The 47,711-nt window shown below is 34.6% G+C and carries 42 protein-coding genes, 4 tRNA genes and 3 pseudogenes; 23 read left to right on the forward strand and 26 right to left on the reverse strand.

Annotation, left to right across the window (positions count from 1 at the left end; translation table 11 throughout):
• The 10 genes and pseudogenes from A9G32_RS12915 to tssE all read left to right on the forward strand — a co-directional run.
• Positions 1-328 (forward strand): annotated as a pseudogene (locus tag A9G32_RS12915) (hypothetical protein); the annotation flags it as partial.
• A gap of 34 nt (positions 329-362) precedes the next feature.
• Positions 363-1,025: a hypothetical protein gene (locus A9G32_RS01020; RefSeq protein ID WP_065640628.1), complete on the forward strand. Its 663-nt coding sequence runs from the start codon at positions 363-365 to the stop codon at positions 1,023-1,025.
• Between the two features lie 198 nt (positions 1,026-1,223).
• Positions 1,224-1,496: a PAAR domain-containing protein gene (locus tag A9G32_RS01025; RefSeq protein WP_065590731.1), complete on the forward strand. Its 273-nt coding sequence runs from the start codon at positions 1,224-1,226 to the stop codon at positions 1,494-1,496.
• Complete coding sequence (locus tag A9G32_RS01030) at positions 1,496-2,731, forward strand: hypothetical protein (protein ID WP_065590732.1); 1,236 nt, start codon at positions 1,496-1,498, stop codon at positions 2,729-2,731. The genes A9G32_RS01025 and A9G32_RS01030 overlap by 1 nt, the downstream gene beginning before the upstream one ends.
• Complete coding sequence (locus tag A9G32_RS01035; RefSeq protein WP_065590733.1) at positions 2,718-6,047, forward strand: ImcF-related family protein; 3,330 nt, start codon at positions 2,718-2,720, stop codon at positions 6,045-6,047. The genes A9G32_RS01030 and A9G32_RS01035 overlap by 14 nt, the downstream gene beginning before the upstream one ends.
• 28 nt (positions 6,048-6,075) lie before the next feature.
• Positions 6,076-7,686, forward strand: a complete 1,611-nt coding sequence (tssA, locus tag A9G32_RS01040) for a type VI secretion system protein TssA (protein ID WP_065590734.1) — start codon at positions 6,076-6,078, stop codon at positions 7,684-7,686.
• Positions 7,687-7,744: 58 nt separating this feature from the next.
• Complete coding sequence (tssF, locus tag A9G32_RS01045; protein WP_065590735.1) at positions 7,745-9,508, forward strand: type VI secretion system baseplate subunit TssF; 1,764 nt, start codon at positions 7,745-7,747, stop codon at positions 9,506-9,508.
• The gene (gene tssG / locus A9G32_RS01050; protein WP_065590736.1) at positions 9,472-10,518 is read left to right on the forward strand and encodes a type VI secretion system baseplate subunit TssG; all 1,047 of its coding nucleotides are present in this window, start codon (positions 9,472-9,474) and stop codon (positions 10,516-10,518) included. Before tssF ends, tssG begins: the two co-directional genes overlap by 37 nt.
• Positions 10,519-10,538: 20 nt before the next feature.
• Positions 10,539-11,054 (forward strand): type VI secretion system lipoprotein TssJ, encoded by a 516-nt coding sequence (gene tssJ, locus A9G32_RS01055; protein ID WP_065590737.1) that lies wholly within the window; start codon positions 10,539-10,541, stop codon positions 11,052-11,054.
• Positions 11,055-11,477 carry a type VI secretion system baseplate subunit TssE gene (gene tssE / locus A9G32_RS01060; protein WP_065590738.1) on the forward strand — a complete coding sequence of 141 codons (423 nt, stop codon included), beginning with the start codon at positions 11,055-11,057 and terminating at the stop codon, positions 11,475-11,477. It begins immediately after the preceding gene.
• A gap of 214 nt (positions 11,478-11,691) precedes the next feature.
• Here tssE and A9G32_RS01065 read toward each other — a convergent pair.
• The 8 genes from A9G32_RS01065 to recC form a co-directional block, all read right to left on the reverse strand.
• Positions 11,692-11,767, reverse strand: a tRNA-Asn gene (locus A9G32_RS01065).
• Positions 11,768-11,864: 97 nt separating this feature from the next.
• Positions 11,865-12,440, reverse strand: a complete 576-nt coding sequence (locus A9G32_RS01070) for a YiiX/YebB-like N1pC/P60 family cysteine hydrolase (protein ID WP_065590739.1) — start codon at positions 12,438-12,440, stop codon at positions 11,865-11,867.
• Positions 12,424-13,011 carry a biotin transporter BioY gene (locus A9G32_RS01075; RefSeq protein ID WP_051634174.1) on the reverse strand — a complete coding sequence of 196 codons (588 nt, stop codon included), beginning with the start codon at positions 13,009-13,011 and terminating at the stop codon, positions 12,424-12,426. Before A9G32_RS01075 ends, A9G32_RS01070 begins: the two co-directional genes overlap by 17 nt.
• 156 nt (positions 13,012-13,167) lie before the next feature.
• Positions 13,168-13,800, reverse strand: coding sequence for an MBL fold metallo-hydrolase (locus A9G32_RS01080; RefSeq protein WP_065561679.1), 633 nt, complete (start codon positions 13,798-13,800; stop codon positions 13,168-13,170).
• A gap of 4 nt (positions 13,801-13,804) precedes the next feature.
• Entirely contained in the window at positions 13,805-15,208 is a 1,404-nt protein-coding gene (locus A9G32_RS01085) for a DHA2 family efflux MFS transporter permease subunit (protein ID WP_065590740.1), read from the reverse strand.
• A 128-nt stretch (positions 15,209-15,336) separates the two neighbouring features.
• Positions 15,337-16,302 carry a ketopantoate/pantoate/pantothenate transporter PanS gene (gene panS / locus A9G32_RS01090; protein ID WP_065590741.1) on the reverse strand — a complete coding sequence of 322 codons (966 nt, stop codon included), beginning with the start codon at positions 16,300-16,302 and terminating at the stop codon, positions 15,337-15,339.
• 67 nt (positions 16,303-16,369) lie between these two features.
• A complete protein-coding gene (locus tag A9G32_RS01095) occupies positions 16,370-17,149 on the reverse strand; it encodes a TatD family hydrolase (protein WP_034910812.1) in 780 nt (259 codons plus the stop codon).
• Between the two features lie 14 nt (positions 17,150-17,163).
• Positions 17,164-20,385 carry an exodeoxyribonuclease V subunit gamma gene (gene recC, locus A9G32_RS01100; RefSeq protein ID WP_065590742.1) on the reverse strand — a complete coding sequence of 1,074 codons (3,222 nt, stop codon included), beginning with the start codon at positions 20,383-20,385 and terminating at the stop codon, positions 17,164-17,166.
• Between the two features lie 159 nt (positions 20,386-20,544).
• Here recC and A9G32_RS13505 point away from each other — a divergent pair.
• Positions 20,545-21,002: pseudogene (locus tag A9G32_RS13505) on the forward strand (transposase); the annotation flags it as partial.
• Between the two features lie 248 nt (positions 21,003-21,250).
• Here the strand turns inward: A9G32_RS13505 and rnhB are convergent.
• The 4 genes from rnhB to fabZ are packed head-to-tail and all read right to left on the reverse strand — an operon-like array spanning position 21,251 to position 24,287.
• A complete protein-coding gene (rnhB, locus tag A9G32_RS01105; protein ID WP_065590743.1) occupies positions 21,251-21,841 on the reverse strand; it encodes a ribonuclease HII in 591 nt (196 codons plus the stop codon).
• Between the two features lie 33 nt (positions 21,842-21,874).
• On the reverse strand, positions 21,875-23,017 hold the full coding sequence (gene lpxB, locus A9G32_RS01110) for a lipid-A-disaccharide synthase (protein WP_065590744.1): 1,143 nt from the start codon (positions 23,015-23,017) through the stop codon (positions 21,875-21,877).
• Positions 23,017-23,796 carry an acyl-ACP--UDP-N-acetylglucosamine O-acyltransferase gene (lpxA, locus tag A9G32_RS01115; RefSeq protein ID WP_065590745.1) on the reverse strand — a complete coding sequence of 260 codons (780 nt, stop codon included), beginning with the start codon at positions 23,794-23,796 and terminating at the stop codon, positions 23,017-23,019. Before lpxA ends, lpxB begins: the two co-directional genes overlap by 1 nt.
• Positions 23,797-23,840: 44 nt before the next feature.
• The gene (gene fabZ / locus A9G32_RS01120) at positions 23,841-24,287 is read right to left on the reverse strand and encodes a 3-hydroxyacyl-ACP dehydratase FabZ (protein WP_034910827.1); all 447 of its coding nucleotides are present in this window, start codon (positions 24,285-24,287) and stop codon (positions 23,841-23,843) included.
• A gap of 228 nt (positions 24,288-24,515) precedes the next feature.
• Here fabZ and fkpA point away from each other — a divergent pair, with 228 nt between their 5' ends.
• The 3 genes from fkpA to tusC are packed head-to-tail and all read left to right on the forward strand — an operon-like array spanning position 24,516 to position 26,042.
• On the forward strand, positions 24,516-25,304 hold the full coding sequence (gene fkpA / locus A9G32_RS01125; protein ID WP_065590746.1) for an FKBP-type peptidyl-prolyl cis-trans isomerase: 789 nt from the start codon (positions 24,516-24,518) through the stop codon (positions 25,302-25,304).
• Positions 25,305-25,308: 4 nt separating this feature from the next.
• Entirely contained in the window at positions 25,309-25,674 is a 366-nt protein-coding gene (gene tusD, locus A9G32_RS01130; protein WP_366941233.1) for a sulfurtransferase complex subunit TusD, read from the forward strand.
• Positions 25,675-25,688: 14 nt separating this feature from the next.
• A complete protein-coding gene (gene tusC / locus A9G32_RS01135; RefSeq protein ID WP_065590747.1) occupies positions 25,689-26,042 on the forward strand; it encodes a sulfurtransferase complex subunit TusC in 354 nt (117 codons plus the stop codon).
• 256 nt (positions 26,043-26,298) lie between these two features.
• Here the strand turns inward: tusC and nagE are convergent, their stop codons facing one another.
• Positions 26,299-27,828, reverse strand: coding sequence for an N-acetylglucosamine-specific PTS transporter subunit IIBC (gene nagE / locus A9G32_RS01140; protein ID WP_065590748.1), 1,530 nt, complete (start codon positions 27,826-27,828; stop codon positions 26,299-26,301).
• Positions 27,829-28,077: 249 nt separating this feature from the next.
• On the opposite strand from nagE, the gene nagB reads away from it, so the two are divergent.
• From nagB to A9G32_RS01155, 3 genes are read left to right on the forward strand one after another with little or no spacing between them, the layout of a single operon-like run.
• Positions 28,078-28,884 (forward strand): glucosamine-6-phosphate deaminase, encoded by an 807-nt coding sequence (gene nagB, locus A9G32_RS01145; protein WP_034910836.1) that lies wholly within the window; start codon positions 28,078-28,080, stop codon positions 28,882-28,884.
• Positions 28,885-28,895: 11 nt separating this feature from the next.
• Positions 28,896-30,038, forward strand: a complete 1,143-nt coding sequence (gene nagA, locus A9G32_RS01150) for an N-acetylglucosamine-6-phosphate deacetylase (protein WP_065590749.1) — start codon at positions 28,896-28,898, stop codon at positions 30,036-30,038.
• Between the two features lie 36 nt (positions 30,039-30,074).
• Positions 30,075-31,304, forward strand: a complete 1,230-nt coding sequence (locus A9G32_RS01155; RefSeq protein WP_065590750.1) for an ROK family protein — start codon at positions 30,075-30,077, stop codon at positions 31,302-31,304.
• Positions 31,305-31,354: 50 nt separating this feature from the next.
• Here the strand turns inward: A9G32_RS01155 and asd are convergent, their stop codons facing one another.
• From asd to A9G32_RS13510, 5 genes and pseudogenes are all read right to left on the reverse strand, one after another.
• Entirely contained in the window at positions 31,355-32,458 is a 1,104-nt protein-coding gene (gene asd / locus A9G32_RS01160) for an aspartate-semialdehyde dehydrogenase (protein ID WP_065590751.1), read from the reverse strand.
• Between the two features lie 378 nt (positions 32,459-32,836).
• Positions 32,837-32,913, reverse strand: a tRNA-Pro gene (locus A9G32_RS01165).
• A 22-nt stretch (positions 32,914-32,935) separates the two neighbouring features.
• Positions 32,936-33,011, reverse strand: a tRNA-His gene (locus A9G32_RS01170).
• A 133-nt stretch (positions 33,012-33,144) separates the two neighbouring features.
• Complete coding sequence (locus A9G32_RS01175) at positions 33,145-33,354, reverse strand: L-serine ammonia-lyase, iron-sulfur-dependent, subunit alpha (RefSeq protein WP_238786468.1); 210 nt, start codon at positions 33,352-33,354, stop codon at positions 33,145-33,147.
• Between the two features lie 22 nt (positions 33,355-33,376).
• A pseudogene (locus A9G32_RS13510) lies at positions 33,377-33,629 on the reverse strand (serine dehydratase subunit alpha family protein); the annotation flags it as partial.
• A 329-nt stretch (positions 33,630-33,958) separates the two neighbouring features.
• On the opposite strand from A9G32_RS13510, the gene A9G32_RS01180 reads away from it, so the two are divergent.
• Together A9G32_RS01180 and A9G32_RS01185 are read left to right on the forward strand one after the other, a co-directional pair.
• Entirely contained in the window at positions 33,959-34,639 is a 681-nt protein-coding gene (locus A9G32_RS01180) for a response regulator transcription factor (protein WP_034910896.1), read from the forward strand.
• Positions 34,640-34,783: 144 nt separating this feature from the next.
• On the forward strand, positions 34,784-35,953 hold the full coding sequence (locus tag A9G32_RS01185; protein ID WP_208610473.1) for an ATP-binding protein: 1,170 nt from the start codon (positions 34,784-34,786) through the stop codon (positions 35,951-35,953).
• A 13-nt stretch (positions 35,954-35,966) separates the two neighbouring features.
• On the opposite strand, the gene A9G32_RS01190 is transcribed toward A9G32_RS01185, so the two are convergent.
• Positions 35,967-36,701, reverse strand: a complete 735-nt coding sequence (locus A9G32_RS01190; RefSeq protein WP_065590754.1) for a M15 family metallopeptidase — start codon at positions 36,699-36,701, stop codon at positions 35,967-35,969.
• Positions 36,702-36,876: 175 nt separating this feature from the next.
• Here A9G32_RS01190 and A9G32_RS01195 point away from each other — a divergent pair, with 175 nt between their 5' ends.
• From A9G32_RS01195 to A9G32_RS01205, 3 genes are all read left to right on the forward strand, one after another.
• Positions 36,877-38,010, forward strand: coding sequence for a bifunctional tRNA (adenosine(37)-C2)-methyltransferase TrmG/ribosomal RNA large subunit methyltransferase RlmN (locus A9G32_RS01195; protein WP_141672774.1), 1,134 nt, complete (start codon positions 36,877-36,879; stop codon positions 38,008-38,010).
• Between the two features lie 29 nt (positions 38,011-38,039).
• On the forward strand, positions 38,040-38,654 hold the full coding sequence (locus A9G32_RS01200) for a hypothetical protein (RefSeq protein ID WP_065590756.1): 615 nt from the start codon (positions 38,040-38,042) through the stop codon (positions 38,652-38,654).
• Between the two features lie 61 nt (positions 38,655-38,715).
• Positions 38,716-39,291 carry a manganese efflux pump MntP gene (locus A9G32_RS01205; RefSeq protein WP_065560205.1) on the forward strand — a complete coding sequence of 192 codons (576 nt, stop codon included), beginning with the start codon at positions 38,716-38,718 and terminating at the stop codon, positions 39,289-39,291.
• Between the two features lie 143 nt (positions 39,292-39,434).
• On the opposite strand, the gene A9G32_RS01210 is transcribed toward A9G32_RS01205, so the two are convergent.
• From A9G32_RS01210 to A9G32_RS01230, 5 genes are all read right to left on the reverse strand, one after another.
• Positions 39,435-41,564 carry an AAA family ATPase gene (locus tag A9G32_RS01210; protein WP_065590757.1) on the reverse strand — a complete coding sequence of 710 codons (2,130 nt, stop codon included), beginning with the start codon at positions 41,562-41,564 and terminating at the stop codon, positions 39,435-39,437.
• 14 nt (positions 41,565-41,578) lie between these two features.
• The gene (locus A9G32_RS01215) at positions 41,579-43,210 is read right to left on the reverse strand and encodes a hypothetical protein (RefSeq protein WP_065590758.1); all 1,632 of its coding nucleotides are present in this window, start codon (positions 43,208-43,210) and stop codon (positions 41,579-41,581) included.
• 438 nt (positions 43,211-43,648) lie between these two features.
• Positions 43,649-45,295, reverse strand: a complete 1,647-nt coding sequence (groL, locus tag A9G32_RS01220; protein ID WP_065590759.1) for a chaperonin GroEL — start codon at positions 45,293-45,295, stop codon at positions 43,649-43,651.
• 47 nt (positions 45,296-45,342) lie between these two features.
• Positions 45,343-45,636 carry a co-chaperone GroES gene (locus A9G32_RS01225; protein WP_034915350.1) on the reverse strand — a complete coding sequence of 98 codons (294 nt, stop codon included), beginning with the start codon at positions 45,634-45,636 and terminating at the stop codon, positions 45,343-45,345.
• A 144-nt stretch (positions 45,637-45,780) separates the two neighbouring features.
• Complete coding sequence (locus A9G32_RS01230) at positions 45,781-46,218, reverse strand: FxsA family protein (RefSeq protein ID WP_065590760.1); 438 nt, start codon at positions 46,216-46,218, stop codon at positions 45,781-45,783.
• A gap of 157 nt (positions 46,219-46,375) precedes the next feature.
• On the opposite strand from A9G32_RS01230, the gene A9G32_RS01235 reads away from it, so the two are divergent.
• Positions 46,376-46,451 (forward strand) — tRNA-Phe (locus tag A9G32_RS01235).
• A gap of 252 nt (positions 46,452-46,703) precedes the next feature.
• Here A9G32_RS01235 and A9G32_RS01240 read toward each other — a convergent pair.
• Together A9G32_RS01240 and A9G32_RS12925 are read right to left on the reverse strand one after the other, a co-directional pair.
• Complete coding sequence (locus A9G32_RS01240) at positions 46,704-47,240, reverse strand: hypothetical protein (RefSeq protein ID WP_065590761.1); 537 nt, start codon at positions 47,238-47,240, stop codon at positions 46,704-46,706.
• Between the two features lie 115 nt (positions 47,241-47,355).
• Positions 47,356-47,711: hypothetical protein (locus tag A9G32_RS12925; protein WP_176701297.1), on the reverse strand; the 356-nt coding region annotated here is incomplete at its 5' end.

Consider the following 47,711-nt stretch of genomic DNA (forward strand, 5'->3'; position numbering starts at 1 on the left):
ATACCGCTATAATTTAACGGATGAAGGACGTAAATATCTTGGTAAAAAATGGAGTGCAACAAATTTCTGCTTTGGAAAAGTGGTGGTTGAAAAAATTGATGAGGTTGATGATCAAATGCAAGGGATGAGAATGGTGACTTTTTATTACCATATGGAAAACGTGCCAAACTGGATAAAAAATAAGGATATTTATAGCTTGTATCCTGGCTATGGCGGTTTAGAGGAAGCCGTATTGGGGGAGAGCACTATAGGCGTACATTATTACAGTTTTGGGCCTGATGGTGAGCTACGTTTGACGGGCGGCCAGAGTGGCGGATATGTTTTATAAAGGTAAATCATGGGGTTATTAATAGGCAATAATCATGACAAAAAAACTAACCATCATTGCAGTACTCATCAGTAGCGCACTAATTATATTTTTACTAAAAAGTTGTAATAATTACCTTTATAAAGACCGCATACAGGAAGAAAATGATCGTATTAACCCTACCGGCAATAGAGCAGTTTGCCTCGCTGTGGGGGATCTGTATGCAAATATGTACCCCTATACAATTCATTACCTTGAAGGTGAAATAGATCCTAAAGACCCCTATGACAAAATTAAGCAAAATAAAAGACTTAACTTAAAACTCTCCCTTTATGCCAAAGAGGGATTATTTACCGAAGAGCTGGTCGGTCACGATGGCGACAAGCCACTATACCGCTATAATTTAACGGATGAAGGACGTAAATATCTTGGTAAAAAATGGAGTGCAACAAATTTCTGCTTTGGAAAAGTGGTGGTTGAAAAAATTGATGAGGTTGATGATCAAATGCAAGGGATGAGAATGGTGACTTTTTATTACCATATGGAAAACGTGCCAAACTGGATAAAAAATAAGGATATTTATAGCTTGTATCCTGGCTATGGCGGTTTAGAGGAAGCCGTATTGGGGGAGAGCACTATAGGCGTACATTATTACAGTTTTGGGCCTGATGGTGAGCTACGTTTGACGGGCGGCCAGAGTGGCGGATATGTTTTATAAATGTAAATCATGGGGTTATTGCTAACCATTAGATTTTTTTGTAAACAAAATAAGCAGCCGGTTTATTTGTGATTAACCAATTTATATCATTCGATATTAAATATGGTTTATTTAATTAATTTGTAATAAAAAAATTAATATTTTTATAAATTAGATTGAAATACACTAAACAATATAACCTAATAAGGGAAATGAAAAATGAGTAAATTACGCGGAGTCATTCGGTTAGGGGATTTGACAGATCATGGCGGAAAAGTCATTACTGCTTCATCGACAATGACAGTTTTAGGCAAACCCGTTGCTCGAGTGGGGGATTTAGTCAGTTGTCCAATAAAAGGCCATGGAATTAATCCTATTATTGAGGGCGAATCAACTTTTTCCGATCAAGGTAAGCAAGTCGCTTTAGATGGTCATAAAAGCAGTTGTGGTTGTTCTTTAATCTCATCAATATCCGAGGTAGGAAAAAGTTAATGTCTATCGATTTAACATTACTGCCAGCTCCGTTGTCTGATGCTAAAAAAATGAATTTTTGGTTCTGGGGTGTTTTGCTTATCGTGTTTATTTTGCTTGGTTGTATCATTACAGTTACACTCAGTTTTTTTTATGACATATCAGATATCCTCTTTATTTCAGGCCTGTTTGCTTTCCCTGTTGTTTCTTGGCTGTTTATATTTTTATATGGTGTTTATCTCTATGGTAATCGTCTAGCTTATATTGAACAGTGGAATTTATGCATAGAAAAGCGTAAACAAAAATTGATTAATTATGGACAAAGAGGGTTATATGTTTTAGGGTTTTCACTTATTAGTGAACAAGGTGATGCAGGAAATGCCGCCGCTATTGTTAATAATGATTTTCTTATTACAAGTAAATTACACCCTAATAGTGGCATTATTACTCCCCACACGACTTTATCTGTGATTGATGGTATGACATCGGAACGCATTAATGAGCGTTTAAAAGTCATTTTTACCCGTTTTAAAAAAGAATACAAAGCTAAATTTGCAGCCGTGTTAACACAATCAAATTTGCATGTTAGGTTATTTATTGATGCTGAAATTTCAAACGATAAAATAAAGGCATTATGGATGGAAACATTGGGAAAAAGAATTTGTCATCCTGCTAGCTTTGAAATTGAAGAGCCCAGCCATTCATCCACATTTATAGAAACATGGTTAGACAATAGTGCTCATGATGATGAGTTGCTTTTGGTGATTAATACACATCTGTTTTCTGCTCCAATTAAAGACGAAGGTGAGTTTGCGTCAATGCTAGTTCTAGCAGGGGAAAACGTAAATAGAGCGCCATTTTTTCCTACTGCTAATTCGCCATTAATAAAAGTTTATCGCAGTGAACAAAAAACGGAATTCACGCAAACTATTGAACATGCTTTATTGTGGAGTAGTGCCGATGATAACCAGTATGGCGGGGTTTGGTATAGCGGTATTTCGACAGATTTTAAAAATGAAATTATGCACTACTTTAATCAAATTCAGTTTGAAGCAAAAAATTATTTTAATATCGATAATTCAATTGGTTATGCTGGTTATTGTTCGTATTGGTTGGCATTAGTATTAGCCATTGAAAATGTATCTATGAAAAAAGATAAACAATTGATCATGGTAGGTAAAACACCACTTACCGCTTCGGTTGTGTCATATTTGCAAGAAAGTGAAAAGAGAAATAGAAAAAATGAAAAAGTTTAAGATTATATGGATAATATTATTATTAATTATTGCATTGATTGTTATAGCTTGCATTTGGCAAAATAGCTTTTCATTCCTTATTACAAAGAGTGATAAAATCATTGCTGTTTTGGTAGTATTATCTATTGCTTTATTATTATCTCATTTACATGACATTGTTTTTTTATTGTTAAGTAAAGTGGTAAATTCCAATTTTAGGATATTTGATAAAACTAATATTGATATTGACAGTAAAATAAAGAAAAATAATGAAGAAACAGATTCATTTACAGAAATAGTAAAATTTATTCAAACACGTTATGGCTTTTTTTGGCGTTATAAAGTTTGTAAATGTTTAGTTTTGGGTCATCACTCTGACGTTGAGCATTTGTTACCTAATTTGTCACAAGATCAATGGCAATTGTCTGATAATACGCTCATAGTGTACGGTGGCGATATTCAAGATGAGCCAAATACACAATGGTTAGAAACCTTAAAAAAATACTTCTCGCGTATTTTACCATTTTTTAGCAAACCGCTTGATGCAGTTATTTGGGTTGTACCTAAGCATTATCTTGATAATAACCGCCAACAACAATTATTGCTTGAAAAGGCGGTATTAAAGCTACAAGCTCGTAATAAAGTTTTAAAATGGTCTGCACCGCTTTATTTAGTTGCAGGGCAGTCGAGTGAATGGTCACAAACAGGGCGGATAGAACAGAGTGTTGGGGTGCTTTTCACTAAGTTAAAACAAGATGACATGGAATCGGTTGTTGTATCTCTTAATCAATTAGCAAAAGAGTGTAGTCAACGTGGCGTAAGACAGCTTAAAGATAATACTTGTTATTCGTTTTTGCTCAAATTAAGTCAGAATTTAGTTAAGCGCGATATTACGAATATTAGACGTTATTTAACCTCTCTAATTGCTTTTCCTTATTCTCCTCATGTTCGAGGACTATTTTTTGCTCCTCCTCAATCAAAGTCAAATGATGAAAATATGCCTATTTTTGAGCATTCTTTAGCCATAACTCCGACATGGCAATCAATTCGAGATGATGCTAATTCGCAAATGGGGCGACGCATGGGGATCCAATGGGATATTTGGTCTTGTTATGCACTACTTTCACTTATGGGCGTAATATGTATAGCGCTGTGTACTTCGTATTTTCGAAATGCATCGCTTATTGATGATAGTTTTGAACTTGTTAAGCAAGCCGATGATTCCATTAAACAAGATTATACTTCACGGTTGCAAATACAACATCAGTTACAACAGCATTTAGAGCAGTTACTTTATCGTCAACAACATGGTGCACCTTTATTTAATCGGTTTGGCTTAAATCATAATGATGAGGTACTTAAAAGAATGTGGCTTACCTATCGTGCAACAAATTCACGTAATATTGCTACGCCATTTCATAATATCATGACCGATTATTTGAACTTATTAACTGAATTACCACCAGGCGATTCTCGTCGGGAAAAATTAGTCGATTCTGCATATGATGTATTAAAAGCTTATTTAATGATGGGACACCCAGATAAGAGTGATGGGCTTTATTTAAGCCAGTTTGCTACAACTAAATGGCGAGCGCCAGAAGGTGTGAGTGATGGAGATTGGCAACGACTTATGCCTGATTTGGTTCGTTTTTGGGGACAGATGCTTAATTTACATCCTGATTGGGCACAAAGTAATGATACTCGTTTAGTTAAAGACGTTAGACAAATTTTAATTAATAAAATTGGTGTACAAAATGCTGTTAATACACTTTATCAAGAGATGATTCAACGAGCTAGCCAGCATTATGCAAATCAAAATATGAATCAGTTACTGGAAGGGTTAGACAGTCAAGTGCTATTTTCAACGGATACCGAGATTCCTGGCGTTTATACCCGCAAAGCTTGGGATAATACTATTAAAGATGAAATTGCTGAGGTGGCAAAATATCGAAAAGAACAAATTGATTGGGTATTGAGTGATGGAGAAAATGATTTAACTGCTTCAATTTCTCCTGATACGTTAAAAAAACAACTAACCGACCGTTATTTTAGTGAATATAGTGCTGCATGGTTAAACTTTTTAAATACAATTCAGTGGCATTCATCTAATAATGTTTCAGATGTTATTGAGCAACTTACATTACTGGCTGATACTCGCCAGTCTCCTTTAATTGCTTTAATCAACGTGGTTAAGTATCAGTCTGAAGTTGCTTATTCAGGTGATGGTTTATCCGATAATTTAATTCGTTCTGCCCAAGAGTTGATTGGAAATAAATCAAAAACAGGGTTGCCGATAAATAACGAGGCCTCTGGGCCATTAACAGCAACATTTTTACCTGTTACCAGTTTGCTTAATAATAACAATACGAATGGACTTTCTTTGCAGACCTATTTGTTACGCATTACTCAAGTTCGTTTAAAATTACAAAATATAGCCAATAGTGCCGATCCCCAAGCGATGATGCAAGGATTGGCGAAAAGTGTTTTTAAAGGTACTTCGATTGATTTAACCGAAACACGAGATTATGGAAACTTAATTGCCGCTAATTTAGGTGAAGAGTGGTCTGGATTTGGTTATAGCTTATTTAAACGACCGCTAGAACAATCATGGCAAGTGGTGTTAGCGCCAGCGGCCAATAGTTTTAATGAGGTTTGGCAAAATTACATTGTTAGTCAATGGGAAAAATCTTTTGCTGGTCGCTATCCTTTTAAAAATACTGACAACGAAGCATCATTGGCTGAGCTAGCCCGTTTTTTACGTGCCGATACAGGAATTATTGATAGTTTTATCACCAGTGAGCTAAATGGAGTATTGGAAAAGAAAGGTGGAAGTTGGGTTATCAATTCAGTCAATGCTCAAGGTCTTAATTTTTCACCTAAGTTTCTTGATGCGCTAAAATTATTTAATGAATTATCAGCAGAACTGCTCACAACCGGGGATGTCGCTTTATCATTTGATATCATGCCTCGTAGTGGTAGCAAAATTACTCGGACAGAATTGGTGGTTAATAAGCAAAAGCTGGAGTATTTTAATCAGTCTCCTACTTGGAAACGCTTTAATTGGCCAGGCGATGGATACTCACCTTATTCACAGCTAAGCTGGAGTAGTGATACGTCAGGATTGCGGCTTTATAAATACTATAGTGGTGATTGGGCGTGGATCCGTTTACTTGGTTCAGCTTCTGTCAAACCGTTGGATTCAAGCCGTTATGAAATTGTTTGGAAAGCGCCAGATCAACGTAAATTAAGATTTATTTTACGTACTCAGTTAGGGGGTGGTCCGTTAACATTATTGAAGTTACGTAATTTTACTTTACCGAAAACGGTATTTGAATAACAATTAATTAAAATATTGGATTATTATTATGTTTAGCCAATTATTAAGCCGTTTTTTAGGGCAACAAACCCCTAGTCAATCTATGACAAGGGAGTTAAACCAACGTTGGAATGACTGGTTGCAACCCATTACACCAGACAAGCCTACAGGAGAGGATTTAACCTATCACGACACATTCCAAGAAATTAAAGAAGAGATCGCAAAATTGTCTGGGGTTAATTACCCACTGATTATTACTGAAAGTGAAACGATATTAAAACAAAATAGTAAAGATATTCGTGTTGCAACTTATTATTGTTTGGCACGCTTATATGTAGATGGTGCGGATGGCTTTGCTGATGGCGTTGAGCTGTTAGCTGGGTTACTGAATAAATTCGGTTCATCAATTTACCCTTCACGGCATAATATTCGTAAAAATGCGGTAGAATGGCTTGCTAATGCAAAATTTGTTGATCAACTTACTCAATTACGTCCTATACCTGAACTTTGCTTGACGCGTATTATTGTTGCGTTAAATCAAATTGATCATAGTTGCCAAAAACTTTTTGTTAGTGATGATCCTAATCAACCTATTGATTCGCCCGATTTATCAGCATTAGTTCACTTTTTTAATAGTGGTATAAGTCAACCTGCTAAAACGCCCAATGTTGCGCAAGCCACTCCGGTAGCCCCAGAACCTTCTTCGCAATTAGATTCGCCTAAAAATATAACTGGAATGAAGATTGGTTCTCAACGTGATTTGCTCGATCTGGCCCGTAAAATGGCGACTTTTTTGCGTGAAAAGTCTGATGGTTATCTTGCCGCTGGTCGCTTTTTAAGGGTGCTAAGATGGGATACGATTATTGATTTACCTCCTGCTGATCATCGGGGAAAAACACGATTACCAGCCCCAAGAACAGAGCTTAAACAGCATATTAGCCGTTTAATTCTTCAACAACAATGGTCAGAGCTTTTTGAACGTGTTGAAGCTGCTTTTATGGAAAGCGCTAATCATTTTTGGTTAGATTTGCAACGGGCAACGGTAATGTCGTTACAAAAAATGGGACAGCCTTATCAATCATGGGCGGATATTTATTTAACAGATATTGGGTTGATGTTAGAGCGGTTAAATGGTGTTGAGCACCTCTTTTTTGAAAATGGTATGCCATTCGCTGATGATGAAACATTAGATTGGATTGCAAATAATGCGCGTATTCATCATTTAGATGAAGGTGACAGTATGCAACCCATTGCAGTATCTGCTGATGATGATTGGAATGAAATTGAAAAACAAGCTTTAGAACTAGCTCATGCCGAAAGTTTAGAAAAAGCGTTTTATTGGCTACAAAACTTGCCATTGTTACGTTCCCCTAAACAACGCTTTTTATTGCAATATACACAGGCAAGAGTTGCAGAGCAACTTGGCAAGCAAGATATTGCATTAAAGCTATTTATTGGTTTGAATAATCAACAACAATCCTTGACATTATCACAGTGGGAGCAAGAATTGGTGTTTGAGGTTAAGCGATGTTTATTGCGATTAATCAAGCAAAAAACGAAATCTAAAGAGATAATCAAGCCACATTTGTTAGAGTTAGTTGAGTTATTACAACAAGAGCTAATTCATCTAGATCCAGCAAGGGCATTAAGTGTGATGTAATTTTATCAACAATAAAAAATAATCTGACTAAATAATATAAAGAATAAAGAGATAAACGATGGATGATTTAATTTTACGTTATTATGAATCAGAAATGCGTTACTTGCGAGATGCAGGAAAAGAATTTTCGAAAATTCATCCTGATAGAGCAAGTCAACTGAATTTAGATCGCGTTGGTGATCGTGATCCTTATGTGGAGCGATTATTTGAAGGCTTTGCTTTTTTAACTGGGCGGCTACGCCAAAAAATTGATGATGATTTACCTGAACTTACTGAAAGTTTAGTAAGCCTACTTTGGCCACACTATTTGCGGTTAATTCCGTCATTGTCTATTATTGAATTAACGCCAAATTATATGACATTATCTTGCCCAGAAGTGATTCCCAAAGGATTACAAGTACAGACAGAACCACTTGGTCAGGCAGGTACTCAGTGCCCATATCGTACGACACAAGCAGTGACACTACAACCAATAAAAATCAGTCAAGCAAAAATAGGTATCAATTATGATGGTCGAAGCATGATTACTCTTCGTCTCCGTTTTGGTGAGTTAGCTGATCTTAAACTACTTGACTTGTCCCAACTACGATTATATTTAAATGCAGATGGACCGATTGCATCAGCGTTATATTATGCGTTAACACAGCAGGTAGCTTCAATATACTTGCGTTATGCAACCCAACCTGAAAAACGCATAAATTTGCAAGGTAAAATAACCCCAGTCGGTTTTGGTGACGATGAGCGTTTGTGGCTAAAACCTGATAATGCTTTTGCTGGGTATCAACTATTATTAGAGTATTTTGCATTTCGTGAAAAATTTATGTTTGTTGATTTGCATGGGTTAGAGAAACATGCTATTCCGGAACAATGTGATTACATTGATATAGAACTATTGCTTAACCAAACTTGGCCAAGTGATATGCCTTTTGACCATAGCAATATTCGTTTGCATTGTGTACCAGCCATTAATTTATTCGATATGGAAGCTGATCCTATTGTTGTTAACCAATTAGAAAGTGAATATTTACTTCGTCCATTATTGCGTCAAAGTGGACATGTAGAGGTTCATTCTGTTGAGCATGTTGAATCTATCACTCGTAATGGACGTTACCACTATGTCCCTTTTACGAGCTTTAAACATCGAGGTGGTATGTTACGGCATGATGCTCCAGAAAGGTATTATCATACTCGAGTTCGTAAAGGTGCATCGGGTTTACATGATACTTGGTTGATTTTGGGTGGTAAGATTTGGGATAAAGAGGATGAGCTTGAACCAGAAACTTTATCATTACGCATCACTGGTACTAATGGCATGTTACCTCGTAAAGCATTACGCAATGCTCGAATTCATGAGCTGTGTCATTCGCAAAATTTTATCGCAAAAGTGAGAAATTTATGCTCTCCAACGTTACCTTGTTATCCACCAACAGAAGATCGCTTTTATTGGCGGGTGCTATCGCATTTAGCACCTAATTATCTGTCATTAATGAATGCGGAAGTGTTGCGTGGAACACTTGCTTTATATGATTGGACTGATAACGAATTAAATCGCCGCCGTTTAGAGGGAATAGTAGAAGTTTCTCATCGAATGATCAAACGTATTGAAAAAGGGATGTTGCAACGCGGTATAGAAATTGAGGTGACAATTAATAGTTACCAATTTACAGGTGATGGTGATGTGATGCTTTTTGGTGAGTTGTTACACCAATTTTTTGCATTATATGCCGATGTTAACTTATTTACGCAATTAGCGATTATAGTTTTACCAACAGGAAATAAAATTGTATGGAATCACAGCAAAGCATCGAAAGCAGTCCTTTAATGCAGGCTCTTGAAAAGAACCTGCCAAAAATGAATTTTTATCGTTTTTGTCAGTTAATTGAACAAATTTATGCAGATGGTCCTGTGTTGGGTAAACACGAAACCCCAACAGCGGATCCTTTGCGTTTTGCTCCATCTATCGATATGTCTTTTCCGGCAAGTGAATTAAAATATATAGAGAGAGCGCCTTATATTAATCGGCCAACTACAGTTAGAACTCGATTTTTAGGGTTGTATGGTGTTGATGCTGCATTACCACTCGGCTTACTTGATAATATTATTCGCCGTGAAGAAAACTATCAAACCATGACCGACTTTTTAGATATATTTAACCATCGAATAATAACCCAATTTTATCGGATTTGGTTGAAATATCATTATCCAGCAAGCTTTTTAGATGGCGGAAAAGATCCGATATCACTATGTTTACTTGGATTAACGGGATTTGGTATTGAAGGAACGAGTAAACAAATTGGTACACCACTATCTCGTTTTTTAGCATTATTAGGTTTAATTACACAAAAAACACGTACAGCCGAAGGTATAGTTGGGTTAGTGCGAGTGTTAGTCAATGATGCAAAAGTTGTTGTAAGTGAGTTTCATCCTGTTTGGCAATCAATTGATAACCCCGCACAGTTGGGGGGAAAACGGCATGAACAAGCTGCTTTAGATGGTGGTGCTATATTAGGATCTCGCTTTAGAGAATGTAATCAAACCGTCCATATTGCAATTACTCCACAACATGAAAGCCAGATTGCAGATTTACTACCTGGTGGGCAATTATACTATGACTTATTGGCTCTATTACGCGCTTATCTGGGATATCAAGTGGATGCCAAAATGACGCTCTATATTCAGCGCCAATTTTTACCTCGTAGTCAATTGGTATCTAAAAATAGCCGATTAGGGCAAACTGCATCATTTACTAAAAAAACAGTAGATGGTGAACCTCTTCAAGATGAAGTCGCTGTAAATTTAGGTTGCTATTACGGCATTAGTTATGCAGCATAATATAAAGAAAGGAAATAAATATGAAAATAATTAATATATTCATTACTATCTTATTAACTATGTATCTAACAGGATGCGGTATTGCGCAAAGTGTCTCAGAAAAAGCGACTGATTTGAGCAACTCTATTTTTAAATGGGATGTAAGAACTTTGCATCTAGATATTACAGCAAGAGCTGAGTTAAATATGGATGATGAAGGGAGATCCTCGCCAGTTGTGATTCGAATTTATCAATTAAAAGAAGCTGACGTTTTTAATTCTGTTGCTTATCAAGAGTTAGTTGATCAAGATAGCGATGAACTAAAAGATTCATTGATTGAAAGTAAAGAAATAGTATTAAAGCCAGATACCGCTATTTCTATTGATGTTTCATTTGATAAGAAGGCTAAGGCGGTAGGTATTGCTGCGCTTTATAAAGAACCAGACTTAAAAGATAATAGCTGGCGACTAGTATTAAAACGCGGAGACTTAAACATTACTCAACCACGTCAAATAATCGCAAGTCAATACACAATAAAATTGGTGGAAGAAAAATAAATGAGTGCTTCATTATACGACCAACTTTATGGTTATTTTGAATCAGGCATAGCCCTTGAAGATGTAAGTGAAAATGAACAGACAATTATCAGTGTAATGGATAATATTGAACGTATTTTAAATAGCCGAGCAGGTACTGTAAAACACATGCCAGATTATGGATTACCCGATATGTCAACGATCTTTCAAGCTTTACCGTCATCGGCTTATGTTTTAATGAGAGCCATTGAGAAAACACTGCTTCTTTATGAACCAAGACTTGCATCAATTAAGGTTAATATTGCAGAAGAAAGCAGTGATTCAATGGTGCTTGGTTATGAACTTATTTGTCATTTTAAAGAAGGTGGACTAGTTAAGTATGGGACTTATTTTATGCCTGATGGCAAAGCGAGTCTTAAATATATACGCAAAAGTCCACGTTAGATATAGATAATACGTTAACTATATGAATTAAATATATATCTAACAAAATCTTTAGAATTGTTTAAGCTTGATAAAACTATAGCTAATTTTTATTCTGTTATACTTCGGTGTTGAATTCGTTTACAAATACAGTATGAACTTCTGATATTAATAGAATAAAAATTTTTGTAAAAAGTACTTGGAGCATCTATATAATTTATTAGATTTGGTATATTGGCTCCTCCAACAGGACTTGAACCTGTGACATACGGATTAACAGTCCGCCGTTCTACCGACTGAACTATGGAGGAACCGAAATGTAGCGCGCATATTATAGATTTAATGACGCTATGTCAATAGTTAAATTATTTTAAATGTTTTTTTGTGTAAAATTTCCTCCTTTTATTATCATTCAAGTGTTAGGATTGTCTTGAATAAATGGCGCTGTCTAAGTAATTGCTGTGGGTGCGATCCTAGTTCATGTTGTGGAATAATCTGATTTAGATCGCGATAATAATCAACCCAATAAGATAAAATCTCATTTGTCGCTAAATCTTTAAAATTCATTGGATATAATGCGAAATAATCATTACCTTGCTCAGTTTTAAAGGCATAAGTAATTAGTTCACTGCAATAAAACCCATCTGCATTGGGATGAAAGCTGTGATTGTAAGGTGAACCCAAGCATTTCTTTACCCGTCTTAATGCATTTTGAATAACAACTAAATCATGGATTCTACCAATGATATTGTGCTTAGCTGCACAAATAAAATTAGTAAACGATTGTTCAATCACGCCATAGTTTTGCGTTGCTTCAATAACGGTATTATTTCCAATATATAAGCCAACATGATTAATACTTTTGGCTATTTCATCTATCTTTGACAATGCACCTGAAAGGCTTACAGCGCCATTAAAAGCATTATTTTTTTTTAGGCTTTGGAAGATAATATCTCCACATTGGATATTATTGTTTTTTAGCACGATAGCGCCATAGCGAAAACATTACACAAGTTGCAATAATAAATTTAAGCGCATCCACACCAACAAATGGCAGATAACCCACTTTTAAAGCATCAATTAGCGTGATGTGTAAATAGCCCATTAAATAGACAACGCCAAATACAAATAACAATTGATGCGCACAAGCGAATGCAATTAAACCTAAAATAAAGTGACGATCATAACCTCTTTCTGCTGCAAACCCTGCTAAATAGGCACTAAATACATAGCCATATAAGTAACCTGAAGATGGTGATGCTAACGCCATAATTCCACCACTGCCATTGGCAAATAGCGGTAACCCAATTGCACCTAAAATAAGGTATTGGATTATTGCTAATGCACCTAGTTTACGACCTAAAAAAGCACCAATTAACAATACAGCCAATGATTGTAATGTAAATGGAACAGGGTAAGTTGGAATACTAATGTTAGCGGCTAATCCTAAAAGTAATGCTGCACTTGTTGTGGTTAATAATTTACGTTGCCAAGAAGATAAATTTACAAGTGTAGTGATAAATGTTGGATAATACGAAGTCGGTTGAAGTTTCATTATTTTCTACCTTTTATATAAATAGTAGAACTATAATAGCGCAATTATTATTGTTGTAAACTTTTTTGTTTTTAATTTGTTTACATTGGAGTGGGATATAGGATATTTTTATCACACTCTAAAATAAAGAGTGTGATAATTAAAATAATTTGTTACTTAAACTAAGTAAGGATTACTAACTCGTTCATGACCAAAACTAGACATAGGTCCGTGGCCTGGTACAAAAATAAAGTCATCCCCAAGTGGTAATAATTTATTAGTGATTGATGAAATTAAATCGGCATGGTTGCCTCGTGGAAAATCAGTTCTTCCTATACTACTTTTAAATAATACATCGCCGACAAAAGCCAGCTTATCCAAATGGTTAATAAAAACAATATGTCCCGGAGTGTGACCCGGGCAAAAAAGTACATCAAGGCTAATATTACCAACTTGAATCTGCTCACCTTCTTTTAACCAACGATCAGGCAAAAAGCTATCAGTATAAGGAAAACCGAATTGTGTACTTTGTTGTGGTAAACTTGTTAATAGAAATTCATCTTCTTGGCTTGGTCCAATAATCTTCACATCATAATGTTTAGCCAATATAGTTGCAGCACCGACATGATCCAAATGTCCATGGGTTAATAAAATCTGCTTAATATTAACGCCTAGCTTTTCAACCGCTTTTATAAGCAGTTCGGGTTCACCTCCGGGATCAATAAATGCACCTTCCATGGTTTGATCGCACCAAATGATGCTACAATTTTCTTGGAAAGCTGTAACTGGGATGATTTGGTACTGGAACATAGATTTATCTCCTTATTTCTTGCTGATGATTGGTTAGATTTTGTCCGTCTTCTTTTTTTAATTGTGCAAAAATAATGCTTGATAAAACGGTAATCATACCAAGTATAACAAATGTTAACTGAAATGAGTGAATAGTACTTGTTGTGGTGCTAATTAAGCGTAATAAAACAGCACCCAATCCGGTACCAAAACTAATTGCTAATTGTTGATTTACTGCCATTAAGCTATTGCCACTACTTGTATTGTCGTTTTCTAGATTAGCTAAGGTTATGCTATTCATGGCCGTGTATTGCATGGAGTTGATTCCACCGATACAAAATAGCAATAAACTGATAAGAATAAGTGGTGTCGATAAATTTAATACGGACATTAAAATAATCATTATGCCAGCTAAAATTGTATTAGTAACTAGTACGAAACGGTAACCTAAACGTGCTAAAATACGTGGAATAAAGATTCGAGTACAAATTGAAGCAATGGCCATTGGCATCAACATAATGCCGGCAAAAATAGCTGAATAACCAAATCCCACTTGTAATAATAGTGGAATAAGAAAAGGCACTCCTGATATACCTAATCGGCAAATTAAATTTCCGATAATTCCTATTTTGAACGTACGGATTTTAAATAGCGATAGTGGGAATAATGGAGTTTGTTTCTTTTTTGCATATTCACGATAAATAAATAAAAAAAGTAGACTAATTGTCGCAAGTAGTAATGGACAATAATATGTCTGATTTTGGTTTAAAATCTCTACACTCAAAGTGGCGCTAATAAAGCTAATAACAATAAATATAAAGCCTAATAGATCAAAAGGCATGTGTTGGCCTTTTAAGTTAGGCATGTATTTCCAACTAATTATTATACCTAAAATACCAATGGGTAAATTAATAAAAAACACCCAGTGCCAACTTACCATATCAACTAGATATCCTCCCAATACTGGTCCTAAAACGGGACCAATTAATCCAGGAATCGTGGCTGTATTTAACGCAGCTAAAAAATCACTACGCTTAAAAGATTTTATCAATACTAAACGTGATATAGGCACCATCATCGAGCCACCAACACCTTGGATCACTCGTGATATATCTAAAAAAATTAATGAATTAGATAAAGCGCAAAGTAATGAACCCAGTGTGAATAGTGAAACGGCCATGACAAAAATATTTCTAGTGCCAAATTTATCTGATAAAAAACCACTAACAGGAATAAATAATGCAAGGGTCAAAGCATAACTTATCACGGCTGATTGCATATTTAATGGGGACTCATTGAGGTCGTTAGCCATAGTGGGGAGGGCTGTATTTAATATCGAGGTATCAAGTGATTGCATAAAGAATGCAAACGCCGCAATCCACGGTAATATGCGATAGACAAACGGTGATAACTGTAATTCGCTATTCATTTTAATTTGGCCTAAAATTAATTTAAATGCTAGTGGAGCGGTTGGATATAAGCTCAGAAAATTAAGCTCTCTTACTTAGAGTTGATTAAGAAAGAGAGCTGATGAATGCTATTTTACAATATTATTTGTTAATGATTGGATTTTTTCTTATTCTTTACTGGTTTACCTTGCCAATAACCAGCCAGTAATGAACCTGAAATATTGTGCCAAACAGAAAATACTGCAGCAGGTAGAGCTGATAAAGCTGAAAAGTAGGTAGTGCCTAAAGTAGCTGCAAGGGCAGAGTTTTGCATTCCTACTTCAAGTGACATGGTTCTGCAGGTTGATTCATCAAAACCAAATAAACGTCCTCCCCAGTAACCACCAAGCAATCCTAACGCATTATGAATCACAACTGCAAAGATAACAGTGCCCCCCACTTGGCCAATTTGAGTATGGCTACCTGCTACTACAATACAAATAATTAATAAAATACAAATCATTGATAAAATTGGTAAAAATTGCTCACATTTTTTAACAATAGCATTTAAGAAATGGTGAACAATTAATCCTAATATAATCGGTATTAGTACAATCTGTACAATATGTACAAGCATTCCCCAAACAGGGACTTCAACTGTTGTTCCAACTAATAGTAGTGTTATCAGTGGTGTTATAACTACCCCCACAAGTGTCGAAACAGATGAAATTGTAACAGACAATGCAACATCACCTTTGGCAAGATAAATCATCACATTTGATGCTGTTCCGCTAGCTACGCTTCCAACTAACACCATGCCAACCAATAGTTCTGGTCTCATTGTAAACAGTTTTGATAAAATTAGAGCAGTTAACGGCATAACAATATAATGTAACAAAGTACAAATAACCACCGCTTTAGGTTTGGTGACTACACGTTTAAAATCATCAATACTTAATGTAACTCCCATGGTGAACATCACAAACATGAGTAATTGTGATGTATAGGGACGTATAGGTGTAAAAGTATCAGGAGAAAAATAGGCCATAACCGCACACAAAACTGCCCACAAAGGAAATAATCGGGTGAGGGAAGAAATAGATTGAGCAAATAGTTGATTCAATTGTCTAGCCATATAAACCTACTGTCGTTGGTTTACTAAAATAACTTCATAATAATAGTAAATTTATTTTAGTTGCTTGTTAAATTTTTATTCTATTGATTCCACTAAATAGCGTCAAGGTATTTGTTAAAATTGTGTTAAGTATGTGTTCTGGTGATTCAGTGCGTAATTGTGTCAATATTTTAAAAACCTCAGTGATATATTCAGGGCGATTTGCTTGACCTTGACGCCCACTTAATGGCATGTCGGGCGCATCTGTTTCAAGTACTAGGCTGCTAAGTGGTAATTGAGCAATTGTATTGCGAGTTTTATTCGCACGTTCATAACTAATTACGCCACCTACACCAATATAATAACCCAGCTTAACAAATTGCATGGCTTGTTGATAACTACCTGAAAAACCATGTATTACGCCACAACAAGATAAGTTGGCCTTGTGTAATTCACGGTACATAATATCGTGCGCTTTGCGTGAATGTATTAAAACGGGCAAATCAAACTGTTTGGCAATTGTTAATTGCGACCTAAAAAATAATAATTGTTGTTGCCAATCGATACTTAAATCGTAGCGATCGAGCCCGATTTCACCAATGGCAACTAATTTTTTAGGTTTTGTTTTAACAATATTGGTTAATAGTTCTAAATCAGCCATAGTATGTTGATAGATAGGATGCAACCCCAAAGCGGCATAAAGTTCATGGTATTTATTCGTAAGTTGTAAAACAGCATCAAAATAGTTAGCACTAACTGCGGGTATAATTAACCCAACGATATTCGCTTGGCGAATCTTATTTATTGAATCAGCAAGAAAATCACTAAAAGGTGGAAAATCAAAATGACAATGTGTATCAATAAACATAATGCTAATGCCTCTTATTCTGCCGTTGTTTGATGTAATAAAATTGGCAATAAAAATCGCTCAGCAGTAAATATAATTTGTTCAATCAGTGTATCGGTTAACTCAGGATAAAGACGAGTATAATAACTGTCACACTCGGCGGATTGGTTAAATCCGCCTTGCCATGAATTTAAAAGTTGATTGATAGCTCTTTCACTAGCGATAATCTGACCTGTTTTTTTATCATAAGCTGTAATTAACCAACTCCACGAACTTTTTAATGGCATTAATAATGGTTCATTGATCCCCTGCAAATAGCCTTCAACTAAATTAGTTAATATAGTTAAGGACAGATCTGCATTTAAATGTGAAAATCGCCATTCATTATCGTCCCGACCATACATACGACTTTGACTATCAATTTTATCAGGATTTAAAATGCAATAAATCAAATGATCAATCCACAACGAAATACCATCGCGAATCGAAAGCTTTGACGGTCGCCATGTCAATATACCATCATCTTGAATGTGAGTTAACCAACCTTGTAATTGGTAATGTTGATCATTAGATGAAATGGTTAAATTAACTTCTTGCGTTGTCATAACTAAACGTTCTTGGTCAACTTTATTGGCCAAAGGTTGCAGTGATTCAAGTTGATTATCATAAATAATTTCACCAAACGCACCATCTGGTAAGTCACCTGTTAACGCTAATCGTTGATAGAAATCATCTGATTGTTGCGATCTATTGGCAATTAATTCATTTAAAATCTGTAAGTTTAATTGATAGCGCTTTAAGCTATCAAGATTAAAGTTTTCAGCATCTGGTAAGGTATCATCCAGATAATTTATATAAAAATTAAACCGTTTCTGTAAAAATAGCCTAATAGAGTGCTGGTAAAATCGTTTTAATTCATCGAGATTAATATTATCTACACTAATAATTGGTATTTTACTAATAAATAACTGACTTTCACCCTGTTGCAATGCTGCAGGTAACCACTCATCGGCATAGCTTTTGGGTTCTTGTAAAAAATTTTGGGGGTTAAACGGTGTGCGTGTATGGTTTACATGTAAAAAATCTAAGCTATTTGTAGTGCTATTCGTAGTGCCATCTGTATCATTTTTAGCCTTGCCATAATATTGGCCAATATATTCCCAAAACTCATCAACAAGTATAGAAGGATAACGTTCACTATTATCTTTCATATCGCGACCAATATAACTGATATACAACTGTTTTTGCGCAGATAAAATTGCTTCTAAAAAAAGGTAACGATCATCTGTACGACGGCTACGATCCCCTCGTCTTGGATGTTGTGCGATTAAATCAAAATCAAGTGGAAGAGACGTTCTTGGATAATCGCCGTCATTCATACCAAGTAAACAAACAACTTTAAATGGAATAGAACGCATTGGCATCATGGTACAAAAATTTATCTTACCAACTAAAAAACGATGCGCTAAATGATTTTGCTCTAAGCGTGATTGCATAGCATCATGTAGAATAGTGATAGAAATATTATCTGTATAACAAGCCGATAATCCACTATTAATCAGTTCTTGCCATTCTTCTTCGATCATCAATAAAATGGATTCACGTTGAACATTACTTACAAAAAAGTCATTGATTAATTCAAGGCAACAAGGTTGCCAATTAATTAGCGGTTTTTCTTCATTTAAGATAGCAAACCACTTACTTACAACTTTAATAAATTCGGCTAATTGGCCTATTAATTCGGCATCTAAACCTGTTGCACCATCATAAGGTAATATTTGTTGCCAACCGCCTTGTTCACTGTTCATCGTGTAACCGAGTAATAACCGCTCAAGCCCAAATAACCAACTATGTGCACTATCAAGTCCAAAACGAATGCCTGACTCAACAATCCAAGTTCGCAACAAGGTTAATTGAGATTCGTTAATAGCGAATTTTTCGGCAATAGCAGGGATTTCAAGTAAATTAAATAGTTCTTCTGCTGTAAATCGACTATTTGGAAAATTTAAAATGGCAAAAAAGCCTTGAACGATAGGATCGATATTTCGTGCTTTTTGATCTGAAATAGTAAAAGGTAAATAGCGCTTTTCAACAGCATTACCAAAGACGGCTCGAATATAAGGAACATACTTATCAATATCTGATACCATAACTATGCAATCGCGCAACTCCAGCGTAGGATCGGCATCAAAAACCGATAGCAGGTAGTCATACAATACCTCAACTTCACGTTGTTCACTATGGCAGGCATGAAACGAAATCGACTTATCTGTTACGGCAAAAGTTTTATTATCAAAATCGGTTTGATACAGTTCTAAAATATCTTGCTGAATAGCATGTAATAGACAAGAACGATCCTGATCGGCAAACGCTTCAATATCTTGCTTATTATTAAATTCTTGTAACAAAAATAGATTATCACGCCCAAGTTTTCCCCATGAGGTTAACAGAGGATTGGGTATTTTATCGGGTGTATTTAATATATCTGACAACTGTTTTTCAGCAATATCGCCCCAATACCATTTACACGGATTATTAAACATTAAATGGACATCAATATGTTGGCCAAGTGCTGAAAGTAGCGAAAGATAAATAGGAGGAAGAGAAGTAATACCAAATATAAAAATACGGTTAGGTAACGCATCTAAACGTGAACGTTCAAAGTTATTATTTAATAACATTTCAAGCATTTGTTGATAAATATTAGCTCGATGATAAGGTTGGCTAATTGATATTAGTTTTCGCCACAACTCCGCTTGCCACCTTTCATCAGAATGATGCTTCAATTCGGCAACAGTCTGGTTTGCCTCCCATTTTGCTAGCCAATCTGGACGGTAAACTAAATATTGGTCAAATAATCGTGCAATACGCGTTGCAAGCTGATACCGTTTTTTATCTTGCTTATCAATATCAAGATAATGTTTAAGCGCGCTAAACTCAGGTTGTTTAATAACTTGAGGTAACAAATAATACAAACGCCAACTCATTGATTCAACATTGAAGCTATTTTCAATTGGCGCCTCTGGTAACAAGACTTGATAAAGTTGCCAAATAAACTGAGTTGGAAAAAGAAAATCAACATTAGCCACGATACCAAGTTCATCCGCTAACGCAATTTGCAACCATTGTGCCATGCCTTGACTTTGCACCATAACAACATCAGGTATAAATACATCATCTAATGGTTGCCTGCGCATCAATTCACTTAATAATGTTTTGAGTAAATCGACTTGATTTGAATGATAAATGGTAAACATAACAACACTAATTATTAGTAAGATTGGGTTAAGATTATCGCTGATCGTTATTAATAAATCTAGTTGCTATTCTAGTATCAATTTTATAAGTAAGATAGCCATTAACGAGTAATAATGAATGGGGAGGTTATCTTTGATGGTAATTTTTTAAATGGCATAATGACATTTGAAGGAATACGATTCCGAATGAGAACGGGTATTCCTTGGCGAAATTAATCAACTATATTTGGTTAATGGAATACAGTCTATAGACGTTTTAATTTATGGTCTAGAAAAGGCATATTAATATATTATCAAAAAATTATTAAGTATAGCTAATCTCGAATGGGCTTTCCTCGATGATTCTATTATGTGAGCGCATCAACATAGCTCAAAATTCACCAACTCAGCATTAAGAACAGATAGGAAAAAACTATGGAGGAAACTCAACTAAAATCCACCTTTCTGTTAATAGCATGGATTGATATATGTATAAATATCGCCATTTAATTAAAAATACGTTTGACATAATTAAGCAGTATCGTTCAATATCAAAAAGATATGATAAATTAGAAAGCAATTATGCCTGCATGTTATTGCTGGCATTTATACTTATGTGGCTACCAATGTATTATTGATTAATATATGAACACAAAAGATCAACAGACCCTAATAGCGAAATTGCTAAATTAAAGCAATTAGTTTGGAAAATAATTTATGATAAGGCACTTAAATTGAAAATTGGCCAATTACAAACCATCAAAGATTTTAATCTTTCATCGTCTGCCGTGAAATGGAAACAAAATTCCTTATCAAGAAATGGTCATTTTACCAGTTTCTATTTTTAACTCACAATTGCTGACAACGCTTGATAAACAATGGTGAATTAAAATAATGTTAAACTCTTAACTGGTCCAAAACTTTTACGGTATAAATGATTAATACCATGTTCCTTTATTGCAGCTAAATGCGCTTTAGTTGGATAACCTTTGTGTTTAGCAAGTCCATACTGTGGATATAATTTATCAAGCTCAACCATTTCACGATCGCGTGTAACTTTAGCTAAAATAGACGCAGCACTGATTTCTGGCACTAATAAATCGCCTTTAACTACAGCTTGTGTTTGTATACCAAAATCGGGGCAACGATTGCCGTCAACTAATACAAAATCGGGGTTAATAGGTAATTTAGATACAGCTCGCTGCATAGCAAGCATGGAAGCATGTAATATATTTAATTTATCAATTTCGTCCACAGATGCTCTTGCAACACTCCAAGCTAAAGCATCTTGTTTGATAATATCAAATAGATGTTCTCGTTTTTTTTTGGTTAGTTTTTTAGAATCAGTTAAGCCTTTAATGGGCTTGTTAGGATCTAAAATAACTGCAGCCGTAACAACATCGCCACAAAGTGGACCTCGTCCAACTTCGTCGACACCAGCAATTAATGTAGCATCGGGGTAAGTAAATTCTAACAACAAGGTAAATCCTCTAACATTATCATTAGGATATCATTTATTTAAAACATCCAATACAGCTTGTGCAGCTTGTTCATCAGCATTACAACGGATTTGTTTATGCAAAGATAGAAAGGTGTCTTTCAATACTGAATTATCCCCTTCTAAAAAAGGGATAATACAGTTGGCGATATTTTCTGGTGTGCAATCTTGTTGCAACAATTCAGGTACAATCTCTTTACCGGCTAAAATATTAGGTAAAGACACATAAGGCGTTTTAATTAATTTTTTAGCTAACCAAAAAGTGAATGCTTTCATTTTGTACCCAACTACCATTGGACACTTAGCTAACATACATTCTAATGCCACAGTCCCCGATGCTAAGATTGCTGCATTACTTGCAATCATCGCTTCACGGGCTTGACCATGTAGTAACTGTATTTTAAGTTCTGGTGCAACTTGAGCTTTGATTTGTTCAAATTCTTTTTGTCTTTTAGCATTAACTAAAGGCACTAGAATATGTATATTAGGATAACGCTTTCGCAATAGCTTTGCTGCTTTTAAAAAAGGTGCTGATAATAATGTCACTTCAGCATGACGGCTACCTGGTAATAATGATAAACAAAGGCTATTTAAGGGAACACCTAATTGTTGACGCATAGTTGTTTGATCTGGATTTAAAGGAATATCATCCGCCATCTTATGCCCAATAAAGCGACAAGGAACATCAAACTTATCATAAAAGACTTTTTCAAAAGGTAAAAAGGCTAAAATAAGATTAGTATTACGCTTAATTTTGAAAACGCGTTTTTGCTTCCAAGCCCAAACAGATGGACTAACATAATGAATCGTTTTAATGCCAGCTTGCTTTAATTTTCCTTCTAGGGAAAGATTAAAATCGGGAGCATCAACACCAATAAATATATCGGGTTTGAGTTTAACTAGGCGTTTAGTGATATCTCGGCGAATAGATAAAATACGGCGTAATCGACCCAATACTTCAACAATTCCCATGACCGATAATTCATCCATTTCGTACCAAGCTTTACAGCCTTCGGCTTGCATTTTCGGACCCGCTATACCTACAAATTCAATATTAGAATGGTAATTTTTTAGCGCACGAATCAATCCTGCGCCAAGAATATCGCCCGAGGCTTCTCCTGCGACTAATGCAATGACTACTGTTTCATTAGCCATTAACGGATGATGCCACGCGTTGAACGGGCAAAAAAGTCAATAAACAATTGGATTTCAGAGTGTTGCTTGGCAATGGTTTCAATTTCAACTTTTGCCTCTTCAAACGATAAGCCATTTCGATAAAGGATTTTATAACTATTGCGAATCGCCTGCAAAGCATCTTTGCTAAACCCTCTACGTTTTAAGCCTTCATAATTTACGCCATGAGGTGTTGCATGATTACCTTGGGCAATAACATAAGGTGGAACATCCTGAGCAACACCTGAACAACCACCAACCATAACATGTGATCCGATCACACAAAATTGATGAACGGCTGTCATTCCGCCAATAATTACATAATCATCTAATTGAACATGCCCACCTAAAGTGGCATTATTTGCTAAAATACAATGATCACCAATATGACAATCGTGAGCAACATGTGCATTAATCATCAATAAATTATCACTACCAATTCGCGTTAATTCACCACCTTGAATAGTGCCACGGTGAATAGTTACGCTTTCACGAATCATATTACGATCGCCAATTTCAGTGCGTGTTGGCTCTCCACGATATTTTAAATCTTGGTTTACCTCACCAATCGAAACAAATTGATAGATTTGGTTATCTTTACCAATTTTTGTGTGACCATTGATAACAACGTGTGATTTTAAAAAAGTACCGTCACCAATTTCAACATTCTCACCAATAAAGCAAAACGGACCAATTCTGACGTTATCGCCAATTTTTGCTCCCTTTTCAATCACTGAGCTTGGATGTATCTCCATTGCCATAATTATTCCTTAATACTGTTTTTGGGGGAAATGCTAAAAAACGATTATTTACGGGCACACATCATTTCAGCTTCACAAACTAACTTACCATCGACAGTTGCAACACCATGGAATAATGCAATACCACGACGTTCTTTAATATATTCAACATCGAGCATAAGCTGATCTCCTGGTACTACAGGGCGTTTAAAACGTGCTTTATCAATGGAAGCAAAATAATAAAGTTGACCTGGTGATAGCTCTTCAATACTTTTGAAAGCCAATATCCCAGTCGCTTGAGCCATTGCTTCTAAAATCAAAACACCAGGGAAAATGGGTTTATTTGGAAAGTGCCCCTGAAAAAATGGCTCATTCACAGTAACATTTTTTATCGCTTTTAGTGTTTTACCTTTCTCGTAACTAAGAACTCTATCAACCATTAAAAACGGATAACGATGAGGTAACAGGCTGATGATTTCTTCAACATCAAGGGTATTAAGTTCGGTAGTCAAAATAGCTATCCTTATACATTATTACTATAAATTTTTAACATTATAACTGAGGATACCACTTTCACTCAAGGATGATTTAAATTGCAAAAGATGCTTTCCTTAATATATTATCAATGGATTACTATAAATTTATAAAATAAATGATTTGTAACCCCTTATTATCTTATATCAAATCAGATATAATAACTAAGATAATTACCCAAAAAGTTTATAATCTGGAGAAGTAGAATGAAATCATTGATTAAAATGACGTTAGTAAGCAGCGTAATTGTATTAACATTAGCTGGTTGTGATGAGAAAAATTCATCAAATAAAGTAACAATTTCAACTAATGCACAAAAAGAAGCATATGCATTAGGTTCATCATTTGCAACATACATGAAGTCAAATTTAGAACAAAATGAAATTAAACCAGACCAAGAATATTTAATCAGTGGCTTTAATGAAACTTTCCGAGATGCCTCTCAACTTTCAAAAGATGAAGTGAAAACCATCTTAGATGAATTTGGTAAAAGAATCCAAAAAGAAAGCAAAGAGCGTTTTGAAAAAGAAAAAACTGAAAATACAGCATCTGGTGAGAAATTCCGTGCAGAATTTGCTAAACAAGATGGAGTAAAACAAACAAAATCAGGGTTACTTTATCAAATCATTCAAGAAGGTTCTGATCGTCATCCAACAGCTCAAGATACAGTTATTGTTCATTATACAGGAACTTTAACTGACGGACGTAAATTCGATAGTTCTTATGATCGAGGTGAACCAGCAACATTTCCACTAAATGCTGTTATCAAAGGTTGGACAGAAGGAATTCAGTTGATCGGAATTGGTGGAAAAATCAAACTTGTTGTACCACCTGATTTAGCTTATGATGACCAAAGTCTTCCAGGTCAAGAAGGTAAAGCTGGAATCCAACCTGCATCAACTTTAATTTTTGAAGTTGAATTGCTTGGCATTGATGGGGATAAAAATGATAAAAATCAAGAGCCAGCTCAAAATCAAGAACAACAAGTTAACTAACTTGATTGATTCATTGAGTTATACTCTTGTTGTTATGGGTCCTGCTTATGGGACCCAATCTGCTTATTGTGCATATCAATTTGCACAAGTTTTACTGTCACAGACTCCCCATACCATTAAAAATATCTTTTTTTATGCTGATGGTGTTTATAATGGCAACAGTTATACTGATCCCGCTAATGATGAATTTGATTTAATCTCTGCATGGCAGGAATTAGCAAAAACATACCCTTTAACTTTAACTGTTTGTGTTGCTGCCGCTCAGAGGCGTGGCGTTATTAAAAATAATCTCGCAGATTATTTTCATTTAACGGGCCTTGGAGAACTAAGCGAATCAATTGCAACAACAGATCGAACTATTCAGTTTTAACTTAAGATACTGAGATGAAAAAATTAGCAATTATTATTAGCTCACCACCTCACGGAAATGCCAAAGGCCGAGAAGCTCTTGATATAGCATTGGCCATATCAGTCATTAACCACATTTCTGTTTTTTTTATTGATGATGGTGTTTTTCACTTATTACCAAATCAACAACCTGATCGCATTCTAATGCGAGATTATATTGCAACATTAAACATGCTTGAACTTTATGATATTGATGATGTATATGCCTGTGAATCCTCACTTAAATCAAGAAACTTAATCCAAATAAGTAGAAACATCCCGAGTAAAGTCATTAATACCCAGTTATTAAATCAACTATTAACAACTAAAGATGTGATTTTGCGATTCTAATTTTATATTGAAAGCAAAACTTTATACCACAATAACAAGCTTATATCTAAAAAAATCGGTCAGGAAAGGTATTGATTTTATTGGAATTTTTATTTGTTTGTTTTTAATGAAAAATATACTGGAGCGTTTATAAATAAAGCAAAGGAATCTGTAAAGTTAAATCAAATAAATAAACCACTCTATTTTTTGCTTATTTAAATAGAGTGGATTGTTATATTAGTTTTATTTAATTTGGTTCTTATTTTATACTAATTGACTAAACAAGTTTTTTCATCTCATCGGCAATTTTTTCGGCCTGAGTGCCTACAATAATTTGCACACCTGTTTTACCGAGTTTAATCACAGCCATCGCGCCAAGTGCTTTAGCTGCTTGTTCATCAACCAATTCTGAATCATTTACACCTAAACGCAAACGTGTAATACAAGAGTCAATGTTAGTAAGGTTTTCTTTCCCACCAACAACCGCTAGATATTGTTCAGCAAGTTTAGATGTATCCCCAATGACTTGTTTTTTCTGGGTACTTTCAGTTGACGAAACAGTCGTATCTTCATCTTCACGGCCTGGGGTTTTAAGGTTGAATTTCACAATTACAAAACGGAATACCACATAGTAGACCACAAAGAATGCTAGACCTTGAAGGATTAACATATACCAATGGACCGCAAGCGGATTACCAGATTGAAGTACCATATCAATTAAACCTGCGCTAAAACCAAACCCACATATCCATTGCATTGCTGCTGCAATATAAAGTGAGATGCCCGCTAAAACCGCATGTAAAAAATAAAGTACAGGAGCAACAAACATAAAAGCAAATTCTAGTGGTTCAGTAATACCAGTAAAAAATGCAGCAATAGAGGCTGCAAACATGATTGATGCAGTTTTATCTTTATTGCCTTTTTTAGCCGTATGGTACATAGCTAATGCTGCACCAGGCAAACCAAACATCATAACAGGGAAGAATCCAGCTTGGTAACGACCTGTAATACCTATAACAGCATTACCTGCATCAATAGAAGTTTGTCCGCCTAAGAAATAAGGGATATCGTTAATTCCAGCCACATCAAACCAAAATACTGAATTTAAAGCATGATGTAAACCAACAGGAATAAGTAAGCGGTTAAAGAATCCATAAATGCCAGCACCCAAAGATCCTAATTCTTTAATATATTTACCAAAAGCAACTAGCGCATCATAAATAGTTGGCCAAATAAAATATAAAACAGCTGAAACTAACAGCATGACAACTGAAACAACAATTGGTACCAATCTTTTTCCACTAAAGAAAGATAGCGCCTTATGTAATTCAACCTGACTAAAGCGATTATAAAGTTCAGCTGCAATAATACCAACAAGAATACCAATAAATTGGTTATTGATACTATTAAATGCTGGTGGTACTAGTTTTTGCCAATCTTTAACGGTCTCTGTATCTATTCCCTGAAAGAAAGCAATCGATTTTGGTGATAATAAGGTAGTTATAATTAAAAAGCCCACTAAACCAGAAAGTGCTGCAGCACCATCTTTATCTTTAGACATTCCATAAGCAACACCAATAGCAAAAAGTATTGGCATATTACTTAGAATCGCACTACCAGATGTCACTAAAAATTTAGCAACAATACTAGCATCCCATTCCATAAGTCCAAACAAATTTACATGACTAATCCACCCTATATGACTAACCCATTGACCAATCCCCAGTAGTATTGCAGCAGCTGGTAGAACTGCCACAGGTACCATCAATGAACGCCCGATACGTTGCATATAAGCTAAAATTCCCATAAGTTTAACCTCATATAGTTATTAGGGGTATATAATAAAAAGTAATAAAATTTTACATCTTTAAGTGATGATAATTAAGTATTATTATTCCACTCTATATTATTTATTTTACTTCGCAAATTAATTATTCTTTTTTTGTGATTTAAATCACCATTTTTTTTGATTAATTAGTTTAATATAGTAAAATAAAGACAACATATTTTATTTCAAGAAAAAAGTTTATAATGATATCACAAGAGGTAACAGCACATGAGACTTATTCCCTTAGAAAATGCACAAGAAGTCGGTGCCTGGGTTGCACAGCGCATTGTTAATAAAATTAATGAGTTTAAACCTACCGCAGATCGTCCATTTTTATTGGGGCTGCCAACAGGTAGTTCACCATTAGTTATGTATCAACAATTGATTAAACAATATAAAGCAGGTAACGTCAGCTTTAAACATGTTGTAACCTTTAATATGGATGAATATGTTGGTATTCCAGAAGAGCATCCACAAAGCTACCACACATTTATGTACGAAAATTTTTTCAATCATATTGATATTGATAAAAACAATATCCATATATTAAATGGTAATGCGCCAGATATTGATCAAGAGTGCCGTCAATATGAAGCCAAGATCAAAGCTTACGGCAAAATTAATATCTTTGTTGGGGGGGTAGGTCAAGATGGACATATCGCTTTTAATGAACCAGGATCTTCACTTTGTTCACGTACACGCATCAAAACATTAACTGAAGATACACGCATTGCTAATTCTCGCTTTTTTGATAATGATGTGAATCAAGTACCAAAACATGCGTTAACCATTGGTGTTGCAACTTTAATGGATGCACAGGAAGTTATTTTATTAGTTTGTGGTCATAACAAAAGTTTAGCATTACAAGCTGGTGTTGAAGGATCTGTTAATCACCTTTGGACTGTCACTGCACTACAAATGCATCCTGCATCAATTATTGTTTGTGATGAACCAAGTACTGATGATCTTAAAGTGAAAACACTAAAATATTTTAAACAAATGGAAGCTGATAATCTTAAAGTGACCGTTTTATAAAGGATAATTCAATGTATGCATTAACAAATTGCCGTTTTTATACAGGCTATGAGATCCTTGATAACCACGCTGTTATTATTGATGGAGATAAAATTACAAAAGTCTGTAAACAAAACGAATTACCTACAGATATCAAAATTGAAAATTTACAAGGTGCACTTGTTGCACCTGGATTTATTGATATCCAAGTTAATGGTTGTGGTGGTGTGCAATTTAATGAAACGTTTGATGCACTGAGCGTTGAAACATTAGAAGCCATGCAGGCCACAAATCTTATTTCTGGCTGTACTAGCTATTTGCCTACATTAATTACATCAACTGATGAATTTATGATAAAGGCAGTTGAAGTGATGCGTGAATACTTAGCTACGCATCCTAATCAAGCACTTGGATTGCATCTTGAAGGACCTTATATCAGCCCTGAAAAAAAAGGAATTCATGACGAAAATATTATTCGACAGCCGTCAAAAGAAATGATTAATTTCCTTTGCGAAAATGCTGATGTAATTAAAATCATTACCTTAGCGCCAGAAAGAGTTGAAAGCCATTTCATCAAGCAATTGGTTAATGCAGGCATTCATGTTTCGGTTGGTCATTCAAATGGTCATTATGATGACTGCCGTCGTGGCTTTAATGATGGCATTCGTTTAGGAACGCATCTATTTAATGCTATGCCTTATATTTCAGGGCGAGAGCCTGGTGTAGTTGGCGCAATTTATGATGAACCAGAAGTTTATGTTGGTATCATTGCTGATGGTCAACATGTTAGTTGGGCAAATATTCGCAATAGTCACAAAATAAAACAAGATCATTTAATTTTAGTTACTGACGCTATGCTACTTGCCGCTTCTAATTTAGAGTCGGGAGTATTTGCAGGTAAAACCATTTATTATAAAGATGGTCGCTGTGTTGATGAAAATGGCACATTGGGTGGTTCATCATTAACCATGATTGAAGCCGTAAAAAACACAGTTGAATATGTCGGTATTGCACTAGATGAAGCGTTAAGAATGGCAACGCTATATCCTGCCAAAGCAATCGGTGTGGATAAAGATCTTGGTAGTATTAGTGAGGGTAAAATTGCAAACCTTGTTGTATTTAATCGTGACTTTACAATAATCAAAACTGTTGTTAATGGAGAAGTGAGTCGCTAGAATATCAGATAGTTAATGAAAAATATTGAGTAATATATGAAATTTAATTATCTGAACTTAGTTGGCAACGCTGAATTAATCAAACAGCTAAATTATGCAATGATTTACCGTTTGATTGTTCAGCAAGCACCTGTTTCTCGTATTCAATTGGCCGAAATCAGCCAATTAGCTCCTGCAAGCATTACCAAAATAACCCGTCAACTTCTTAAAAAAAAATTAATTAAAGAAGTTGATGCACAACAATCAACGGGGGGGCGACCTGCAGTTTCAATCGAAGCTAAGTTTGGACATTACCAAGCAATTGCCGTACAATTAAGTCGATCCCACGTCACAATAGAGCTTTTTGATTTAGGGGCTAAATGCCTTACATCAAAAAGATGCTCACTTATCAATTTTACTCAACAACAAGTTCAAGAATATCTAATTGCATTGATTAAAGAATTTATTCAGGTAAACAGCAAAAAAATAAAATATTTAGTTGCAATATCTATTATACTCCCAGGCTTGATTGACTCAGTTAATGGCATTGTCCGATACACCCCACATATTCAAGTAGAAGAATGGGCTTTAGGCGAGATACTGCAAAAGGAATTCAATGTATCTATTTTTGTAGGAAATGATATTCAAAGTCTAGCATTAGCTGAAAGTTATTTTGGTTCAACACAACATGTCGATGATTCTATTTTAATCCGTGTACATCGCGGGGTAGGCTCTGGTGTTATCGTTAATCAACAGTTGCTTACAAACCACAATCAAAGCGCTTGTGAAGTTGGGCACATTCAAGTAGATACATTAGGTGAACGTTGCCATTGTGGTAACTTCGGCTGCTTGGAAAACCGAGTTGTAAATAAAGCAATTGAATACCGAGCTAAACAGATGATTGAGCAAGGTTATGCATCAAAGTTAACATTAGAAAACTGTGATATATATCATATCTGTCAGTATGCTAATCAAGGCGATGAACTAGCTATTAAGTTAGTTAAGGATGCAGGTGAAAATCTTGGTAGAGCAGTTGCAATTATGGTTAACATCTTTAACCCTCAACGAATTGTGTTAGCAGGAGAACTTACCAAGTCGCCCGAAATACTATTAACTGCTGTTAATAGTGCATTAAATGCTCAAAGTTTAGAGGGATTACGGAAAAACCTGACTATCACTTGTTCTTCCCTTAACGATAGCTCAGCAATTGGCGCATTTGCATTAGTGCAGCAAGCTTTATTTAATGGATCACTATTAGTGGCATTGTTGAATGATAAAGAACCATAATCTATTGTTATAAAAAACCGATAAATCGGTTTTTTATATTTTATTTTTAATTAGGCCAAAATGCATAACATTCTACGTAATGGTTCAGCCGCCCCCCATAATAATTGGTCACCAACAGTAAAAGCTGAAAGGTAATCTTTGCCCATATTCAATTTACGTAAGCGCCCAACAGGTGTTGTTAAAGTGCCTGTTACTGCTGCAGGGGTAAGTTCACGCATCGAAAGATCACGATCATTCGGCACGACTTTTACCCAATCATTATGAACTGCAAGCAGTTTTTCAATTTCAGGAACGCTGATATCTTTTTTCAATTTAATGGTAAAAGCTTGGCTATGACAACGTAGTGCTCCAATACGAATACAAAGCCCATCAACCGGAATAACTTGATTGGTACCTAAAATTTTATTGGTTTCGGCTTGCCCTTTCCACTCTTCTTTACTTTGTCCATTATCTAGCGCTTTATCGATCCAAGGAATTAAACTTCCTGCTAATGGCACACCGAAATTATCAGTTGGTAAACTACCATCACGCATTTTTTGGGTCACTTTTCTCTCAATATCTAAAATAGAAGAATGGGGATCTTGTAACTCTTTTGCCACCTCAGCATTTAGCATCCCCATTTGGGTGAGCAATTCACGCATATGACGTGCGCCACCACCAGAAGCAGCTTGATAAGTTGAAACGGAAATCCAATCAATAAGGTTTTCAGCAAATAAACCACCAAGAGACATTAACATTAAACTCACAGTACAATTACCGCCTACAAAGGTTTTAATGCCTTTATCTAACGCAGTATCAATATTAGCTTTGTTGACTGGATCAAGCACGATAATTGCGTCATCTGCCATGCGTAAAGTCGATGCTGCATCAATCCAATAACCTTGCCAGCCAGTTGCACGTAGTTTAGAGTAAATTTCAGAGGTATAATCCCCACCTTGGCAAGTCACAACAATATCTAATGCCCTTAATGCATCAATATTATCTGCACTTTGTAATGTACCTGTTTTACCACCGAAGATAGGAGCTGCTTGACCTGCTTGAGAAGTAGAAAAGAATACAGGATTGATATAATCAAAATCATGTTCTTCAACCATACGTTGCATAAGAACAGAACCCACCATTCCACGCCATCCTACAAAACCAACATTTTTCATAATTTATTCCCAATAAATAGAGGTTATATAAAGAGATATTTTTATCTATTAAAACAAAATATCACCATAAAACAAGTAAGATAAGAATAATTTTTGTAGGTAGGAATATAATAACATGCCGTTATATATTAAAAAGACAAAACAACCACAATAACGAACGGAAAAACAAATTATCATAACACAATGATTAATAATCAGTATTTTATTTTTTGAAATAATTGGATTATTAGTCAACTTATTTATAATAAGTTATATGTTCTCAACACTTTCTTCTTAGTTGGATCACTTCGTTGTGCATATTGGAACAAACAGATGAAAAAAATAGTCTATTTTGAAACAAAAAATCTCAACTAAATGAACGAGCTTTTTATTTAAAAATGGTCGGCGAGAGAGGATTCGAACCTCCGACCCACTGGTCCCAAACCAGTTGCGCTACCAAGCTGCGCTACTCGCCGTTAGCTTTTCTATTTAATAAAATGGGGTGGCTAATGGGATTCGAACCCACGACAACTGGAATCACAATCCAGGGCTCTACCAACTGAGCTATAGCCACCATAGAATCAGGACGAAATATTACGCATAAAAAATAACATTGTCCAGTAATTTTTTTAAAAATATGCTGATTGCTTATATTAAAATCGCTAAAAGCCTAATATTTTATCATAAAGCAAATATTCATGCTTTGACTACAATGGTACCAAGATTATTGATTGATGTTTCCACGCTATCAAAAAACAATTCCTTCCTTCTTTATCTATCACTCTAATTTGGCTTAATGCCATTAATACTGCTTTAAATCCAGAAGACACTGAAGTTGATACTTTCATTACGCAACTGCTTGAAGCACCATCACAAATAATACCAGATAAATCACGAATCATACTACAAATAGCCATATCAATAGGCTCATAATACCCAACCACCGATTGCGCCAATGGCAGCAGCAACAGGTAATCCAACCATACCAGTACCTGGCACAGTTACCACCTTACCATTTTTTATTAAATTAGGCGAAACATAAGCATCAATTTTTTCAATGTTTGTTGCTACTATGTTGCATCGCAATAGCTGCAACCAAAGCTAAAGATATGGGCTCTGTACAACCAACTGCAGGTAAAACATCATGTTTTACCAATTGAATTAATTGTTGCCAGATTACTTGTTGTTCTATTTTTTATCTCCATATTAACTTTAGTAATGTTAAATGATGGAACATTTAGTGTTAAGTAAACTGACTATTTTAGTCTATCTTAATTAAGATTTGAATAATACCTACTTATAACCATTAGAAAGTAGCATAATGGTTATGGTGGTTATTGTGAAAAAATATATTAATACATATAGTTATGTCTTAAACCTTTTTACATTATTTAATAGTGAATTAAATAATCAGGAATAGTTTAAAATATGTAATATTTTAGTAAAAGAACCTGACTTTTTTTTTATTATTGCAATAATGTGAAAACCTATAATTAGATAACAATGGCGATTGCGATTATGATAAATATTTTATTAATAGATGATGATATTGAATTATCACAAATGCTTAGCGAATATTTGACTAATGAAGGTTTTAATATCAAAAGTGTTTATTTAGGTAAAGATGGTATTGATGAAGCGCTATCAGGTAAATATCGTGCAGCAATCTTAGACGTGATGTTACCAGATATTAATGGTATTGATGTCCTGAAAAGCATCCGTCAACAATGTAATATGCCTGTTATTATGTTAACTGCTAAGGGTGATAATATTGATCGCGTTTTGGGTTTGGAATTAGGTGCTGATGATTACATTCCAAAACCATGTTATCCGCGTGAATTATTAGCAAGATTACGTGCAGTTTTACGACGTTTTGATGAACGTTCGGTCGAAATGGTTGATGATAAAAAATACCATTTTAATGGTTTAATGTTAGATCTACCTCAACGGCTTTGTACGTGGAATGGACAAGTAATTGATTTGACATCAACCGAGTTTAATTTATTAGTTTTATTAGTGAAACATAGCGAGCGAGTAGTAACTAAAGAAGAATTATCTGAAATTGGGCTTGGTCGAGCAAGAGAACTTTATGATCGTAGTGTTGATGTCCATATCAGCAATATTCGCCAAAAATTACATCAAGTTGCACAAAATGATGTGACAATAGAGACGATTAGAGCCGTCGGTTACCGTATTCGTTAACAAACAAATAGGCTTGACATGAATCATCGATTATTCTGGAAAATACTTATCACGTTTGGGGTAATCTTTTATCTTACCTTCCAATTGACTTGGATTGCATTTTCTATTTATGTAGAAAATAAAAATCAAAGATTTCTCAATCATATGCCTACGAAAGTCGATATGATTGCCCAGTTATTACATGTAGCTGGTGAAGATGAAACGCTTAATTTCATAGCACATTTACCTGAGCGAGAAAGAACGTTACTGTCAATAAAATTAGTTTCTCCATTGAATGATCAAGTTAATATTTTAACCGATGAATTAGAAACACCTACATATGCTTATCAACGCATGACTGTCGCTCCTGACGGAACTCTTTATTCTGTTTCATTTAAAGAGGATAAAGAGGATCATGTTAAAAAGGCATTGTTCAACATGCCATTGCCCATTGTATTAATGGGCATATGTGTTGGACTTGTTTTTAGCCTCTTTCTAGCATGGAATTTAACTAGACCGATGAGGTTATTAAGGCAAGGTTTTTTCAAGGTATCTCAGGGAGATCTTTCTGTCAGATTATTCAATAAACTAAAACCTAGGCGTGACGAACTTAGCGAATTAGGTAAAGATTTTGATATGATGGTTGAGCAACTTAATATATTACTTTCTGATCGTCAGTCTCTCCTTCATGATGTTTCTCATGAACTTAGAACTCCGCTTGCTCGATTGCAACTAGCAATTGGACTTGCTCAACAAAATAAACAAAATATTGATACATCTTTAGCTAGAATAGAGTTAGAGTCAGAACGTTTAGATCAGTTAATTGGCGAAATTCTAAATTATTCTCGTGCTGAAATGAATAATCGCACTGATGAATATTTTGATTTAAAAGACTTAATAAGTGTAGTAATCAATGATGCTAATTATGAAGCTAATCACCAGTTAATTGAAGTACATTTTACTTTATCATCTATTACTCATCCAATTGTTAAAGGTAATTCAGAACAAATACGTCGTGCTGTTGAAAACATTATCCGAAATGCTATTCGCTTTTCAAAAGCTGAGCAAGCCGTAGAAGTTTCACTAAAAGAAACAGGTAAGTATTTACAAATTGAAGTTAAAGATCGAGGTCCTGGTGTTGAAGAAAATAAGTTATCAAGTATTTTTGAACCATTTGTCCGTATTCAGTCTCCACAATTAGGTAAAGGTTATGGTCTAGGACTAGCAATTGCCAGAAAGACCGTCATTATGCATAACGGTACTATCCAAGCAACTAATCGTGATGGTGGAGGCCTTATTGTAACAATATGCTTGCCTTATTGGAGAAAACATTAATAATAAAAATATATTAATAACAATCAGCATTCACCGTTAATACATACTCTTTAACTAGGCTTTCCAGCTTGATTTTATCGCGCCCTATAAAATTTAAAGATCTCATAATAACTTCTGGATCACTTTTCAATATATTTTTGTATTGGTCAATATATTGGCTAGCAATAGGTTTATATGACCAGTGCCATTCTTCAGGTTGATACCCTCCTTTGCGTCCTTCATTAAAAGCTTGGCAAAATCCATATTTAGGCAGATTTTTTTGAAGCCATTTATATAAAATGATGCCTTTTTTATCATACTTAAAATATTTTGATGAAACGCTGGTAATATCAATATCTGTTCCCCAATGATGCCTTGATGTGCCAGGCATTGACGAAAATTTTAGAATTTCTTCAGCAATTTTTTCTGGATCATTTATTTTAGCTGATAAAGCATCCCATTTCCGTTGCCAAATACCGTTTTGGTAAGTGTAATTCCGCGTTGCACTTACTATGATAAAAGGAACATCTGGATGAACTTTTTTAAAATCATTGTAGGCTTTTATAAGTTGTTCGGTTGGCTCTTTTTGTAGATACATTCCTTTTTTATTAACAGGTAGTATAGTTGAATCTAACGCAATAAAACCATTATCTTTTTTTTCGTCAAACTGTCCAATCAGTTTATTTAATGTGATCTGTTGTGCCATGGTAAAAGTAGGAAATAGAAGTAAAGATAAGTTTAAAGTTAAACCACCTATTTTTTTTAACATTGTTGATTTCTTCATCTTTCAAGCATTGCCAATATTCTATATAGCCAGATTAAGTTAAAAACAGTATAATCCTTTTCCTAAAAAATGAAATAGCCATAATGTGTAAAAACGAGGCCTTATGTTAACAACATCTACATCTAATACGTCTGAAAATTGTTTAGACGCTGCCAATACAATGAATCTTAATACAACTAATTCCATAAACGAAAGAATAAATTTACTAAACTTCACACGCCAACAATTAAGAGAGTTTTTTATATCACTTGGTGAAAAACCGTTTCGAGCTGATCAAGTAATGAAATGGATCTATCATTTTGGTGTAGATAATTTTGATCAAATGACCGATATCAATAAAAAACTACGTGAACAACTAAAGACTTTAGCAGAAATTAAAGCTCCTAAGATTGCCATAGAACAGCGTTCTTCTGATGGCACAATAAAATGGGCACTTGATGTTGGTAATAACCAACTGATTGAGTCTGTTTATATTCCTGAACGTGATCGTGCAACATTATGTGTTTCATCTCAAGTTGGTTGCGCACTAGAGTGTAAATTTTGTTCTACTGCCCAACAAGGATTTAATCGTAATTTAACCGTTTCTGAAATTATTGGCCAAGTATGGCGTGCATCAAATGCAATTGGTGTCACCGGAAAATTAGCAGATAGGCCCATTACTAATGTAGTTATGATGGGTATGGGTGAACCGCTACTTAATTTATCTAATGTTGCACCAGCTATGGAAATTATGTTAGATGATTTTGGCTATGGTTTATCAAAAAGGCGTGTAACACTATCGACATCAGGAGTTGTTCCCGCTTTAGATAAGCTAGCTGGTATGATTGATGTGGCGCTAGCGATATCACTTCATGCACCTAATAATACTATTCGTAGTGAAATTATGCCAATTAACCTAAAATACAATATGTCTATGCTACGTGATTCAATTCTGCGTTATCTTTCGTCTTCAAACGCAAATCACGGAAAAGTAACTATTGAATATGTATTACTTAATCAAATTAACGATGGCGTTGAACATGCTCATGAGCTTGCACAATTCCTAAAAAATGTACCTAGCAAAATTAATTTAATTCCTTGGAATCCGTTCCCTGGTGCGCCTTATTCAAGATGTTCAAATACACGAATTGATCGCTTCATGAAAACATTGATGGGATATGGATTTACCGTAATAGTTCGTAAAACACGGGGGGATGATATCGATGCTGCATGTGGCCAGTTAGCTGGTGAAGTTGTTGATCGCACTAAAAGAACTCTTTACAAAAAGCAGAACCTTGTTAAGCAAACAGCATAAGGATAAATCTTTATAAAAAGGAGAGATAGATGAAGAAATTGTTAGTTATAACTAGCTATTTTTTGATGATAGTACTAGCGGGTTGCCAAATGAAAAACAACAATGAATTTGATCCAGAAAAAGCCGCTTTGGCTAGGATGCGACTTGGATTAGGATATCTTGCTAAAGCAAATGAGTCAGAAGAAAATATCAAAGTAGCACATTATAATCTAAAATTAGCTGCACAATACTCTCCAAATAATCCCCAAGTTATGTTAGCCATGGCAATGTTTGATCAACATGTTGGTGAATACAACGAAGCCGAGATAATTTACAAACGTATTACTCTAATGCAACCAGGTAATGGATTATATCATATCCATTATGGTTCTTTTTTATGTGGTCGAGATCGTTATCAAGAAGCAAAAAAACAATTTGAACAGAGTATTGAGTTCGATCGTCATCGTTGGAAAGCTGATGCTTATGAACAATATGGTTATTGTGCAATCCAAAATAATGATAAAAGAACAGCTGACTTAATGTTTAAGCAGCTTTTTCAATATGATGCTAATCGTCGAGACAACGTTATAAAAACAGCTGAACTTTATAAAAACAAAGGTGATAAAAAAATAGCAAATTATCTATTTTCAGTAACAAATAAATAAATCATCATCCATTATTATAATATTAATAAATTTTTAATAATTATAAGCAAGAGTATATGTCATGAATTTTTGGGCTATTTTATTATTAGCACTAGCAATGTCAACCGACGCCTTTGCTGTCGCCGTTTGTCGTGGGATTTCACTTAAATCAACACCAATTTTAGGCGCATTCAAAATTGGTATTCTATTTGGTGTTGTTGAGGCTATTACCCCATTGCTTGGCTGGTTAGTTGGTTATATTGCGTTGCAATATATTGAACAATGGGATCATTGGGTTGTATTTGCTGTCATGCTATTTTTAGGCATTAATATGATATATAACAGCCAGAAACAGTCAGATGGAAATTGCCAAGAAGATGAATTAACATCATCAAAAAAATCTTTTCTAATGCTAATTTTCACAGCAATTTCAACCAGTATAGATGCATTTGCCGTTGGTGTTGGCTTAGCATTAGCAAGTGTTAATATCTTTTTTGCTGCATCAATGATTGGACTCGCTACCTGTACAATGGTTACTATTGGGTTATTATTGGGTAATAAAATTGGCTGTTTAATTGGTAAACGGGCTGAGCTTTTGGGCGGGTTAGTACTTATTTCTATTGGAGTAATAACTCTTTATCAACATCTTTCTGTTTAATGTTTCAAATAAAAATACTTTTTATACTGTTAGGTTTCGAACGTTTTATTGATTGATATATTTTATCCAAATTTAAATAACGTCCGAAACCAATCACTTTCCTTAATAAAGGTTACAGAAAACTAACTCTATTTTATCTTCCTTTAATTTTTGTAAAATTCCATATCAAAACTATGTGTCTGCTGGTTATAAATTGCTTTAAACACTCCTTGATCTTGAGGATTCTGCAAAATATGATTAACAATAAATGGCCTAACATTGGTTTTTATATAACCCGGCAATCCTCGGGCACCACGAATGATATCATAATGATTGTGACAGAATGTACTGATACAAGAATCTTTTATTTCGATAGTGTAGCCTCGATGACTATATGATTGATTTAATTTGTCAATTTCTCGACGAATAATCCGTTCAATAACTTCCATTGGTAAACGTTTAAAATGAAGAATATTTTCTCGTCCATTAAAACGATTAAGCAGTTCTGAACGATAAGTATTATTCAGTTCATTTGTCGCTAATTCACATGCAGCTTCGTCAGAAAGGTTAGGATCCAAATAGTAAGATTGTCCAATATTTGAGGTCATAATAATCATGATATCAGAAAAATCGACAGTTCGACCTACATTATCGGTTAATCGTCCATCCGATAAGATCTGTAAAAAGATATTAAAGACATCAGGATGTGCTTTTTCAATCTCATCAAATAAATAGATTCCAACCGGTTTTGTTCTAACTGAGTTTGTTAAAATTCCACCTGCTTCAAATCCTTCATATCCCGGAGGTGCACCAATTAATTTAGCAACAGCATGTTTTTCCATGTATTCTGACATATCAAAACGAACCAACGATTTTTCGTCACCGTAAACATATTCCGCTAAAGCTTTGGCCATTTCAGTTTTACCTACACCAGATGGACCTAAAAATAGGTAAGACATTGCAGGGCCTGATTCTTCAAGCGTGTCAACTTTAGCCACCTTTACCGAATTGGCGACATGTTTAACAATGTTATCTTGACCAAAAATTCGCGATAATAAATTTGCCTCCAAATTAATCAAGTTTTCAACTTCATTCTCATCTAATTTGTTTGCTGATATACCTGAAACTTTGCTAAATTCAGCAATCACTTCTTGGCGATTTAGTCGCAAATCTTTATTGGCTAGCATCACCAATTTTTGATGTTGTTCATTATTTTGTGCAATTTCAGCATCAATTTGTCGAATTTTTTCCTTTAATTTAGCGACTGCTGGAGAGTCAAATCCTCCAGCCGTTAATTGCGCGAATGTCTTTATAGCAACTGATTCTGAATTTTTATTATTGTCCTCTTCTTCTTGTAACTGAGTGATTTCATCTTGCAGTTTGAAGCGTAACGTTTCAGCATCACGTTGATATTGATATGTTTTACTAATTTCAGACTTTAAATTCTGCCAATCTTGCTGCCATTGTTCAAGCTGCTGCCGCAAATCATATTGTTCTGTTTCACTGGTACTTTTTTCGATCTTACCCATTAACTCAGAAATTTTTGGATGCTGTTTATGTGTAAGTTGACGATAACTAGCAAGCGCACGATCAAGTAATGAAATAGCACGTTGAGGCTGTGCCCCACCTAAACCTAAACTATCACGATATTTACAGGTTAAATGTATCGCTTCATCAATAGCATCTTTATCCACTTCAATTTTGTGGTATCCAGATAACTCCTTTGCAACAGTAGTAACAATGGAATTTAAATTATCCCCAGTAGGTTCTTTGACATCGTAAAGTGTGTAAAGTTCAGGCATATTCGTGCTAGCCTTTAGCACACTACTAAGTTTATCATCACGAACTTCGAGGATAACTTGAAAATTATTTGATTTATCGGCGTTATTTAGAGCATTAATAAAATGAGCATTACCTGTATTATGTGCTGCTTCTAAAAAATTAGCCGTATCAGTAATAATCAGCACTGACTCAGGAGTTTGCATTAGCTTTTTTAAAATACTTTGAAACTCATTATTTATCTTATTACTATCACCGCTAGAAAAAAGAGCATCACAATTTAACCAAAATAATTTTTTTACAATCAAATCAAATGGTGTATCTGGGTTATTTTTAGCCGCCTGTAAACCAAGACTAAGCATTGAAACACCTACACCTGCAGGCCCTGTCAACAAAAGAGAATTTGATGATTTTCGTATGAGAATAGACGATATTCTCTCTAAATCATGTTCCCTTCCTACTAAAGTAAAATTAGGGTATTGCGCTAAATATTCACGCCCTCTAACTAAATACATTGTGCATTCCTTTGTTATAGTTTAAAGGGTGAAGTAGTATGTGAGCTATCTTTTTTGGTTTCAGATTTTTCTGATAAAACATCACTTGTCACCGCAATAAATTCTCGTGTATCATTTTGAACATCTTTGGACATTTTTTCAATTTCTTCCAAATTTGCTCGCATTGTTTCTAGTGCCGCACGGGTGATTTCAGTCGCTTCTTTTTGGGTATCACCAAATTCAGCTAAATTTTGTAGCATTGCTTCTAAATCATTATTAATTTCATCACGACCAGTGGCAATTCGAATAGCTTCATTTTTAGCAATGTCATTTGTTACTCGAGTCATTTCGGCTAAAGTATTACCGGCCATTGATTGTGCTTCATTAATTGCAGCTGAGTTAACTGCTGTTACAACAACACTGAGTTGTGAAGCAACCGATGCGATGCCTCTTGAATGCATTGCTCTTGCACTTTCAACTTGTTTTTTGGTTGCTGCTTGCATATTACGAATTTTAATAGCTTCAGTTGTTAATTCACCATAGGTTTGCATAGTATCGACAGTTGCTGTGGATACAGTATCAATGTGTTCATCCAAATTACGGCGTGTTTCATCAAGCTTCATTGACTCTAACAAATTATCGCCAACATCTTTACTCTCAAGCTCTTGTCTACGTTCACGATGGACTTTCTCTACTTTTTTGGTCGCTTCGTTCATAATGGCATAAATTTGTATCATATTGCCATTATTGTCACTAAGTCCTTCAATCTGTTTAACCATTTTTTCAAGATGATTACGAATTGCACCAAAACGCTCTTTACCTTGATTCACAAATTTTAATGCCGATTCAACCATATCAGCTTGACGTAATGTATGCTGTTCTGAAGTTAAATTTAGCAACTCTTTTAATTTTTCAACATCAATTGATTCAGAGCGTTGCTCGTGACGCTTTGTAATTTCTATCTGAATATCATCTAATTCTTTATTTTTGTTTTTTATTTGTTGATTTAATTTAGCTATTTTTTCTTCATTAGTCACAATTTTAGCTTTTGATGCGGCTTTAATTTTCCCTAGGCCAAAAAACTTTTTATCCTGTTGTAATAACTCTATTTCTTTTTTTAATTCAGATATTTGTTTTTCAATATTAATAATTTCACTTTGCACATTTGCTTTTTGCGTTACTTTTTCTTCGTCCCATTCTTGATCGGCTTTAATTTGAGCTAATGCATTTCGGGTTTCACCATTTTGGCGTAAGTTATATAAAGCATCGGTGAGTTCGGTAAGTGGTTTTATTTTTTCGATAAAATCATTAAGATCATTATTAAAATCAGCATACACTCGTTGTAATTCAGCAAATACTTCGGTATCAGTCATCTCAATACGTTGTTTAGACATCTCTTCAGAAATTGATTGAAGATATTCTTTAAATGTATCAAATTCTTGAATTTTGGCCCGATCAATTTCCTTATTGTCAGAAAATTCTAAAATATTAGTAACTTCTTCTACTTTTTGTTCCAATGAAAGGCTATCTGAAAATATAACTTTAAAAAAAGTATTTTCTTGAATATTAGCAAGTGGAGTTTCTACTTTTACTTTTTTTTCACGTTGTCTAACCGAATAGTCTTTTTCTTCTGTACTGGCTAATTTTTTTCTTGGAGCTACACCCATTATTTCTTTCCTTAATTGCTTATTTCTATATTCACTTATTATTTAATTACTTTAAATTCTATTTTAAATAAAAAATAAAGTTTGGAACAATAATTTGATCTTATAGAAAAGATAAATTTCATCTTTTCATCATGTTATTATCTATTTAACATCTGATTTTGACAAGTAAAACAGTCATCCAAAATCAGAAAATTAAAGAATAAACGATAATCATCAAGTATAGAGCAAGCTTTTTGCTGGTATAACAGATTATTATCTATACTTTATTTAATCGATTAAAACTTTAAATTATTTTTGGTATTTTTAATTAATTGTATATTATTATTTTGCAGTTATTTTATAAAGAGAAGATATAAATAAAGAGAAAATTCATAAAAAAACCACTCGCATAAACGAGTGGTTTGTATTGATAAGCTTATTTCGTACTGACGAAAAGAATTACATCATTCCGCCCATACCACCCATGCCACCCATACCACCAGCAGCACCTAAGTCAGTCTTATCATCTTTAGGTAAATCAGTTACCATACATTCAGTTGTAATCATAAGGCCGGCAACTGAAGCGGCATATTGTAATGCACTACGTGTTACTTTAGTTGGATCTAAAATACCCATTGCAATCATATCACCATATTCTTCAGTTGCGGCATTGTAACCATAGTTACCTTTACCACCTTTAACGGCATTAACAACAACAGATGCTTCTTCACCACAGTTAGTAACGATTTGACGTAATGGAGCTTCCATCGCACGAAGTGCAACTTTGATACCAACGTTTTGATCTTCGTTTGCACCCTTAAGTTCTGAAATAGTAGTTGCGGCACGGACAAGAGCAACACCACCACCGGCTACAACACCTTCTTCAACAGCTGCACGAGTTGCATGTAATGCGTCTTCAACACGAGCTTTTTTCTCTTTCATTTCAACTTCAGTTGCCGCACCAACTTTAATTACAGCAACACCGCCAGCAAGTTTCGCAACGCGTTCTTGAAGTTTCTCTTTATCATAGTCAGAAGTTGATTCTTCGATTTGTTTACGAATTTGTTCAACGCGAGCATTAATTAATGACTCCTCACCAACACCATCAATGATAGTTGTGTTGTCTTTATTGATTACAACACGTTTTGCTTGACCTAAATCTTCAAGAGTTGTTTTTTCAAGTTCTAAACCAATTTCTTCTGAAATTACAGTACCCGCAGTTAAGATTGCAATATCTTGTAACATTGCTTTACGACGATCACCAAAGCCAGGAGCTTTAACAGCTGCAACTTTAACAATGCCACGCATAGTATTCACAACTAATGTTGCAAGTGCTTCGCCTTCAACATCTTCTGCGATAATCAATAAAGATTTACCTGCTTTAGCTACAGCTTCAAGCACTGGTAATAATTCGCGGATGTTAGAGATTTTTTTATCGGCTAATAAAATATATGGGCTATCTAATTCAACAGTTGCAGTTTCAGGTTTATTGATAAAGTATGGTGATAGGTAACCACGATCAAACTGCATACCCTCAACAACATCAAGCTCATCTTGTAAACCAGTGCCATCTTCAACTGTAATAACACCTTCTTTACCTACTTTTTCCATTGCCTGAGCAATTAAAGTACCAACAGTTTCATCAGAGTTAGCTGAAATTGTACCTACTTGAGCAATGGCTTTAGAATCAGCGCATGGTGCAGATAATTTTTTAAGCTCTTCAACAGCTGCAACAACTGCTTTATCAATACCACGTTTTAAATCCATTGGATTCATACCAGCAGCAACAGCTTTTAAACCTTCATTAACAATCGCTTGAGCAAGAACAGTTGCAGTAGTTGTACCATCACCTGCTGCATCATTTGCTTTAGATGCGACCTCTTTAACCATTTGCGCACCCATATTTTCGAATTTATCTTCTAATTCGATTTCACGAGCAACAGAAACACCATCTTTAGTAATGGTTGGTGCGCCAAAAGACTTATCTAATACTACATTACGTCCTTTTGGACCTAATGTTACTTTAACTGCATCGGCTAATATATTAACGCCTTTAAGCATTTTGGCGCGAGCGTCATTACCAAATTTCACATCTTTAGCTGCCATCTTCGTATTTCTCCTAAATTCTGTATATAAATTAAATTAGTTGTCAGTTATGCTTGTACAATCGCTAAAATATCGCTTTCAGATAAGATAAGCACTTCTTCATTATCGATTTTCTCTGTTTTAACGCCGTATCCTTCATTAAAAATTACGATATCTCCCACTTTAACATCTAGCGGCTGTACTTGACCATTTTCTAAAATGCGACCATTACCAACAGCTAAAACTTCTCCGCGAGTTGATTTACCTGCTGCCGAACCAGTTAAAACAATACCACCAGCTGATTTTGATTCTACTTCTTTACGTTTAATGATCACACGATCATGCAATGGACGAATTTTCATTAGTTATCTCCTAGCACTAATTTTTAATTAAGATAATTATTAATAGAAATCATAGAATTATGATTTTTTAATGTAGTGCATAATATATGGGGATTATTTTAAATTCTTCAAGAGAACAAATTTAAAAAAAATCCAACTGATTATTTATTCATCATCTTTCTGTTTGAATTCACCCTCAATAATATCACCCTCTTGATAATGCATTTGTGATGAAGAAAATTTTGATCTTATTGGCATTTTTCGAACAATAAATTCCACGATATGATCTTGTACATGGGGTATTAATAAGATTGCACCTAAAATATCAGTTAAAAAACCTGGAATAAGCAAGAAAAAACCGGCAAAAAGCAAAGCTACACTTCTAATTACTTCATTTTTATAGCTTTGATTGTTAGCTATTTTTTGTTGCATAATACTAAGGTTTTTCAAACCCTGAGTTTTAACTAACGAGAAACCAAGAATAGATGTTGCAATAATACAAATTAAAGCAAGAAAAATACCAATTGAATTGGCAACAGCTATGAAAAAGGTGAGTTCAAAATAAACATAAATAAAAAAGATAATAAAGCCAACAAATCGCATATATAATTCCTATAAGGATAAAAACATATTATTAAAAATTATCTTTTAATATGAAGATGATTAGCTATTTTTCAACCAAACAATATATTTTTAAAAAAAATATTACAAAAGGGATTGACTGATGATCACGAATCGTGTTTAATGTGCATCCATTGTTGCCCGGATAGCTCAGTCGGTAGAGCAGGGGATTGAAAATCCCCGTGTCCGTGGTTCGATTCCGCGTCCGGGCACCAATCACCAAATTCTAAGACCTGCTTCTAGCAGTTTTTTTTATGTCTAAAGCCTTTTCAAATAAGCCTTTCAGCTTGTTTCACTACTCAACCGAATTCAACTGGAATTACCCCAAATCAAGCGGAAAATCGGATACAAACCCGGATACATTTGGTTCGATAATGGCGTGTATCCATAAAATGGCTTTAAAGCCTTTGTTTGCAAGGGTTATAGAGAATTGCTTGCCTAATTACTATTATTAGATAAGTTTAAATCTATACTATTTTATTTAAATCATTTTCATTGTTTTCTGCTGTATCTTTCGTAATACGCTTACATTGTTTTTTTAAAATTTTGTTATTTTTTGCTCTATTTGAAGATCTTCTCTCTTTTTGCAACCATAGTTTTTTCATTGTTTTGAGTAATTTGTCTGTTATTCCATCTTTTGGAGCTGTATATATAGCAGTAAAAATAGCTAAATAGCGTTCTTCATTATTAGTAAATTCAAAAAAATTAAAACAAAAATTTTGATTAAGTCTATAATTCTTTTTATGCTGAAGGATTGTAATTGAGTGTTCTTTTTGCAAAAATTCCCATATCCAACGACATTGCTCCTCATTAGATTTATTTATCCAATTTAGAGTATTTTTTGAATTATATATCTTTATCCAATCTTTTTTATAACATTCAATTAAATCATTTGGATAGAAATACTCTAGATTGATATTTGTTAAATCGAAAGCATAACATTTATAAAATGTATCTATTCTTATGCGAGTTGTCTCATGATATGCAAGATAATTAAACATCATTTGAATAGAATCCAACCTTTCTTTGTGAGAGGTTGGATTTTGGATTTGATTTTCAAAAAAATAGCAGATGACAATATCAATATACTTTCTGTACTGTGTAATATACCTCTTATGTTTAGGTAACCAAGATCGATTTCCCATCTTGATTAGTAGGATTATCAGTAAATACAGGTAATATTATAGAATTTTGATATATTGTACGTAATTTATACCAAAGGCCCATACATGCCATTTTATTATTTTTTAACCATGAAAAATCAATTTTGTTGAAATGATATTTTTCGTAATATTGCTGTAATTCTTTTAATTTATTCTCAATATACTGTTTAAATAATATTATTTTTTTTTCATCTGATTCCTTTATAACCTTTAAATAGAGATTTTCATTAATTAATTTACAAAAATTAATAGGTAACATGCTTTTTATTTTCTGTCCATTAAGAACAATATAAAAATCATTTACTTTATTTA

This window comes from Gilliamella sp. Gris3-2 (genome assembly GCF_001690345.1).
Classification (GTDB): Bacteria; Pseudomonadota; Gammaproteobacteria; order Enterobacterales; family Orbaceae; genus Gilliamella; species Gilliamella bombi.

Excerpts from the sequence above, each read along its gene's own strand:
- A9G32_RS01020 (WP_065640628.1), top strand. The coding sequence starts at position 363 with ATGACAAAAAAACTAACCATCATTGCAGTACTCATCAGTAGCGCACTA.
- A9G32_RS01025 (WP_065590731.1), top strand. The coding sequence starts at position 1,224 with ATGAGTAAATTACGCGGAGTCATTCGGTTAGGGGATTTGACAGATCAT.
- A9G32_RS01030 (WP_065590732.1), top strand. The coding sequence starts at position 1,496 with ATGTCTATCGATTTAACATTACTGCCAGCTCCGTTGTCTGATGCTAAA.
- A9G32_RS01035 (WP_065590733.1), top strand. The coding sequence starts at position 2,718 with ATGAAAAAGTTTAAGATTATATGGATAATATTATTATTAATTATTGCA.
- tssA (WP_065590734.1), top strand. The coding sequence starts at position 6,076 with ATGTTTAGCCAATTATTAAGCCGTTTTTTAGGGCAACAAACCCCTAGT.
- tssF (WP_065590735.1), top strand. The coding sequence starts at position 7,745 with ATGGATGATTTAATTTTACGTTATTATGAATCAGAAATGCGTTACTTG.
- tssG (WP_065590736.1), top strand. The coding sequence starts at position 9,472 with ATGGAATCACAGCAAAGCATCGAAAGCAGTCCTTTAATGCAGGCTCTT.
- tssJ (WP_065590737.1), top strand. The coding sequence starts at position 10,539 with ATGAAAATAATTAATATATTCATTACTATCTTATTAACTATGTATCTA.
- tssE (WP_065590738.1), top strand. The coding sequence starts at position 11,055 with ATGAGTGCTTCATTATACGACCAACTTTATGGTTATTTTGAATCAGGC.
- A9G32_RS01075 (WP_051634174.1), bottom strand. The coding sequence starts at position 13,011 with ATGAAACTTCAACCGACTTCGTATTATCCAACATTTATCACTACACTT.
- A9G32_RS01080 (WP_065561679.1), bottom strand. The coding sequence starts at position 13,800 with ATGTTCCAGTACCAAATCATCCCAGTTACAGCTTTCCAAGAAAATTGT.
- A9G32_RS01085 (WP_065590740.1), bottom strand. The coding sequence starts at position 15,208 with ATGAATAGCGAATTACAGTTATCACCGTTTGTCTATCGCATATTACCG.
- panS (WP_065590741.1), bottom strand. The coding sequence starts at position 16,302 with ATGGCTAGACAATTGAATCAACTATTTGCTCAATCTATTTCTTCCCTC.
- A9G32_RS01095 (WP_034910812.1), bottom strand. The coding sequence starts at position 17,149 with ATGTTTATTGATACACATTGTCATTTTGATTTTCCACCTTTTAGTGAT.
- recC (WP_065590742.1), bottom strand. The coding sequence starts at position 20,385 with ATGTTTACCATTTATCATTCAAATCAAGTCGATTTACTCAAAACATTA.
- lpxB (WP_065590744.1), bottom strand. The coding sequence starts at position 23,017 with ATGGCTAATGAAACAGTAGTCATTGCATTAGTCGCAGGAGAAGCCTCG.
- lpxA (WP_065590745.1), bottom strand. The coding sequence starts at position 23,796 with ATGGCAATGGAGATACATCCAAGCTCAGTGATTGAAAAGGGAGCAAAA.
- fkpA (WP_065590746.1), top strand. The coding sequence starts at position 24,516 with ATGAAATCATTGATTAAAATGACGTTAGTAAGCAGCGTAATTGTATTA.
- tusC (WP_065590747.1), top strand. The coding sequence starts at position 25,689 with ATGAAAAAATTAGCAATTATTATTAGCTCACCACCTCACGGAAATGCC.
- nagE (WP_065590748.1), bottom strand. The coding sequence starts at position 27,828 with ATGGGAATTTTAGCTTATATGCAACGTATCGGGCGTTCATTGATGGTA.
- nagB (WP_034910836.1), top strand. The coding sequence starts at position 28,078 with ATGAGACTTATTCCCTTAGAAAATGCACAAGAAGTCGGTGCCTGGGTT.
- nagA (WP_065590749.1), top strand. The coding sequence starts at position 28,896 with ATGTATGCATTAACAAATTGCCGTTTTTATACAGGCTATGAGATCCTT.
- A9G32_RS01155 (WP_065590750.1), top strand. The coding sequence starts at position 30,075 with ATGAAATTTAATTATCTGAACTTAGTTGGCAACGCTGAATTAATCAAA.
- asd (WP_065590751.1), bottom strand. The coding sequence starts at position 32,458 with ATGAAAAATGTTGGTTTTGTAGGATGGCGTGGAATGGTGGGTTCTGTT.
- A9G32_RS01175 (WP_238786468.1), bottom strand. The coding sequence starts at position 33,354 with ATGGCTATTTGTAGTATGATTCGTGATTTATCTGGTATTATTTGTGAT.
- A9G32_RS01185 (WP_208610473.1), top strand. The coding sequence starts at position 34,784 with ATGCCTACGAAAGTCGATATGATTGCCCAGTTATTACATGTAGCTGGT.
- A9G32_RS01190 (WP_065590754.1), bottom strand. The coding sequence starts at position 36,701 with ATGTTAAAAAAAATAGGTGGTTTAACTTTAAACTTATCTTTACTTCTA.
- A9G32_RS01195 (WP_141672774.1), top strand. The coding sequence starts at position 36,877 with ATGAATCTTAATACAACTAATTCCATAAACGAAAGAATAAATTTACTA.
- A9G32_RS01200 (WP_065590756.1), top strand. The coding sequence starts at position 38,040 with ATGAAGAAATTGTTAGTTATAACTAGCTATTTTTTGATGATAGTACTA.
- A9G32_RS01205 (WP_065560205.1), top strand. The coding sequence starts at position 38,716 with ATGAATTTTTGGGCTATTTTATTATTAGCACTAGCAATGTCAACCGAC.
- A9G32_RS01210 (WP_065590757.1), bottom strand. The coding sequence starts at position 41,564 with ATGTATTTAGTTAGAGGGCGTGAATATTTAGCGCAATACCCTAATTTT.
- A9G32_RS01215 (WP_065590758.1), bottom strand. The coding sequence starts at position 43,210 with ATGGGTGTAGCTCCAAGAAAAAAATTAGCCAGTACAGAAGAAAAAGAC.
- groL (WP_065590759.1), bottom strand. The coding sequence starts at position 45,295 with ATGGCAGCTAAAGATGTGAAATTTGGTAATGACGCTCGCGCCAAAATG.
- A9G32_RS01225 (WP_034915350.1), bottom strand. The coding sequence starts at position 45,636 with ATGAAAATTCGTCCATTGCATGATCGTGTGATCATTAAACGTAAAGAA.
- A9G32_RS01230 (WP_065590760.1), bottom strand. The coding sequence starts at position 46,218 with ATGCGATTTGTTGGCTTTATTATCTTTTTTATTTATGTTTATTTTGAA.
- A9G32_RS01240 (WP_065590761.1), bottom strand. The coding sequence starts at position 47,240 with ATGATGTTTAATTATCTTGCATATCATGAGACAACTCGCATAAGAATA.